General features: G+C 72.4%; 55 protein-coding genes and 1 other RNA gene (1 of these 56 only partly in view). 27 read left to right on the forward strand and 29 right to left on the reverse strand.

From position 1 onward, the window contains the following. Nucleotides 1-773: the 3' portion of an endonuclease/exonuclease/phosphatase family protein gene (locus tag ACIBJC_RS23150; RefSeq protein WP_399295373.1), read on the forward strand. The gene continues 1,693 nt to the left of window position 1, outside the view; 773 of the gene's 2,466 nt are visible here — the last part of the coding sequence; its start codon lies off the left edge, out of view; the stop codon is at nt 771-773. A gap of 78 nt (nt 774-851) precedes the next feature. Here the strand turns inward: ACIBJC_RS23150 and ACIBJC_RS23155 are convergent, their stop codons facing one another. The 3 genes from ACIBJC_RS23155 to ACIBJC_RS23165 form a co-directional block, all read right to left on the reverse strand. Continuing rightward, nucleotides 852-2,324, reverse strand: a complete 1,473-nt coding sequence (locus ACIBJC_RS23155) for a hypothetical protein (RefSeq protein ID WP_399295375.1) — start codon at nt 2,322-2,324, stop codon at nt 852-854. A 54-nt stretch (nt 2,325-2,378) separates the two neighbouring features. Continuing rightward, entirely contained in the window at nt 2,379-2,729 is a 351-nt protein-coding gene (locus tag ACIBJC_RS23160; RefSeq protein WP_399295377.1) for an STAS domain-containing protein, read from the reverse strand. Between the two features lie 162 nt (nt 2,730-2,891). After that, nucleotides 2,892-3,581: a TetR family transcriptional regulator gene (locus ACIBJC_RS23165; RefSeq protein WP_399295379.1), complete on the reverse strand. Its 690-nt coding sequence runs from the start codon at nt 3,579-3,581 to the stop codon at nt 2,892-2,894. 229 nt (nt 3,582-3,810) lie between these two features. On the opposite strand from ACIBJC_RS23165, the gene ACIBJC_RS23170 reads away from it, so the two are divergent. The 4 genes from ACIBJC_RS23170 to ACIBJC_RS23185 all read left to right on the forward strand — a co-directional run bounded on the left by ACIBJC_RS23170 (nt 3,811) and on the right by ACIBJC_RS23185 (nt 8,050). Next, nucleotides 3,811-5,256: a glycosyltransferase family 4 protein gene (locus ACIBJC_RS23170; RefSeq protein ID WP_399295382.1), complete on the forward strand. Its 1,446-nt coding sequence runs from the start codon at nt 3,811-3,813 to the stop codon at nt 5,254-5,256. A gap of 85 nt (nt 5,257-5,341) precedes the next feature. Further along, the gene (locus tag ACIBJC_RS23175) at nt 5,342-6,115 is read left to right on the forward strand and encodes a methyltransferase domain-containing protein (RefSeq protein WP_399295384.1); all 774 of its coding nucleotides are present in this window, start codon (nt 5,342-5,344) and stop codon (nt 6,113-6,115) included. Then, nucleotides 6,112-7,224 (forward strand): prenyltransferase, encoded by a 1,113-nt coding sequence (locus tag ACIBJC_RS23180; RefSeq protein ID WP_399295386.1) that lies wholly within the window; start codon nt 6,112-6,114, stop codon nt 7,222-7,224. The genes ACIBJC_RS23175 and ACIBJC_RS23180 overlap by 4 nt, the downstream gene beginning before the upstream one ends. A gap of 205 nt (nt 7,225-7,429) precedes the next feature. Beyond that, nucleotides 7,430-8,050, forward strand: a complete 621-nt coding sequence (locus tag ACIBJC_RS23185) for a hypothetical protein (protein WP_399295388.1) — start codon at nt 7,430-7,432, stop codon at nt 8,048-8,050. Nucleotides 8,051-8,175: 125 nt separating this feature from the next. Here ACIBJC_RS23185 and ACIBJC_RS23190 read toward each other — a convergent pair whose 3' ends face one another. The 4 genes from ACIBJC_RS23190 to ACIBJC_RS23205 all read right to left on the reverse strand — a co-directional run bounded on the left by ACIBJC_RS23190 (nt 8,176) and on the right by ACIBJC_RS23205 (nt 12,971). Beyond that, the gene (locus ACIBJC_RS23190; RefSeq protein WP_399295390.1) at nt 8,176-8,967 is read right to left on the reverse strand and encodes a hypothetical protein; all 792 of its coding nucleotides are present in this window, start codon (nt 8,965-8,967) and stop codon (nt 8,176-8,178) included. A 332-nt stretch (nt 8,968-9,299) separates the two neighbouring features. Next, the gene (locus ACIBJC_RS23195) at nt 9,300-10,238 is read right to left on the reverse strand and encodes an N-acetylmuramoyl-L-alanine amidase (RefSeq protein ID WP_399295392.1); all 939 of its coding nucleotides are present in this window, start codon (nt 10,236-10,238) and stop codon (nt 9,300-9,302) included. Nucleotides 10,239-10,315: 77 nt separating this feature from the next. Continuing rightward, nucleotides 10,316-10,915, reverse strand: a complete 600-nt coding sequence (locus ACIBJC_RS23200) for a class I SAM-dependent methyltransferase (RefSeq protein ID WP_399296013.1) — start codon at nt 10,913-10,915, stop codon at nt 10,316-10,318. Nucleotides 10,916-11,171: 256 nt separating this feature from the next. Then, nucleotides 11,172-12,971, reverse strand: a complete 1,800-nt coding sequence (locus ACIBJC_RS23205) for an MFS transporter (protein WP_399295394.1) — start codon at nt 12,969-12,971, stop codon at nt 11,172-11,174. 381 nt (nt 12,972-13,352) lie between these two features. On the opposite strand from ACIBJC_RS23205, the gene ACIBJC_RS23210 reads away from it, so the two are divergent. After that, on the forward strand, nt 13,353-15,002 hold the full coding sequence (locus tag ACIBJC_RS23210) for an MFS transporter (RefSeq protein ID WP_399295396.1): 1,650 nt from the start codon (nt 13,353-13,355) through the stop codon (nt 15,000-15,002). Between the two features lie 106 nt (nt 15,003-15,108). On the opposite strand, the gene ACIBJC_RS23215 is transcribed toward ACIBJC_RS23210, so the two are convergent. Continuing rightward, nucleotides 15,109-15,285 (reverse strand): hypothetical protein, encoded by a 177-nt coding sequence (locus ACIBJC_RS23215; RefSeq protein ID WP_329827364.1) that lies wholly within the window; start codon nt 15,283-15,285, stop codon nt 15,109-15,111. A 59-nt stretch (nt 15,286-15,344) separates the two neighbouring features. After that, nucleotides 15,345-16,559: a hypothetical protein gene (locus ACIBJC_RS23220; protein WP_399295399.1), complete on the reverse strand. Its 1,215-nt coding sequence runs from the start codon at nt 16,557-16,559 to the stop codon at nt 15,345-15,347. A 185-nt stretch (nt 16,560-16,744) separates the two neighbouring features. Between ACIBJC_RS23220 and ACIBJC_RS23225 the strand changes: the two genes are divergently transcribed. The 5 genes from ACIBJC_RS23225 to ACIBJC_RS23245 all read left to right on the forward strand — a co-directional run bounded on the left by ACIBJC_RS23225 (nt 16,745) and on the right by ACIBJC_RS23245 (nt 21,669). Beyond that, entirely contained in the window at nt 16,745-17,782 is a 1,038-nt protein-coding gene (locus ACIBJC_RS23225) for an ABC transporter substrate-binding protein (RefSeq protein ID WP_399295401.1), read from the forward strand. Between the two features lie 160 nt (nt 17,783-17,942). Next, a complete protein-coding gene (locus tag ACIBJC_RS23230) occupies nt 17,943-18,779 on the forward strand; it encodes a Nif3-like dinuclear metal center hexameric protein (RefSeq protein ID WP_399296015.1) in 837 nt (278 codons plus the stop codon). Further along, nucleotides 18,776-19,519, forward strand: coding sequence for a zinc ribbon domain-containing protein (locus tag ACIBJC_RS23235; RefSeq protein WP_399296017.1), 744 nt, complete (start codon nt 18,776-18,778; stop codon nt 19,517-19,519). Before ACIBJC_RS23230 ends, ACIBJC_RS23235 begins: the two co-directional genes overlap by 4 nt. Nucleotides 19,520-19,526: 7 nt before the next feature. After that, nucleotides 19,527-20,726, forward strand: a complete 1,200-nt coding sequence (locus ACIBJC_RS23240) for a bifunctional RNase H/acid phosphatase (protein WP_399295403.1) — start codon at nt 19,527-19,529, stop codon at nt 20,724-20,726. 70 nt (nt 20,727-20,796) lie between these two features. Continuing rightward, entirely contained in the window at nt 20,797-21,669 is an 873-nt protein-coding gene (locus ACIBJC_RS23245; RefSeq protein WP_399295405.1) for a GNAT family N-acetyltransferase, read from the forward strand. 43 nt (nt 21,670-21,712) lie between these two features. Here ACIBJC_RS23245 and ACIBJC_RS23250 read toward each other — a convergent pair whose 3' ends face one another. From ACIBJC_RS23250 to ACIBJC_RS23265, 4 genes are all read right to left on the reverse strand, one after another. Continuing rightward, nucleotides 21,713-22,342 carry a bifunctional 4-hydroxy-2-oxoglutarate aldolase/2-dehydro-3-deoxy-phosphogluconate aldolase gene (locus tag ACIBJC_RS23250; protein WP_399295407.1) on the reverse strand — a complete coding sequence of 210 codons (630 nt, stop codon included), beginning with the start codon at nt 22,340-22,342 and terminating at the stop codon, nt 21,713-21,715. Nucleotides 22,343-22,433: 91 nt separating this feature from the next. Further along, a complete protein-coding gene (yaaA, locus tag ACIBJC_RS23255) occupies nt 22,434-23,249 on the reverse strand; it encodes a peroxide stress protein YaaA (protein ID WP_399295409.1) in 816 nt (271 codons plus the stop codon). Between the two features lie 108 nt (nt 23,250-23,357). Beyond that, nucleotides 23,358-24,215, reverse strand: coding sequence for a hypothetical protein (locus ACIBJC_RS23260; RefSeq protein WP_399295411.1), 858 nt, complete (start codon nt 24,213-24,215; stop codon nt 23,358-23,360). Then, nucleotides 24,212-25,012: a MerR family transcriptional regulator gene (locus ACIBJC_RS23265; RefSeq protein WP_399295413.1), complete on the reverse strand. Its 801-nt coding sequence runs from the start codon at nt 25,010-25,012 to the stop codon at nt 24,212-24,214. The genes ACIBJC_RS23260 and ACIBJC_RS23265 overlap by 4 nt, the downstream gene beginning before the upstream one ends. A 107-nt stretch (nt 25,013-25,119) precedes the next feature. Between ACIBJC_RS23265 and rnpB the strand changes: the two genes are divergently transcribed. Continuing rightward, nucleotides 25,120-25,545: RNase P RNA component class A (rnpB, locus tag ACIBJC_RS23270), an RNA gene on the forward strand. A 182-nt stretch (nt 25,546-25,727) separates the two neighbouring features. Here rnpB and ACIBJC_RS23275 read toward each other — a convergent pair. Continuing rightward, entirely contained in the window at nt 25,728-26,078 is a 351-nt protein-coding gene (locus ACIBJC_RS23275) for a type II toxin-antitoxin system Phd/YefM family antitoxin (protein ID WP_399295415.1), read from the reverse strand. Nucleotides 26,079-26,383: 305 nt separating this feature from the next. On the opposite strand from ACIBJC_RS23275, the gene ACIBJC_RS23280 reads away from it, so the two are divergent. From ACIBJC_RS23280 to ACIBJC_RS23290, 3 genes are all read left to right on the forward strand, one after another. Next, nucleotides 26,384-26,710 (forward strand): plasmid stabilization protein, encoded by a 327-nt coding sequence (locus tag ACIBJC_RS23280; RefSeq protein ID WP_399295417.1) that lies wholly within the window; start codon nt 26,384-26,386, stop codon nt 26,708-26,710. A gap of 183 nt (nt 26,711-26,893) precedes the next feature. After that, nucleotides 26,894-27,469: a Dps family protein gene (locus tag ACIBJC_RS23285; RefSeq protein WP_399295419.1), complete on the forward strand. Its 576-nt coding sequence runs from the start codon at nt 26,894-26,896 to the stop codon at nt 27,467-27,469. A 47-nt stretch (nt 27,470-27,516) separates the two neighbouring features. Then, a complete protein-coding gene (locus ACIBJC_RS23290; RefSeq protein ID WP_399295421.1) occupies nt 27,517-29,991 on the forward strand; it encodes a phosphoketolase in 2,475 nt (824 codons plus the stop codon). Between the two features lie 16 nt (nt 29,992-30,007). On the opposite strand, the gene ACIBJC_RS23295 is transcribed toward ACIBJC_RS23290, so the two are convergent. The 5 genes from ACIBJC_RS23295 to ACIBJC_RS23315 form a co-directional block, all read right to left on the reverse strand. After that, nucleotides 30,008-30,445 carry an NUDIX domain-containing protein gene (locus ACIBJC_RS23295; RefSeq protein ID WP_399295423.1) on the reverse strand — a complete coding sequence of 146 codons (438 nt, stop codon included), beginning with the start codon at nt 30,443-30,445 and terminating at the stop codon, nt 30,008-30,010. Beyond that, a complete protein-coding gene (locus ACIBJC_RS23300) occupies nt 30,408-30,701 on the reverse strand; it encodes an SDR family oxidoreductase (protein WP_399295426.1) in 294 nt (97 codons plus the stop codon). The genes ACIBJC_RS23295 and ACIBJC_RS23300 overlap by 38 nt, the downstream gene beginning before the upstream one ends. After that, on the reverse strand, nt 30,677-31,003 hold the full coding sequence (locus ACIBJC_RS23305) for a hypothetical protein (protein WP_399295428.1): 327 nt from the start codon (nt 31,001-31,003) through the stop codon (nt 30,677-30,679). The genes ACIBJC_RS23300 and ACIBJC_RS23305 overlap by 25 nt, the downstream gene beginning before the upstream one ends. 75 nt (nt 31,004-31,078) lie before the next feature. Continuing rightward, complete coding sequence (locus ACIBJC_RS23310) at nt 31,079-32,044, reverse strand: LLM class F420-dependent oxidoreductase (RefSeq protein WP_399295430.1); 966 nt, start codon at nt 32,042-32,044, stop codon at nt 31,079-31,081. Between the two features lie 108 nt (nt 32,045-32,152). Further along, entirely contained in the window at nt 32,153-32,662 is a 510-nt protein-coding gene (locus ACIBJC_RS23315; protein ID WP_399296019.1) for a DUF6328 family protein, read from the reverse strand. Between the two features lie 259 nt (nt 32,663-32,921). Between ACIBJC_RS23315 and ACIBJC_RS23320 the strand changes: the two genes are divergently transcribed. The 4 genes from ACIBJC_RS23320 to ACIBJC_RS23335 all read left to right on the forward strand — a co-directional run bounded on the left by ACIBJC_RS23320 (nt 32,922) and on the right by ACIBJC_RS23335 (nt 36,312). Beyond that, entirely contained in the window at nt 32,922-34,148 is a 1,227-nt protein-coding gene (locus ACIBJC_RS23320; RefSeq protein WP_399295432.1) for a cytochrome P450, read from the forward strand. Between the two features lie 72 nt (nt 34,149-34,220). Further along, nucleotides 34,221-35,441, forward strand: coding sequence for a cytochrome P450 (locus ACIBJC_RS23325; protein WP_399295434.1), 1,221 nt, complete (start codon nt 34,221-34,223; stop codon nt 35,439-35,441). Between the two features lie 2 nt (nt 35,442-35,443). Beyond that, on the forward strand, nt 35,444-36,094 hold the full coding sequence (locus tag ACIBJC_RS23330; RefSeq protein WP_399295436.1) for a TetR/AcrR family transcriptional regulator: 651 nt from the start codon (nt 35,444-35,446) through the stop codon (nt 36,092-36,094). Between the two features lie 17 nt (nt 36,095-36,111). After that, on the forward strand, nt 36,112-36,312 hold the full coding sequence (locus ACIBJC_RS23335; RefSeq protein WP_399295438.1) for a ferredoxin: 201 nt from the start codon (nt 36,112-36,114) through the stop codon (nt 36,310-36,312). A 98-nt stretch (nt 36,313-36,410) separates the two neighbouring features. Here ACIBJC_RS23335 and ACIBJC_RS23340 read toward each other — a convergent pair whose 3' ends face one another. Next, nucleotides 36,411-37,184, reverse strand: a complete 774-nt coding sequence (locus tag ACIBJC_RS23340) for an SDR family NAD(P)-dependent oxidoreductase (protein WP_399295440.1) — start codon at nt 37,182-37,184, stop codon at nt 36,411-36,413. 136 nt (nt 37,185-37,320) lie between these two features. Here ACIBJC_RS23340 and ACIBJC_RS23345 point away from each other — a divergent pair, with 136 nt between their 5' ends. The 5 genes from ACIBJC_RS23345 to ACIBJC_RS23365 all read left to right on the forward strand — a co-directional run bounded on the left by ACIBJC_RS23345 (nt 37,321) and on the right by ACIBJC_RS23365 (nt 41,227). After that, the gene (locus ACIBJC_RS23345; RefSeq protein WP_399295442.1) at nt 37,321-37,848 is read left to right on the forward strand and encodes a MarR family winged helix-turn-helix transcriptional regulator; all 528 of its coding nucleotides are present in this window, start codon (nt 37,321-37,323) and stop codon (nt 37,846-37,848) included. 69 nt (nt 37,849-37,917) lie between these two features. Then, nucleotides 37,918-38,643 carry a response regulator transcription factor gene (locus ACIBJC_RS23350; RefSeq protein WP_399295444.1) on the forward strand — a complete coding sequence of 242 codons (726 nt, stop codon included), beginning with the start codon at nt 37,918-37,920 and terminating at the stop codon, nt 38,641-38,643. A 44-nt stretch (nt 38,644-38,687) separates the two neighbouring features. Next, nucleotides 38,688-39,908, forward strand: a complete 1,221-nt coding sequence (locus ACIBJC_RS23355; RefSeq protein WP_399296020.1) for a histidine kinase — start codon at nt 38,688-38,690, stop codon at nt 39,906-39,908. Further along, nucleotides 39,896-40,576 (forward strand): response regulator, encoded by a 681-nt coding sequence (locus tag ACIBJC_RS23360; protein ID WP_399295446.1) that lies wholly within the window; start codon nt 39,896-39,898, stop codon nt 40,574-40,576. Before ACIBJC_RS23355 ends, ACIBJC_RS23360 begins: the two co-directional genes overlap by 13 nt. Nucleotides 40,577-40,717: 141 nt before the next feature. Then, nucleotides 40,718-41,227, forward strand: a complete 510-nt coding sequence (locus tag ACIBJC_RS23365) for a hypothetical protein (protein ID WP_399295448.1) — start codon at nt 40,718-40,720, stop codon at nt 41,225-41,227. A 31-nt stretch (nt 41,228-41,258) separates the two neighbouring features. Here ACIBJC_RS23365 and ACIBJC_RS23370 read toward each other — a convergent pair whose 3' ends face one another. The 3 genes from ACIBJC_RS23370 to ACIBJC_RS23380 all read right to left on the reverse strand — a co-directional run bounded on the left by ACIBJC_RS23370 (nt 41,259) and on the right by ACIBJC_RS23380 (nt 45,001). Further along, nucleotides 41,259-42,071: a pectate lyase gene (locus ACIBJC_RS23370; RefSeq protein WP_399295450.1), complete on the reverse strand. Its 813-nt coding sequence runs from the start codon at nt 42,069-42,071 to the stop codon at nt 41,259-41,261. 72 nt (nt 42,072-42,143) lie between these two features. After that, on the reverse strand, nt 42,144-43,973 hold the full coding sequence (locus ACIBJC_RS23375; RefSeq protein WP_399296022.1) for a rhamnogalacturonan lyase: 1,830 nt from the start codon (nt 43,971-43,973) through the stop codon (nt 42,144-42,146). Between the two features lie 248 nt (nt 43,974-44,221). Beyond that, nucleotides 44,222-45,001, reverse strand: coding sequence for a Clp protease N-terminal domain-containing protein (locus tag ACIBJC_RS23380; RefSeq protein ID WP_399295452.1), 780 nt, complete (start codon nt 44,999-45,001; stop codon nt 44,222-44,224). A gap of 107 nt (nt 45,002-45,108) precedes the next feature. Between ACIBJC_RS23380 and ACIBJC_RS23385 the strand changes: the two genes are divergently transcribed. After that, a complete protein-coding gene (locus tag ACIBJC_RS23385; protein WP_399295454.1) occupies nt 45,109-46,119 on the forward strand; it encodes an aldo/keto reductase in 1,011 nt (336 codons plus the stop codon). Nucleotides 46,120-46,150: 31 nt separating this feature from the next. On the opposite strand, the gene ACIBJC_RS23390 is transcribed toward ACIBJC_RS23385, so the two are convergent. The 3 genes from ACIBJC_RS23390 to ACIBJC_RS23400 all read right to left on the reverse strand — a co-directional run bounded on the left by ACIBJC_RS23390 (nt 46,151) and on the right by ACIBJC_RS23400 (nt 49,261). After that, a complete protein-coding gene (locus ACIBJC_RS23390; protein ID WP_399295456.1) occupies nt 46,151-47,053 on the reverse strand; it encodes a PhzF family phenazine biosynthesis protein in 903 nt (300 codons plus the stop codon). A 139-nt stretch (nt 47,054-47,192) separates the two neighbouring features. Then, nucleotides 47,193-47,858 carry a response regulator gene (locus ACIBJC_RS23395; protein WP_399295459.1) on the reverse strand — a complete coding sequence of 222 codons (666 nt, stop codon included), beginning with the start codon at nt 47,856-47,858 and terminating at the stop codon, nt 47,193-47,195. Beyond that, nucleotides 47,855-49,261 (reverse strand): sensor histidine kinase, encoded by a 1,407-nt coding sequence (locus ACIBJC_RS23400; protein ID WP_399295461.1) that lies wholly within the window; start codon nt 49,259-49,261, stop codon nt 47,855-47,857. Before ACIBJC_RS23400 ends, ACIBJC_RS23395 begins: the two co-directional genes overlap by 4 nt. Before the next feature lie 199 nt (nt 49,262-49,460). On the opposite strand from ACIBJC_RS23400, the gene ACIBJC_RS23405 reads away from it, so the two are divergent. After that, the gene (locus ACIBJC_RS23405) at nt 49,461-50,237 is read left to right on the forward strand and encodes a class I SAM-dependent methyltransferase (protein ID WP_329821374.1); all 777 of its coding nucleotides are present in this window, start codon (nt 49,461-49,463) and stop codon (nt 50,235-50,237) included. Between the two features lie 21 nt (nt 50,238-50,258). On the opposite strand, the gene ACIBJC_RS23410 is transcribed toward ACIBJC_RS23405, so the two are convergent. Together ACIBJC_RS23410 and ACIBJC_RS23415 are read right to left on the reverse strand one after the other, a co-directional pair. Further along, nucleotides 50,259-51,044, reverse strand: a complete 786-nt coding sequence (locus ACIBJC_RS23410) for an SDR family oxidoreductase (RefSeq protein ID WP_399295463.1) — start codon at nt 51,042-51,044, stop codon at nt 50,259-50,261. 41 nt (nt 51,045-51,085) lie between these two features. Further along, nucleotides 51,086-52,105 carry a Gfo/Idh/MocA family protein gene (locus tag ACIBJC_RS23415; RefSeq protein WP_399295465.1) on the reverse strand — a complete coding sequence of 340 codons (1,020 nt, stop codon included), beginning with the start codon at nt 52,103-52,105 and terminating at the stop codon, nt 51,086-51,088. A 101-nt stretch (nt 52,106-52,206) separates the two neighbouring features. Between ACIBJC_RS23415 and ACIBJC_RS23420 the strand changes: the two genes are divergently transcribed. Next, nucleotides 52,207-53,592, forward strand: a complete 1,386-nt coding sequence (locus ACIBJC_RS23420; RefSeq protein WP_399296024.1) for a multidrug effflux MFS transporter — start codon at nt 52,207-52,209, stop codon at nt 53,590-53,592. A 291-nt stretch (nt 53,593-53,883) separates the two neighbouring features. On the opposite strand, the gene ACIBJC_RS23425 is transcribed toward ACIBJC_RS23420, so the two are convergent. Continuing rightward, entirely contained in the window at nt 53,884-54,834 is a 951-nt protein-coding gene (locus tag ACIBJC_RS23425; protein WP_399295467.1) for a LysR family transcriptional regulator, read from the reverse strand. Between the last annotated feature and the right edge of the window lie 160 nt (nt 54,835-54,994).

Consider the following 54,994-nt stretch of genomic DNA (forward strand, 5'->3'; position numbering starts at 1 on the left):
CCCAGTTCATCGCGGCGATCAAGGCCCAGGGCGGCCCCACATACGACTGGCGCTCGGTCGATCCGCAGGACAAGGTCGACGGCGGCGAGCCCGGCGGCAACATCCGTAACGTCTTCCTCTTCAACCCCCAGCGCGTCAGCTTCGTGGACCGTCCGGGCGGCGACGCCACGACGGCCACGAAGGTCGTCAAGGCCCCGAAGGCTCCCAAGGCGCCGAAGGCCGACAAGAAGGGCAAGGAGCGGGGCATCACCCTGTCCGTCTCCCCGGGCCGGATCAACCCCACCGCCGACGCCTGGCAGAACAGCCGCAAGCCGCTCGTCGGGGAGTTCACCTTCCGGGGCGAGCAGGTCTTCGTCATCGGCAACCACTTCAACTCCAAGGGCGGCGACCAGTCGCTGCACAGCCGCTTCCAGCCGCCGGTCCTCGGCTCCGAGACCCAGCGCCTGGCGCAGGCCAAGGAGGTCAACTCCTTCGTCACCGGGCTGCTCTCGCAGGACGCGACGGCCAAGGTCGTCGTCCTCGGTGACCTGAACGACTACCCGTTCTCCAAGCCCGTCGCCGCCCTCACCCGGGGCAAGGTCCTCACCGACCTGATGGACAAGCTCCCGAAGAACGAGCGCTACAGCTACGTGTACGACGGCAACTCGCAGACCCTGGACCACATCCTGGTCAGCCCGGGCGTCAAGAAGCCCGACTACGACGTCGTCCACATCAACGCCGAGTTCGCCGACCAGGCGAGCGACCATGACCCGCAGGTGGTCCGCATCCGCTGACCCGCCTGCGCCGGGTGGCGTGTGGGTGCCCCGTGCGTGGGGCGCCCACACGTCACGCCGTACGCGGGGAACCGGCGGTCAGCGGGCGGGCGCGAGCCGCTCGTACACCGTGACCCTCCGGCCGCGGACCTGCTCGTCGGCCACCGCCGTGAAGTACTGCTCCAGCACCGAGGCCTTCATCCGGTCCCGCGCTCCCCGCACCGGTCTCGCCACCCCTGGCGCGTCCGTCACCAGCAGGATCCGCCGATGGGCCAGCATCGCGGTGCGTATCAGGACCGGGTGCGCCTCCAGACCTTTCAGCGTCCCGGACTTCCGCGGGCTCTGCGTCAGCGCGATGTCCCGCAGACCGGCGAAGGCGTTGGGCGAGACGGACGCGGTGTCCCGGCGCGCCGACGGCAGGAAGAGCACCGCACCCCCGGGCTCCTTCAGCCGCCGCACGTCCGACGCTATGGCCAGTACGTCGTCCGGCCGGCCTGCCGGGGACCGCTTGGCCAGCGACTGCGGCAGCAGCGCCACCATCGCCACGGCGACCACCGCGGGGAGGATCCACGCCGACGCTCTCGGCAGGCGCGGCTCGGCCGCCCGTATCGCGGAGCCGACGGCCGTACCGATCAGCAGCGCCAGACCCAGCAGGCTGAAGAGGATGTACCGGTCCAGGAAGAGCGGCCGGATCAAGGAAAGGCCGATGAGGCCGAGCTGAGGCACAGCCAGCAGCGGCAGCCCGACGGCCGCCACCGAGGGCCCGCCCGCCCGGGGCCGGTCCAGCAGGGCACCGACGCCACCGATCGCCAGCAGGACCGCGGGGCCGATCATCATGTGCCAGCTCAGCGGCGGTATCCAGGACACCTGTGCGGACTGGCTCCCGCTGAAGAGGGCCAGCGGCAGCACACCCGCCACGGCGACCGCGGAGGCCGTCGCCCAGCGCGCCCACACCCCGCGCCCGGCGCGCGTCCAGAGCAGCGTCGCCAGATGGGCCGGCAGGATCATCAGCGAGAACCAGTTGAGCAGCCCGCACAGCAGGACGGTGGCGCCGTACGCGGCCCAGTGCACCGTCCGGGCGCGCCCCTGGAGCACGGTCACGAGCAGCAGGGTCGAGATCCCGGCCCCGGCCGCGACCAGTGCGTACGGACGGCCCTCCTGGAGATGGAACTGCACGGCCGGAAGCAGCCCGAACGCCATCCCTCCGGCCAGCCCCGCCCACCGCCCGGCCAGCCGGTGGCCGATGGCCGCCACACAGGCCGCCGCGACCCCCATGGCCAGCACCGAGGGCAGCCGCAGGGTGGTCGTACCGGGCCCGAAACACGCGAACAGCCCATGCATCAGCAGGTAGTAGAGCCCGTGCACGACATCGACGTTCACCAGCATGCGGCATATCTCGGCCGTGGAGCGCTGGGCCACCTGCCAGGTCGCGGCCTCGTCCCGCCACACACTGTCCTGCCGGGACAGCCCCCAGAAGCCGAGGGCGAGGGTCCACAACACCGGGATCAGCCGGACGAGAACGGAGTGACGCGGACGGGGCTGCGCGGATCCCGGCGCCTTTGCGGTGAACATGCGCCAATTGAACAACCGTGCGACCGCTGGGGGTGCGTCAGACACGACGGCGCCCTAGAACGTGTCGGGCCGGGGGAGACCGGGGGCGGTGTCGCACGGGGTCGTCAGGTGGGTGAAGGTCCGGGTGACGTCGAGTACCCGCCGTACCGGGGGCGAGCAGCGGAGCAGGGTCAGGTCACCGCCCGCCCTGCGGCTCGCGCGGCGCTGGCCGAGGAGAAGGCTGAGGCCCGTGGAGTCCATGAAGGGCACCTGGCTTAAGTCCACTTCGACGTACCGGTGCGCCAGTGGGGCCAGGGCGGCGAAGAGGTCGGGGCCCGTGTCGCAGTCCAGTTCGCCGCGGACCCGCACCAGAACGCGGTCCTGGCCGGTGACGATCTCGACGCTGAGAGGGGCATACGGCGGCACGGCAGTGATGGGGGACCTCACTCCTCCGGTGAACGGGCGGCGAACGGGCGGACACAACGACCGAGCACGGTACACCGCCCGCTACGTGGAGTTGACGCCCGCTCACCCGGACGCACCCGCCGGTTCCGTACGACGGCGGCCTCCCGCCCCCGGACGGAGCACTCAGCGCGGCTCCGCGGCGCCCCGTGCCGTCAGGTCGAGGAGCCTGCTGGCCGTCTCGATGTCGGCCCGTACCTGCGCGACCGAGGCGCGGCCCGACAGCCAGGCGATCAGGGTCGCGTGCCAGGTGTGCTCGATGACCCGGACCGCGGAGAGCTGCTCCGGCGTCGGGTCCTGCGGCGTCCGCGCGGGCGTCCCCGTCCGGGCGGGCGTCGCCCTCCGGGCGGCGGGGGTCCGGGGCGCGGCGTGGGAGGCCATCGCGTCCAGGATGATCGCCGTCGTCTGCCGCGACACCGTCTCCACCTCGCCGCTCACCCCCCGGTCCGCGAAGGTCAGCGCCCTGACCATCGCGTCCGCGAGCTGGGGATCGCGCTGGAGCGAGCGGAACGCCCGGAGCAGCGTCCCGGCGACCCGCTCCGACGGGGTGTCACCGGCCGGGGGCCGTCTGCGGAGGGTGGTGTGGAGGATGTCGAGCTGGTCCTGCATCGTCGCGACCAGCAGATGGACCTTCGAGGGGAAGTACCGGTAGAGCGTGCCGAGGGCCACCTCCGCCTCCTCGGCGACCCCGCGCATCTGTACGGCGTCGAACCCGCCCCGGCAGGCGAGCCGCGCCGTGGCGTCCAGGATGCGCCGCCGCCGGGCCTCCTGACGCTCCGTCAGCGCGGCCGTACAGGGGCGCGAGGCCGTTGCCATCGGTTGCCGCTCCCTTCGGGGCTCTGCGGGCGCACAGTACGGGCGCACAGCATGGCAGACCCCGCCGTGGCGGGAATCACCTGTGGGGGCTCGTGCGCCGACGCTACCTGCCGGTAGATTCGAGGGCCGCGGGCGGACGGGTCTGAAACTTGTTCTAGATCGTCGGCAGCGGTTACGCTCCGGCGAATCCGTCGGAACACGGAGAACGCAGTGATGAAGGGGGCCGAGTGTGACCGCTGAGGCCATAGCGGCGGGCACCGGGCCGGAGTCCCAGGACGACCGGGGCGGCAGAGGCGGCAGCGGCGGCGAGGACGGCGGAGGCGGCGGCGAACGGCCGCTGCGCGTCGCGCTCCTCAGCTACAAGGGCAACCCCTTCTGCGGCGGCCAGGGCGTCTATGTACGCCATCTCTCCCGCGAACTCGCCCGCCTCGGCCACAGCGTCGAGGTCATCGGCGCCCAGCCCTACCCCGTGCTCGACGAGGGCGTAAAGCTCACCGAGCTGGCCAGCCTCGACCTCTACCGGCAGCCCGACCCGTTCCGTACGCCGCGCCGCGACGAGTTCCGCGACTGGATCGACGCCGTCGAGGTCGCCACCATGTGGACCGGCGGCTTCCCCGAACCGCTGACCTTCTCGCTCCGCGCCCGGCGCCATCTCGCCGCCCGCGCCGGGCGGTTCGACGTCATCCACGACAACCAGACCCTCGGGTACGGGCTGCTCGGTGACCTCGGCGCGCCGCTGGTCACCACCATCCACCACCCCATCACCGTCGACCGGCGGCTCGATCTGGACGCCGCCGAGGACTGGCGCCGCCGGGCCTCCGTACGCCGCTGGTACGGCTTCACCCGCATGCAGAAGCGCGTCGCGCGCCGGCTGCCGTCCGTCCTCACCGTCTCCGGCTCCTCCCGGCAGGAGATCACCGACCACCTCGGGGTACGGGCGGACCGTATCGACGTCGTGCACATCGGCGCCGACACGGAGCTGTTCTCGCCGGACCCGGGCGTCCGGGAGATCCCCGGCCGGATCGTCACCACCTCCAGCGCCGACGTCCCGCTCAAGGGCCTCGTGCATCTCGTCGAGGCGCTGGCCAAGCTCCGTACCGAACACCCCGACGCGCACCTCGTCGTGGTCGGCAGGCGCGCCGAGGACGGTCCGGTCGCGCAGGCCATCGAACGGTACGGGCTCGAAGGCGCCGTCGAGTTCGTCAAGGGCATCTCCGACGCCGAGCTGGTCGATCTGGTGCGGGGCGCGCAGGTCGCCTGCGTGCCGTCCCTGTACGAGGGCTTCTCGCTGCCCGCCGCCGAGGCCATGGCCACGGGCACCCCGCTCGTCGCCACCACCGGCGGGGCGATCCCCGAGGTCGCCGGGGCGGACGGGGAGAGCTGCCTCGCCGTACCGCCGGGCGACGCGGGCGCGCTCGCCGCCGCCCTCGGGCGGCTGCTCGACGACGCGGAGCTGCGCGCCCGGCTGGGCGCGGCGGGCCGCGAGCGGGTGCTCGCGCGGTTCACCTGGGCCAGGGCCGCCCAGGGCACGGCGGAGCTGTACCGCGAGGCCATCGCCCGGCAGGCGCACAGCAGACGGGGCCTGCGGACCACCGCGCCCGCCGCCGGGCCCGTGACCGCCGTACGTACCGACGTGCCCCGTACCGACCCTCCCCGCGGCGGCGGACGCCGCTGATGGTCGGCCCGTACGTCCGTACCCGCCCCTGCCACTTCTCCCGCCTCCGCCCCCGCTCCTTCGACCGCGAAAGCAGGACGACCCTGTGCTGACCGTCGACTTCACCCGCTTCCCGCTCGCCGCGGGCGACCGCGTGCTCGATCTGGGGTGCGGCGCAGGCCGGCACGCCTTCGAGTGCTACCGGCGCGGCGCTCAGGTCGTGGCCCTCGACCGGAACGGCGAGGAGATCCGCGAGGTGGCCAGGTGGTTCGCCGCGATGAAGGCGGAGGGCGAGGCCCCGGAGGGCGCCACGGCCACCGCCATGGAGGGCGACGCGCTCAACCTGCCGTTCCCCGACGAGTCGTTCGACGTCGTGATCATCTCCGAGGTGATGGAGCACATCCCCGACGACAAGGGCGTGCTCGCCGAGATGGTCCGCGTGCTGCGCCCCGGCGGCCGGATCGCCGTCACCGTGCCGCGCTACGGCCCCGAGAGGGTCTGCTGGGCGCTCTCCGACGCGTACCACGAGGTCGAGGGCGGCCACATCCGCATCTACAAGGCGGACGAACTGCTCGGCCGGATGCGGGAGGCCGGGCTCAAGCCGTACGGCACCCACCACGCGCACGCGCTGCACGCGCCGTACTGGTGGCTCAAGTGCGCCTTCGGGGTCGACAACGACCAGGCGCTGCCGGTCCGCGCGTACCACAAACTGCTGGTCTGGGACATCATGAAGAAGCCCCTCGCGACCCGGGTCGCCGAGCAGCTCCTCAACCCTGTGGTCGGCAAGAGCTTCGTGGCGTACGCGACCAAACCGCACCTGCCCGCGGCAGCCGTTACGCCGGTGCCTTCCGCGGACGCCTCAGCGGCGGCCGTCAAGTGACCTGGCCCAGCTTCGGTTCCGGGGCCGGCACCGGTCCCGGCGCCACGGAGCACCTCGTCCTGCCCGGCGTGCTCACCGCGGAACAGGCCGCGCGGACCGTGGCCGGGATCCTCGCCGTCCAGCGGCCCGACGGCGCGATCCCCTGGTTCCGCGGCCACCACCTCGACCCGTGGGACCACACCGAGGCGGCCATGGCGCTGGACGCGGCGGGCGAGCACGAGGCGGCGGCGCGCGCCTACGACTGGCTGGCCCGGCGCCAGAACGAGGACGGCTCCTGGTACGCGGCCTACGCCGACGCGGACCAAGAGGTGAGCCTCCCCGCCGACCGGGGCCGGGAGACCAACTTCTGCGCGTACCCGGCCGTCGGCATCTGGCACCACTACCTGGCCACCGGCGACGACGCGTTCCTCGACCGGATGTGGCCCGTCGTCCACGCGGCGGTCGAGTTCGTCCTCGAACTCCAGCGGCCCGGAGGGCAGATCGGCTGGAGGCGCGAGGCGGACGGCACCGCGCTCGACGAGGCGCTGCTGACCGGGAGTTCGTCGGTGCACCAGGCGCTGCGGTGCGCGCTGGCGATCGCCGAGGAACGCGAAGAGCCGCAGCCCGACTGGGAGTTGGCGGCCGGCGCGCTCGCGCACGCGATCTGCGATCACCCCGAGCGGTTCCTCGACAAGAGCCGCTACTCGATGGACTGGTACTACCCCGTGCTCGGCGGCGCCGTGACCGGGGCCCCGGCCACGGCCCGGATCGAGGAGGGCTGGGAGCGCTTCGTCGTGCCCGGTCTCGGGGTGCGCTGCATCCTCCCCAACCCCTGGGTGACGGGCGGCGAGAGCTGTGAACTCGCCCTGGCGCTCTGGGTGATGGGGGAGTCCGACCGTGCGCTGGAAGTGCTCCAGTCCATCCAGCATCTGCGCGCGGACGGCGGGATGTACTGGACGGGGTACGTCTTCGAGGGCGACGAGCGCGGCATGTGGCCCGAGGAGCTGACCACCTGGACGGCGGGCTCCCTGCTGCTGGCGGTGGCCGCCCTCGGCGGCGACGAGGCGACGACCGCCGTCTTCAGCGGCGAGCGGCTGCCGCACGGCCTGGAACCGGACTGCTGCCGCTGACCCGGGCCGACCGTAGGCGACCGTCTTCCCGGGCAGACCGCCTGTGACCGCCTTCCCGGGCGGCCCCTCGGTGACCGCCTTCCGGGCCGACCGCCGGTGACCGCCTTCCGGGCCGACCCTCCGTGACCGACCCGAACGGCCCAGTCCGCGTGGCGGCGGGCCCGGGCGGCGGTGAGGCTACAGGCAGTCTGCCAGGGAGGTTCCCATGTCCGACACCCCTCACATACCGGGCGCGCCCCGGGTGACGGTGCGCCGCGCCGCACTGGCCCTGCTGCTCTCCTGCGCCCTGCTGCTGACGACGGCCGCGTGCGGTGGCGCCGCGTCCCCCCGGGCCGAGAAGGCCGCCGGAGCCGCCCAGGTGGCACCCGCCGCCGATGTGGCGGCGGCCTCGCCCACCAGCTCGGCCGAGAAGCAGAAGTTCGCCAAGACCCGCTTCGTCGCCAACGCCGCTCTCGCGGCCGGCGCGACGTACCAGTGGATCATCAAGCCGTACAAGGCGGGCAAGTTCAAGAAGGGTGCGAAGGGGCGGAGGTTCGCCCTGGTCAAGGCGGCGCTCGCCGGCGCCTTCACCTACAACAGGCTCAAGGCGGCGACCAAGAACGCCAAGGCCGATCCGCTGCTGTCCAAGGCCGTGGCACCGCTGTCGGCCGGGATCGCCTCGCTGAAGGGGCTCGCCACGAAGCTCCGCAAGGGCGACGCGAGCGGCACGGACATCAGCAGCTTCGAGAAGACCATCACGGGCATCAAGAGCGCAGGCGAGAGCGCGGGAGCGCCGGTGAAGAACAAGGTGCCCTCGCTGTCCCAGCTCACCAGCGGCTCCGGCTGACCGAAGGTACGCGGGGCCGGTGGCACGCGGAACCGGCAGCACGCGGGACCGGACGGAAGAGGCCCTGGTCCGGAACGCGAAGTTCCGGGCCAGGGCCTCTTCCGTACGCCTGACGGAGCGGGCGGTCAGCCGCGCTGGATGCCGGAGGTGTCCTGCAGAACGCCGCGACGGCCGTCCTGCGTCTGGGCCACCAGGCTGGGGCCGCGCTGCTCGACCGCCAAGTACCAGGTGCCGGGCGCCAGTTCGGCGATCGGGGACGGCGAGCCGTCCTCGCCGAAGAGCGGGCGCGCCACCGGTACGGCGAACCAGAACGGCGAGAAGTCGCCCGCCGGAGCCGCCCCGCCCTGGGACGGCTGGGCCTGCTGCGCGGCCGGCTGGGCACCCGCGCCGAACGGCTGCGGCTGGCCCTGCGTACCGTACGGCTGCTGGCCGCCCGGGTAGCCGTAACCCTGCGCCGGGCCGCCCGGGGCCCCGCCGTACGGCTGGGGCGTCTGCGGCTTCGGGGGGCCGACGAGGGCGACCTTCAGCGCGGGGACGAGCGGGGTCGCCACGGCGGCGCCCGCGAGGGCGACGGCGCTGAAGAAGCCGAGGATCTGGCCGCCGCCGGCCTTGCCGTCACCGAGCAGGTACCAGAGCGAGGTCCAGGCGGCGAAGAGGGCGAGCGCGACGCCGAACTGGCCGAGGTCAAGGCCCGCGATCTTCTTCGGGGACTGCGGGAGGGCGTGCGAGACGACAATCAGGGCCGCGGCGATGAGACCGGCGATGTGGACGCTCATCACGACGCCGAGGATGTCCCATGCCTTCGGCCCGCTGCTGAAGCTCGTCGAGTCGTAGAAATTGAGGAACGAGGCGATGAACAGCAACACCGCTGCTCCGATCACCACGCCGTCGCCTCTAGTGAGGGAGCGGATGTTCACGTGAAGAATCCTTCGTCAGTCGTCTCGGCGGGGCGGTCGTCGCGGGCCGCTCAGGGTGCGGTGCACGGTGCGAAGCTCGGGGGCGGCTCCCTATCGTACGGATGAATCTATCGTCTGCCCGATCGGGTCGTCTGCCGGGTATCCGGCCTGGTACCGGGCCGTTACGAGGGTCCGTTATGCGGTTCCGCGACATCGAAGGGCCGTCACAGGGCCCGCTCCGGCCCCTTCCGTGACATACGAGCCAACTGCCGTACCGACTCCCTCACGAACCCCTTCACCAACTCCCCGCCGACTTCCTCACAGCGGTCTCACAGCGATTCACTTCTTCTTCTTTAGTTCTCCAGGAAACCGCTGATGCCGGCCGCCAGTCCCCGGGCCGCTTTCTGCCGCCATTCCGCGTCGGACAGCAGTGCGGCATCGGCCGAATCCTGCATATTGCCGCACTCGATGAAGACCTTCGGGACGGTCGAAAGGTTGAGACCGCCGAGATCCTTGCGTACGTCCAACCCCGTACCGTCGCCCAGGTAGTTGGCCGGAGCGCTTCCGGTTTCCCGGCGGAAATCGCCGACGATGCGCTCGCCGAGTTCGCGGGAGGGGCCGACGATCGCGGAGGTGTCCGCGCCGCCGCCCTTGACCAGGGCGGGCAGGATGACGTGGAAGCCGCGGTTGCCGGACGCGGAGCCGTCGGCGTGGACGGAGACGACGGCGTCGGCCTTCGCCTTGTTGCCGATACGGGCGCGCTCGTCCACGCAGGGGCCGTACGGGCGGTCGTTGTCGTGCGTGAAGGAGACCGTGGCGCCCTGCCGCGCGAGCAGCGTACGCAGCCGCTGGGAGACGTCGAGGGTGAACGCGGCTTCCGCGTAACCGGACTTGGTGGCGGTGCCGGTGGTGTCGCACTCCTTGGTGGTCGTGCCGATGTCGACCTTCTTGTTGATCTCGGTGGGGTGGTCCTTGTTACGGGGGTTGTGGCCGGGGTCGATGACCACGACCTTGCCGGCCAGCGGTCCGGCCGGACCGGCGCCGCCGGGGGCGCCGTCGCCCGGGGCGGCCGTGCGGCCGGACGCGGTGGCGGTGGGGGAGGCGGGCGCGGAGGCGGAGGAGGCGGATCCGGCGGCCGTCGCGGCGGAGGCGCCGGCGCCGTCGGATCCGCCCGTCCCCTGCCACACGAGCCACCCCGCCAGGGCGGTCGGCACCAGCGCGGCGACCGCGACGGTGAGGTGGTGCCGGCCGAAGCGGCGGCGTGCGGGCTGCGGGCTCTCGTCGTACGACACGTCGCGATGCTAGACGTCCCGCCCGCCGATCGGGGGCAGGGCGGGCCCGTGGAGCGGTCAGGGACCCCTCCGACGGGTCAGAGCTCCTGGGCTCCCGCCACCGTACGGCGCAGCACGCGCAGGGTGTCGGTCACCGACACCTCGGTGAAGTCGCCGGACGCGAGGGCCCGGAGCCAGACGCGGTACGGTGCCTGGCCGCCGTCCGCCGGGTCGGGGAAGACGTCGTGGATGACGAGCAGCCCGCCCTCGGCGACCCGCGGGGCCCACCCCTCGTAGTCGCCGCCCGCGTGCTCGTCGGTGTGGCCGCCGTCGATGAAGACGAGACCGAACCGCCCGTCGCCCCAGGCGCGCGCCACCCGCGGCGAGCGGCCGACCACCGCGATCACGTGGTCCTCCAGACCGGCCCGGTGGAGGACGGAGCGGAAGACCGGCAGCGTGTCCATCAGGCCGGAGACGGGGTCGACCAGCTCCCGGTCGTGGTACTCCCAGCCCTCCTGCTGCTCCTCGCTGCCGCGGTGGTGGTCCACGGTGACGACGACCGTGTCGGCCTCGCGCGCCGCGGCGGCCAGCAGCAGGGTGGAGCGCCCGCAGTACGTGCCGATCTCCAGGAGCGGCAGCCCGAGCGCCCCGGCCTCGGTGGCCGCCGCGTACAGCGCGAGCCCCTCGTGGACGGGCATGAAGCCCTTCGCCGCCTCGAAGGCGGCGAGGACGTCCGGCGCGGGTCCGGGCGCGGGCGCTCCGACGGCTGCGGCCACTGCGGACGTGCCGGACGTGCCAGGCGTGCCGGTCATTTAAGGGTTGCCTCCTCGGACGGATCCGGCGGTGTGCCGGATACCGGGCGCGTCCATGGTGCCGTACGGCCGCGACCGTACGAGGTCCGGGGCAGGGGCGGGGGCCCCGGCCGGGGTACGGGCGCGGCGCACGGGCCGGGTGTCAGGACGTGACGGCCGAGCTGCGCTCCTGCGCGCCCTGTCCCTGGCCGAGGACCAGGTCGACCGCGACCGGGACCCCGTCGCCCCGGTACTCCGCCGGGCACGCGTGGGACGCGTACCCCGAGGCCGTCCCCGCCAGGACGTAGGGCCCGGCGCCCGGCGGCAGCAGCGCGTAGCGGCCCTCCGCGTCGGCCGTGGTGCGGCCCGCCTGCCGGCCGCGCCGGTCGATCAGCGTGACGTTCGCCCGCGCGACCGGCGCGCCGTCCGCGTCCAGCACCCGCCCGGTGAAGCCGCCGGAGCCCGCGACCAGGGTCATGCGGTGCTCGGCCGTCCCGTAGGCGAGCTCCTCACCGGCGGTCTGCGGCTCCGGCCGGGCGGCGGGCCGCTGCCCGGGCAGGAACATCGCCAGCACCAGACCGACCAGGACCGCGCCGGTGGCGATCATGAACGAGATACGGAAGCCGTGCATCGACGGCAGCGCCACCCCGCCCGACTGGACGGAGGTGTGGGCCAGCACCATGCCGATCACCGCGCTCGACATCGACGTGCCGATGGAGCGCATCAGGGTGTTCAGACCGTTGGCCGCGCCGGTCTCCGACGCGTCGACAGCGCCGATGATCAGGGCGGGGAGCGAGGAGTACGCGAGTCCGATGCCCGCGCCGAGGACGACCGAGATGATGACGGTCTGCCAGGCGGCGTTCATCAGGCCGAGGCCCGCCCCGTACCCGAGGGCGATGATCAGCATGCCGATGATCAGGGTGACCTTCGGGCCGCGGCGGGCCGATATCCGCGCGTACAGGGGAGCGGTGAGCATCATCGTCAGGCCGAGCGGCGCCACGCACAGGCCCGCGACCACCATCGACTGGCCCAGTCCGTACCCGGTCGAGGCGGGGAGCTGGAGAAGCTGCGGCAGGACGAGGGTGACCGCGTAGAAGGCCACCCCGATCATGATCGAGGCGAGGTTGGTGAGCAGCACCTCGCGGCGCGCGCTGGTGCGCAGGTCGACCAGCGGCGCGGAGCTGCGCAGCTCCATCACGCCCCACAGCAGCAGGATGACGAGGGCCAGGCCGAAGAGCCCGAGCGTGGTGCCGGAGGTCCAGCCCCAGTCGCTGCCCTTGGTGACCGGCAGGAGCAGGGAGACGAGACCGGCGGAGAGCCCGATCGCGCCGAGCCAGTCGAAGGTGCCGGGGGCGCGTACGGACGACTCCGGTACGAAGACGACGGTGAGCAGGATCGACAGCGCGCCGAGACCGGCGGCGGCGAAGAACAGGGCGTGCCAGTCGGCGTTCTGGGCGATCAGCGCCGCGACGGGCATGGCGAGTCCGCCGCCCACGCCGATGGAGGAGCTCATCAGCGCCATGGCCGAGCCGAGCTTCTCGCGCGGCAGTTCGTCGCGCATGATGCCGATGCCGAGGGGTATCGCGCCCATGGCGAAGCCCTGGAGCGCCCTGCCGACGATCATGATCACCAGGTCGTCGGTGACACCGCAGATCAGCGAGCCGACCACCATGACGGCGAGGCTGGCGAGCAGCATGCGCCGCTTGCCGAAGAGATCGCCGAGGCGCCCCATGATCGGGGTGGCGACGGCGCCCGCGAGGAGGGTCGCGGTCATGACCCAGGTGGCGTTGGCGGGCGCGGTGCTGAGAAGGGTGGGCAGGTCCTTGATGACGGGAACGAGCAGGGTCTGCATCACCGCGACGGTGATGCCCGCGAAGGCGAGGACGGGGACGATGCCGCCGGCTTTGCGGGGTCGTGGGTCCGGGAGCCCTCCGGCGTGCTGTTCGGTCGTCGTCTGCGGCATACGTGCGGCCTCCGGGGCAGAAAAAAGAAAGGCGTACCAGGGGTACGTACGGGGGTGCGGGTCCGGCGGGATCCGGCGGAGTCTGGCGCGGGTCTGTCAGGAGCTGTCAGGTTCTGGCGGGGTCTATCGGGGTCTATCGGGGTCTATCGGGGTCTGGCGGTTTCTGTCGGTGGGGGCGCGGGCCCCGTGCCGCACTGGACACGACCGCGTCGGCCGTAAAGTGCGTGCACCATGAAAGCTTCTCAGTCCAACCCGGGGCGCCGCCGCCGTATTCCGGCTCCGGCGGTCATATTCCGGTAAACGGTGTGTGAACAGGGCGGCCTCGACCGGCCCGTGGCTCCGACGAAATATCCATGTACGGGGCACTCGTCGACTGCGACCATGACAGCCATGGTCCGAGCCTCCTCAGAGTCAGAATTCGAGTCGGAAACCGAAGCCGACGCGATATCCGCTTCCGCAGCCTCCTCCGTACCGACAGCTCTGTCCGTCCCGGCGCCCCCTTCCGTTCTCACCGGCCCCTCCCTCGCCAAGGGCCCTTCTGGTCCCAAGGCCCCTTCCGGCCCCAAGGCCCCTTCCGGCCCCAAGGGCCCCGCCGCCCCGCCGGACCCCGCCGTCCCCGCCGTCCCCGCGACCCCCGCCGGGCGCACCAGACCGGGGGCCCGCACCTGGGCCGTGATCCTGGCCGCCTGCGCCGGGCAGTTCCTCGTCGTCCTCGACGTGTCGGTGGTCAATGTCGCCCTGCCGTCCATGCGCGCCGACCTCGGGCTCTCCGCCCCCGGGCTCCAATGGGTCCTCAACGCCTACGCCATCGCGTTCGCCGGCTTCATGCTGCTCGGCGGGCGCGCGGCCGATCTCTTCGGCCGGAAGCGGACCTTCCTGGCCGGGCTCGCGGTCTTCACGCTCGCCTCCGCGGCCGGCGGACTCGCCCAGGAGGGGTGGCAGTTGATCGCCGCCCGCGCCGTCCAGGGGCTCGGCGCGGCCGTACTGGCCCCCGCGACCCTCACCATTCTCACCTCGGCCGTGCCCGCGGGCGCCGCCAGGACCCGCGCGATCGGCACCTGGTCGGCGGTCGGCGCGGGCGGCGGCGCGGCGGGCGGACTGGTCGGCGGACTCCTCACCGACCTGCTCTCCTGGCGCTGGGTGCTGCTGATCAACGTGCCCGTCGGCGTCCTGGTCCTGGCGGGCGCCGCGCTCTGGCTGACCGAGTCCCGTGACGCCGCGGGCCGCCGCCTCGACCTGCCGGGCGCGACGCTGGTCACGACCGGGCTCGCGGCGGTGGCGTACGGCGTCGTGCAGACCGAGGAGCGCGGCTGGGGCCAGGTGCCGACGCTGCTGCCGCTGCTGGGCGGAGTGCTGCTGCTCGGTGTGTTCGTGGTGGTGGAGGCGCGGACCAGGGAGCCGCTGATGCCGCTGGGGCTGTTCCGGATCCGGGCCGTGTCGGCGGCCAACGCGGCGCTGTTCGTCTGTGGCACGGCCTCCTTCAGCATGTGGTTCTTCATGACGGTGTACGCCCAGAACGTCCTGGGCTACACGCCGCTGGAGGCCGGGCTCGCGCTCGTCCCCAGTTCGCTGAGTGTGGTGCTCGGCTCGAAGCTCGCGCCGCGGCTGATGCCGCGGACCGGGGCGCGCGCCCTCGCGGTGACCGGGACGCTGGTGGCGGCGGCCGGCTTCGGCTGGCAGTCCACGATGACCGCCGACGGAACGTTCCTCTCGGTGATCCTCGGCCCCGGCATCCTGATGATGGCCGGCCTGGGCCTGGCCACCACCCCGCTGGCCGCCCTCGCCACGGGGAGCGCGGCACCCGGCGACGCGGGCCTGGTCTCCGGACTGGTCAACACCTCCCGCACGATGGGCGGCGCGCTCGGCCTGTCCGTACTCTCCACCGTCGCCGCGTCCCGGACGGCGGGCGGCACGGGGCCGCAGGCGCTGACCGAGGGGTACGCGCTCGCCTTCAGGACGGGCTGCGGGGTGCTGCTCGGGGCGGTGGTCCTGATGGTGCTGTGGCTGCCGCGCGCCTCCTCGGACGCCTGACGAAAGACCCCGGGTACCCCCGTGCGTGAACGGCGAGAGGCCGCCACGGGCTTCCGTGGCGGCCTCTCGGCTCTCCGTCGTGTGCGCGGGTCGTGAACGCGGCCCGTCAGGCCGCGTTCCTGCCCTCTTCCGGGCGGCGGTGGCGGCCGTAGGCGGGAGACGTGGAGTCCTCCGCCGGTGCCGCACCCCCGCGGTGCTTACCGAGACCGTCGTTGTCACCGCTGCCCGCGGTCGCCATCCCCTGCGGGCGCTGCTGCGTCGTGTCGGTTCGGGTTTCGGACATGTGGGAAGTCACCCCGTTGTGTTCGCTTCTTGTTCTGTGGCACAGGGCCGGAGGAAAGTCTATCCAGGTGCCCCGCGGCCGGTGAGTGGCGCCTGCTGCAACGGCACCGGCCTGCACATGGCAGGAGTCCGTGGAGAGCCGGACGGTTCCCCGTCGCAGGATTCCGCTTGCGTGGGTTCCGTGACCTTGTCCTGGTGCGGACGGCCGAAGGGCGTTGTTGGATCCGCCGCCGGGCCCGCCGCCGGGTCCATCGGTGCGTCCATCCGTGCGTCGAGTGGCGCGTCCATCGGCGCGGGGAGGGAGGCCACCCCGCACGGCACCGCGTCCGTCGCGTACGGCAGCCGCAGCACCCCCTCCCGGGTCCACAGTCCGGCCCCCGCCAGCCACCCCTGCGGCGCCGGCCGCTGGTGGAGCCGGCGGCCCGCCGGGCGCCACACCCCCACCCAGCTTTCCGCCGGGCCGTCGATCCGCAGCGCCACCGCGCAGCTCTCCGGCATCAGCACCTGCCCCGGCTGGACGGCGAACGGCGTCACCGCGCGGTCCGTGAACCGCAGGCACTCGGGGAACCGCACGGGACGACGGCTCCCCAGCACCCCCCAGCCCAGCCGGTCGTGGCCCGGGGCGTCGGAGCGGATCAGCAGCAGCCCGCTGTCCGGATCCGCCAGCAGCAGACGGTCGTTGCTCTCCTCCGTGATCTGGAGCAGCGGCGTCGCCTCGCCGCCCCGCGCCAGATCCACGGCCACGGCCTTGACCACGCCGTCGGTCTCCCGGTCGAGCGCCAGTATCCGCCCCGTACGGTCGAGCCAGACCCCGCCCGCGCACCTCCCCGGCACCTCGGCGACCCGCTCGGGGCCGAAGGCGCCGCCCGCCACCAGCCAGACCGTGGTGGAGCGGGCGTCCGCCGACAGGGCGTACGCGCGCCGGCCGTCCGGCGACGGCGGCAGCAGTGTCAGCTCCGGGCACCGCACCGCGCCCACCGGGAGCTGACCCGTCCCGGGCCCGGTCGGATAGAGCAGCGAGAGATCGTGCCGGTCCGCGACCCGGCGGCGGACCAGCACCCGCCCGTCGGTCAGCGGCAGCACCTCCGTGTCCGGCTCCTCGGGCTGGTCGAGGGGAAGGGGCACCGCGTACGGCTCCGGCCCGTCGAGGGTCCACCGCTCCGGGAACCACGCGTCCCCGGTGCCTCCCTTGAGGGCCAGCCGGGCGGCGTACGCCCCGTCCGCCGTGACCGTGAACTCCGCGGGCCCCGCCGTCTCGACAGCACAGGCAGTCATTGATCCGTCACCTCCGGCGAAGAAGCTAGTTTTCGTACTTCCTGCCGAACAACACGACACCTCGCACTTCACACATAAGGGTGGCCGTCGCACGATTCGACTGAAAGTGCGGGGGCGGGTGTGCTGGCACAGAGGGCGGCGCTTAGAGTAAGGCGACCCTAAGTGACCCTGTCAGGAGCTTGAAGATGTCCATAAGACGCCGTGGCACGGCCGCCGCCGTCGCGCTCGCCGCCGCCCTCTCCCTCGCGGCCTGCGGCAGCGGCGGCTCCTCCGACAGCGACGCCGGCTCCGGCGACGGAGGCGGGAAGAAGGCGGCCGTCGCCACGGGCGGCAAGGACTTCGCCGACGCGGCTAAGAAGACCGCCTCGTACGGGACCGACGCCAAGGCGGGCGAGTTCCCGCGCACGATCACCCACGCCATGGGCACCACCGAACTCAAGAAGCGCCCCGAGCGCGTCGTCGTGCTCGACGTCGGCGAACTGGACAACGTGGTGTCGCTCGGGGTGAAGCCGGTCGGCTACGCCCCGACCGAGGGCGACGCGTCGCTCCCCGGCTATCTGAAGAAGGGTGCGGGCAGCCCGAAGAACGTCGGCACGATCAACAACCTCAACCTGGAGGCCGTCGCGGCCCTCAAGCCCGACCTGATCCTCGGCAGCCAGCTCCGCGCCGCGGACAAGTACAAGGCGCTCTCGGCGATCGCCCCCACGGTCTTCGCCATCCGGCCCGGCTTCACCTGGAAGGAGAACCACCTCCTCAACGCCCAGGCGCTGGACCGCACCGCCGAGGCGAAGGCCGCGCTGGCCGCGTACGACAAGAAGGCGCGGGCCCTCGGCAAGGAGATCGGGCCGGACAAGCCGACCGTCTCGATGGTCCGCTACATGCCGGACCGGCTGCGGCTGTACGCGAAGGCGTCCTTCATCGGCACGATCCTCGACGACGTCGGCCTGCCGCGCCCCGAGAACCAGCAGGTCGAGGATCTGGCCGTGGAGATCAGCCCGGAGAGGATCGACGACGCGGACGCCGACTGGATCTTCACCGGGGTGTACGGAGACCCGGCGAAGACCCAGCGTGACAGCGCGCGCTCCAACCCGCTGTGGAAGAACCTGAAGGCCGTCAAGGACGGTCACGCCAAGGACGTCGACGACGAGACCTGGTACCTCGGACTGGGCGTGACGTCCGCCGAACTGGTCCTGGACGACCTGCGCGGCTACCTCGTCAAGTAGCCGGGGCGACGGCCGACCGGAGGCGGGGAGCCGGTGGGCGGGGGCGCGGCGGGGCGGGGCGTTGGTGCCTCCCGGGCCGGGGGTACCGGCGGTATCCACAGGCATGGTGGGCGCGACAGCCAGGGCAGGTAGCCTTTGCTCCGTGCCTCCAGTCCCCTCCGTGCCCCGTCTCGCCGACGTAGTCGCCGCGCTCGACGCCCTCTGGCCCCCCGAGCGGGCCGAGCAGTGGGATGCCGTCGGCACGGTCTGCGGCGATCCCGACGCCCCGGTCACCCGCGTCCTGTTCGCGGTCGACCCCGTCCAGGACATCGCCGACGAGGCCCTGCGGCTCGGCGCCGATCTGATCGTCACCCACCACCCGCTCTATCTGCGCGGTACGACGACGGTCGCGGCGTCCACCTTCAAGGGCCGCGTCGTGCACACCCTCATCCAGAACGGCATCGCGCTGCACGTCGCGCACACCAACGCCGACAGCGCCGACCCCGGTGTCTCCGACGCCCTCGCGGGCGCCCTCGACCTGCGGGTCGTACGGCCCCTCGTCCCGGACCCCACCGACCCCGCCGGGCGGCGCGGCCTCGGCCGGGTCTGCGAGCTGGACCATCCCGCCACCCTCCGCGACTTCGCCGCCCGCGTCGCGCACCGGCTGCCCGCCACCGCACAGGGCATCCGCGTGGCCGGCGACCCGGACGCCCTCGTCCGTACGGTCGCGGTCAGCGGCGGCTCCGGCGACAGCCTCTTCGACCAGGTCAGGGCGGCCGGCGTCGACGTCTTCCTCACCGCCGACCTGCGCCACCACCCGGTCTCCGAGGCCACGCAGCACAGCCCGCTCGGGCTGGTCGACGCCGCGCACTGGGCCACCGAATGGCCCTGGTGCGAGCAGGCCGCCGCCCAGCTCGACGAGATTTCCGACCGCCACGGCTGGGACCTGCGGGTCCACGTCTCGAAGACGGTCACCGACCCCTGGTCAGCCCACCACTCCTCAGGAGCCCCCAACTGAACGCCGCGCCCGCAGACCAGATCCGACTCCTCGACGTCCAGGCCCTCGACGTACGACTGTCGCAGCTCGACCACAAGCGCACCGCGCTGCCCGAGCACGCCGAGATCGAGTCGCTCACCAAGGACCTCGCGCAACTCCGCGACCTGCTGGTCGCCGCGACGACCGAGGAGAGCGACACCGCCCGCGAGCAGACCAAGGCGGAGCAGGACGTCGACCAGGTGCGCCAGCGCGCCGTACGGGACCAGCAGCGTCTGGACTCCGGCACGGTCACCTCGCCCAAGGACCTGGAGAACCTCCAGCGCGAGATCGTCTCCCTCGCCAAGCGCCAGGGCGATCTGGAGGACGTCGTCCTGGAGGTCATGGAGCGCCGCGAGTCGGCGCAGGAGCGCGTCGCCGAGCTGACCGAGCGGGTCTCCGCCGTCCAGGCCAAGGCCGACGACGCCGCCACGCGCCGGGACACCGCCGTCGCGGAGTTCGACGCCGAGTCCGCGACCGTCACCAAGGAGCGCGGCATCGTCGCCGGTTCCGTACCGGCGGACCTGCTCAAGCTGTACGAGAAGCTCCGCGTCCAGCAGGGCGGGGTGGGCGCGGCCCGGCTCTTCCGGCGGCGCTGCGAGGGCTGCCAGCTGGAGCTGAACATCACCGAGGTCAACGAGGTCAAGGCGGCTGCCAGGGACGCGGTGCTGCGGTGCGAGAACTGCCGCCGCATCCTGGTCCGCACCGCCGACTCGGGGCTGTGACCCCCTGATGCGGACGTTCATCGTGGAGGCGGACGGCGGCTCCCGGGGCAACCCGGGGCCCGCGGGTTACGGCGCCGTCGTCCTCGACGGGACCACGGGTGAACCGCTCGCCGAGGCCGCCGAGTTCATCGGTGTCGCGACGAACAACGTCGCCGAGTACAAGGGCCTGGTCGCCGGGTTGAAGGCCGCGAAGGCGCTGGACCCGGGCGCCCGGGTGCGCGTCCGGATGGACTCCAAGCTCGTCGTCGAGCAGATGTCGGGGCGCTGGAAGATCAAGCACCCCGACATGAAGCCGCTGGCCGCCGAGGCGGGACGGATCCTGCCGTCGGGCCAGGTCACGTACGAGTGGATCCCGCGCGAGCGGAACAAGCACGCGGACCGGCTGGCCAACGAGGCGATGGACGCGGGCAAGCAGGGCCGCCAGTGGGAGGCCTCGGCCTCCACGGCGGCCCTCGACGCGGGCGCGGCACGCTCGGCCGCCTCCGCCTCCGCCGCCGCAGCCCGTGAGCCCGCCCGTGAGGCGGAGGACGTCCCGCTCTCCTCCGAGTCCTCCTCGTCCGTCGGCTGGGGCGCCGCCGACCTCGGCCCTCCCGCCACCTTCGTCCTGCTCCGGCACGGCGAGACCGCCCTCACCCCCGACAAGCGCTTCTCCGGCAGCGGCGGCACGGACCCCGAACTGTCCGCCATCGGCCGCCGCCAGGCCGACGCGATCGCCACCGCGCTGGCCGCGCGCGGCACCGTCCAGGACATCGTCTCGTCCCCGCTGCGCCGCTGCCGCGAGACGGCGCAGGCCGTCGCCGACCGGCTCGGTCTCGACGTACGGATCGAAGAGGGCCTGCGCGAGACGCACTTCGGCGCGTGGGAGGGCCTGACCTTCGGCGAGACGCAGGAGCGGTACCCGGACGACCTGACGGCCTGGCTCGCCTCGCCCGACGTCGAGCCGACCGGCGGCGGCGAGAGCTTCGCGACGGTGGGACGGCGCGTCGCGGCGGCCCGTGACGCCCTCCTCGACCGCTACCGGGGCCGTACGGTCCTGGTGGTCACGCATGTCACCCCGGTCAAGGAGCTGGTACGGCTGGCCCTCGGCGCCCCGCAGGAGTCGCTGTTCCGGATGGAGCTGTCGGCGGCGTCGGTCTCGGTCGTGGCGTACTACGCGGACGGCAACGCGTCGGTGCGGCTCTTCAACGACACCTCGCACCTGCGCTGACGGCCAAACGACATGGCCTAGCCCCAAAGGGCTTGGCCAGGGACGGGTCCGCCGTAGGACGATGACCGGCATGAGCTGGCAACTGACCGACGACGTCGAAGAGTTCCGCGGCGCGGCGGACCCGTACCTCGCGGCCGACGCCGCGCGTCACACCATCCTGCTCACGGTCAGCGAATCGCTGCGGACCGGAGGCGTGGCGTACGCCGGGCCCGTACGGTTCGGCTGGTGGCGGGAGACCGCGGACGCCCCGGTGACCGGCGCCTTCCTGGAGACCCCGCCGCACCCGCCGTTCCTCGGCACGATGCCGGCGCGGGCCGCCGCCGAACTGGCCAGGACGCTGGGCGGCACCCCGGCGGGCCACGGCACCCCGCCGTCGGGCGTACGGGGCCGGGTCGCCGACGTCGAGGCCTTCGGCGCCGCGTGGACGGCGCGGCGGCCCGGCGCGGGGAACGCGCCCCCGTACCGGCTCTCCGACGGTATGCGGCTCTTCCGGCTGGGCGAACCGACCCCGCCGGACCCCGCGCCCGAGGGCCGCGCGCGGTACGCGGCAGCCCAGGACATCCCCCTGGCGGTGGAGTGGCTGACGGCGTTCGCCGAGGAGATCGGGGACCCGCCCGCGCGCGACCGGAGGGCCCTGGCGGTCGCCCGGATCGAGGAACGGCGGCTGCTCCTCTGGGAGGTGGACGGCGTCCCGGTCTCCCTGGCCGGCCACGCCCCGCTCATCGCCGGGCAGATCCGCGTCGCCCCCGTCTACACGCCGCCCGCCCACCGTGGACGCGGATACGCGGCGGGGGTGACCTCGGCGGTCGGCGAGGCGGCCCTGCGGACGGGCGCCGACGAGGTGCTGCTCTTCGCCGACAACGCCAACCCGACGGCCAACGCCCTGTACCAGCGCCTGGGTTACCGCCCGGTGAAGGTGTACGCCACGGCGGAACTCGCCTGAATCCGGCCATGACGGAGGCGGTTCAGGATCGTGATGGGGCGGCTCAGGCCCCGTGCTTCCCGCCCAGCGCGGCGGCCTCGCGCGCCAGCGTCTCGACCCGGGCCCAGTCCTTCGACGCGAGCGCGTCCGCCGGGAGCAGCCAGGTACCGCCGACGCAGCGCACGTTGGGCAGGGCCAGATACTCCGGCGCGGAGGCGAGGGTGATGCCGCCCGTGGGGCAGAAGCGGGCGTCGGGGAGCGGTCCCGCGAGCGACTTCAGATAGGGCCTGCCGCCCGCCGCCTCCGCCGGGAAGAACTTCATCTCCGTCACCCCGCGCTCCAGCAGCGCCACGACCTCGGACGTCGTCGACACCCCCGGCAGGAACGGTACGCCCGAGTCCCGCATCGCGGTCAGCAGCGTCTCCGTCCACCCCGGGCTGACCAGGAAGCGGGCGCCCGCCGCCACCGACGCGGTCACGGCGCCGGGTGTGAGGACCGTGCCCGCGCCGACCACCGCGCCGGGCACCTCCGCAGCGATCGCGCGGATCGAGTCCAGCGCGGCGGGCGTCCGCAGCGTCACCTCGATGGCGGGCAGCCCGCCCGCGACCAGGGCGCGGGCGAGCGGTACGGCGTCGGCGGCGTCGTCGAGGACGACGACAGGGATCACGGGGGCGAGGTCGAGCACGGAGGTCATGGGGTCATCCTGCCGCTCGCCCTCACGATGCGCAATGCCCGTTGCGCAGGGCGCAACGGGCCGGTCCGGGTCCCCGCCAGTGGACCTGCCGTCAGTGGATCTCCGTGACGACGACATCCAGCGCCCAGGGCCGCCCCGCCCGCGCCGGAGCCGTCGCCTCCACCGCGTACCCCAGCTCCCGCACCGTCTCCACCAGGTGCGCGGGATCCTTCGGCCGGGCGCCCGCGGTCAGCAGATCCCGTACGAGCCGGCCCTTCGTCGCCTTGTTGAAGTGGCTGACCACCGACCGCTTCTCCACGCCGGTCACCGGATCAGTCTGCGCGTGCAGCACCCGTACCGTCGCCGTACGGCTGGCCAGTTCGCCCTTCGGCTTCCACGCCGTCGCGTACGCCGACGACCGCAGATCCAGTACGGGACCGCCCCCGGCCTCCTCCGCCGCCGCCGGCAGCGCCGACTCCATCGGCGTGCGCCAGTGCGCGCCCAGCGCGCCGAGCCCCGGCAGCCTCACCCCCATCGAGCAGCGGTAGGAGGGGATACGGTCACCGATCCGTACCGCGCCCCACAGCCCGGAGAAGACCAGCAGCGACTTCCCCGCCCGCCGGCGCGCGGCCGGGTCGAGCGTGGCCAGGCCCAGCGCGTCGTACAGCACGCCGGTGTAGATCTCCCCGGCCGGCCGGGTGCCCGCCGTGCGCAGCTCCACGTTCTTGGCGATCTCGCCGCGCAGCCCCTCGCTCAGCCCGAGTACCTCGCGCGCCTTCTCCCGGTCGGCGGCGCACAGCTCCACCAGCTCGTCCAGTACGGCGGCGCGCGCCCCGGCCAGACCGGGCAGCGACAGCGACTCCGGCTTCAGCGGAGCGCCGCGCCCGGAAGCGGCCTTTCCTTCCGACGGCGGCAACAGCACGAGCACGGTGGTTCTCCTCGGAGGTCGGAGGGCGTGACGGAACCGGACGACGGGGTGCGGCCCACGCGTCAGCGTAGGTGAACGCCCGGGGTCCCCTCTCCGCCCCGCCCGCCCTCACCCCCGTACCCCCGGACTCGGCGGCAGCGCCTGCCTGACCGCCTTCACCAGCTCCTCAGGACGGTCGGCGTGGAACCGGACCACCCGCGCCCGGCCCGTCGCACCGAGCGGCCGTACGAAGAGGACGGGCGCCGACAGCTCCACCCGTACGGTCGTCTGGCTGCCCACGACGAGATCCAGCACCCCGCCTCCGTCCTCGCCCTCCTTCGCGGGGGTGTACTGGAGGAGCCCGCCGTCCGGGAAGCGCCGGTCGGCCCGTACGGAGACGATGTCGGCCGCCGGGATCCGCAGGTCGAAGAGGGTGCCGTAGCGGATCCTCAACGAGCCGTCGGCGCCCACGACATGGGGCCGGGTCACACAGCCCGCGTGCAGCCCCAGCACCATCAGCACCGTGTACACGTCCAGCACAAGTACGATCAGATGCACCAGCGGCCAGGGGATCAGCAGGGCCAGTGCCACCGTCTCGACGACGGCGACGAACAGCAGCCCGTAGAGCATCGCCGTCTGCGGTCCGGTGTACGGAACCGGGAGATCGGCCTCGCCCACCCCGTGCGTACGCCGCGCGGTCCAGCGCACGAGGCTGCCCCAGCTCCGTATCTCCTGGGCGGTCAGCCGCCGTACGGGGGTCGGCACGGCGGTGCGGACGGCCGCGGCCAGCGCGTCCCGGCGCCCGGTGCCGGAGCGCCGCGCCGCGGCGTAGTGGCGGCGCAGGATCAGCGCCTCCATGACGACGAGGACGAGTACCACCGCCTCGGCGGCGAGAAGCAGGGGCGTGGGGAGGGACACCCCGGCGAGCAGGCAGACGATCAGGCCGATCTCGCACACGGGTACGGCGAACCACGCAACGCGCTTCACGACGCCCGCCCCCGCTCCTGCGCCCGCTCCCGTACCCGCCGCGCCAGCGCGTCCATGGTCAGGCGTACGGCCTCGGCCTGGGCCGGGCTGTACTCGGCGAGCAGGGCGTCCCCGAACCCGTCGAGGGACGGGCCGTCGCCGTCCGGTATCGCGGCCAGGATCTCGTCGGTCGCGAGCGCGCTCAGGTCGTCCGCGAGAGGCGCGATCCGGGGGTCGTCGGGCGGGGCGTCGGCGAGTTCGTCGAGCCGCCGGTAGAGGTCGAGGGTCTCCGGGGCGGTGGCGAGGGCGTGCAGCGCGTCGTAGAAACCCCCGGCGCCCTCGCCCTCGCCCCCGATCGCGCCGTCGCCGCTCTCCTCGCCGTACCGGTCGAGCAGGACGAGCAGCGTACGGTCCGTGGCGGCGGCGGGGGAGTCGACGGCGGGCAGGGAGTGCAGGAACCGCGCGAGCCCGGGGGAGAGCGGCCCGTCGGCGGTCGGTGGCGACTCCATCAGCTCGGCGAGCCGGCGCCGGCGCTCCCGGATCTTCGCCTCCTGCCGGGCCAGATCGTCGTCCAGTTCGCTCAGCACCTCGGCGAGTTCGCGCCCGGCGTCGTCGGCGAGAACGTCCCGCGCCTCGTCCAGGGAGAGCCCCAGCTCGGTCAGCCGCCGGATCCGGGCGAGGAGAACGGCGTCCCGTACCGAGTAGTCCCGGTAACCGTTGGGCCGCCGCGCGGGCTCGGGCAGCAGGCCCACGTGGTGGTAGTGGCGCACCGCACGGGAGGTGACCCCGACGAGCGCGGCGATCTCGGCGATTCTCATGGGCTCAGTACAAACCCTGACGTCGCGGCAAGGTCAAGCCGCGACCACGAGGTCAAGCCGCGACCACGGGTGGTGGCCCGGCCGGGTACGATGGCCAGCACGGCAGACGAGCCGGGCGGACGGCCGCGTCAAGATCTTCGATCTTGCCGAGGAACGTCCGGACTCCACACGGCAGGGTGGTGGGTAACGCCCACCCGGGGCGACCCGCGGGACAGTGCCACAGAAAACAGACCGCCGGGGCTGTGCTCTTCTGAAGAGGACGGCCCAGGTAAGGGTGAAACGGTGGTGTAAGAGACCACCAGCGTCCGGGGTGACTCGGACGGCTCGGTAAACCCCACCCGGAGCAAGGTCAAGAGGGGTCGTCGTTCCGCGAGGAACGGCGTCCCTGCGCGGACGATCGAGGGCTGCCCGCCCGAGTCCGCGGGTAGACCGCACGAGACCGGCGGCAACGCCGGTCCTAGATGGATGGCCGTCTCCCCGGCCGCCGCGAGGCGACCGAGCGACAAAATCCGGCGTACAGCCCGACTCGTCTGCCGCCTTCCCCGCCACCTGCGGCTTTGCCTTGGAAAGAGCCACGGGGCGGGACATGGACCCGGTCGGGGTCACGGGCGTCAGCTCGTGGTGACCAGCTCGTCGAGCATCTGCTCCATCAGATTGCTGTCACCGATACCGAGCTTGTTGCGCAGCACACCGTTGGGCATGGCGTACGGATCGTTCACCCTGCCCGCCGCTCCGACGTCTGTCGGTGGCGGGCGACCGCGCGGGCGACAAGGGTGTCCGCGTCGAGGTCGCCCTTTACGTACGCCTCGGTGTCGCGGTCGGAGGCAGGGGAGGCATGGAGCCCCTCGGCCTCGATGGAGCCGGTGGCCGAGGCGACGGCCGCACGTCGTGCCGCTCGGCCGCTCAGCGCCTCGAAGGCATCGACGGACAGGAGGACGCCCTGGGGCTTGCGGTGGGCGCCGATCAGAATCGGGTCGGCATCCGCGCCGGACTCCGACAGGTCGGTCAGGATCCGCGACAGTCTCGCGCGTGCGTCGCTGACGGTCACGACCTCAGGAATCTCCATGCTGTCACCGTACCTGTATAGAGGCTTGATTCTGTACAGATTCTAGTACGGATCCCGGGGAGTGGCCCACGGGTGGCCCTGACTCGTCCGGCCGTCTCCCTGTGGCGGGTCCGGGTCCGGGCGCGTGGAGTGGTGGCAGGACCCCGTCGGGCCCCGTCCACGCTGCCCGTGATGTGAGAACCCGCGCGTCGTGGGTACGCGCAACGGACGCCGGAGTCACGCCCCGGAGTCACGACGCCGGGAGGGGATCCGTACCACCCCAGGCGAGCCCGCGCACGGGCCGCCCGACCGTGAGGAGAAGTGTCATGCCGAGTGGTTCCAGCTCCAAGCGCGAGCGTCAGTACGAGCACATCAAGGAGGGCGCCGAGAAGCGCGGCACCTCACCCGGGCGCGCGAAGGAGATCGCGGCGCGGACGGTGAACAAGGAACGGGCCAGGGCGGGGGAGTCCAGGACCGCGAGCAGGACATCCCTGCGCGACCCCAAGTCGGCCTCGCAGCGCGGCGGTCAGCGTTCGCACAGCGGGGCCCAGGGGCCCACGAGGGATCAGCTCTACGCCGAGGCCAGGAAGCGTGGTGTCGAGGGCCGTTCCTCGATGACCAAGCAGCAGCTCGCCCGCGCGCTCGGCCGCTGACCTGGGGGTGTTCCGGCTGATGGTCCCGGTACGGCTTCCAGATGGTCCCGGTACGGCTTCCACACGGAGGCACCGGCCAGGACCGGTGCGGAGCCGGCCGGTGCCCGGCGCGGTGTTTGGGCCGGCGAGCCCGTGGTACCCGATGGGGCGGAACCGACAGAGGCCGACAAGAAGGGAAACCTCATGACATCGGAGAACGACCCGCGGTACACCGTTCCGGGTATGACGGCCTCGGAGGGCGGAGAGACCATCCAGTTGCTGCGGATGCGGCTGCACGCCCTCAACGATCTCGCCCTGACCCTCAAGCATGTCCACTGGAACGTCGTCGGGCCGCACTTCATCGCGGTGCACGAGATGCTGGATCCGCAGGTGGACGCCGTCCGCGGCATGGTCGACGAGACCGCCGAGCGCATCTCCACCCTCGGCGGCTCGCCCGCCGGTACCCCGGGCGCCCTGGTCAGGGAGCGCGGCTGGGACGACTACGCCGTCGGCCGCGCCGAGGCCATCGAGCATCTCGGGGCCCTGGACGTCGTGTACTCCGGCATCGTCGCCGATCACCGGCGGGCGGTCGACGCGGTCGACAAACTGGACCCGGTCACCCAGGACCTGCTGATCCAGCACCTCCGTAGCCTGGAACTCTTCCAGTGGTTCATCCGGGCGCACCTGGAGAACGCCGGTGGCGGGCTGAGCACCCGGAGCCAGACCACCGAGGCCGCTGCCGCCGAGGCGGCGGGCAGGCAAGCACTCCGACAGCCTTGACCGAAACCGCGGCCTTCCGGCCTCCGGCCTCAGCAGGAGAGACGAGCATGCGCGAGGACAGTGTGGGCACCGGGAACCGGACGGCCGGAGCACGGACGACGGCCGGTGAACCGGCGGCCGGTGAACCGGCGGCCGGTGAACCGGCGGCCGGTGAACAGGTGGTCGGTGAGCTGACGGCCGGGGAGCTGGCGGCGCTCGACGCGCACTGGCGCGCCGCGAACTATCTGGCCGTCGGCCAGATCTATCTGAGGGCCAACCCGCTGCTCCTGGAGCCGCTGGCGCCGGAGCACATCAAGCCCCGGCTGCTCGGCCACTGGGGGACCTCCCCCGGCCTCAACCTCGTGCACACCCATCTCAACCGGCTCATCACGGCGCGGAACATCGACGCGCTGTGCGTCTGGGGGCCCGGCCACGGCGGCCCCGCCGTCCTGGCCAACTCCTGGCTGGAGGGCACGTACTCCGAGACGTATCCGGATGTGAGCCGGGACCGGGCGGGAATGGAGCGGCTGTTCCGGCAGTTCTCGTTCCCGGGGGGCGTGCCCAGCCATGTCGCCCCCGAGACCCCGGGATCGATCCACGAGGGCGGTGAACTGGGCTACTCGCTCGCCCACGCCTACGGAGCCGCGCTGGACCACCCCGATCTGCTGGTCGCCTGTGTGATCGGCGACGGGGAGGCGGAGACAGGACCGCTCGCCGGTTCCTGGCACGCGAACAAGTTCCTCGACCCGGTGCACGACGGCGCCGTCCTGCCGATCCTGCATCTCAACGGCTACAAGATCGCCAACCCGACCGTGCTCGCCCGGCTGCCGCAGGCCGAACTCGACTCCCTGCTGCGCGGTTACGGACACGAACCCCTTTATGTCACCGGCGACCAGCCGTCCGCCGTCCACGCCGCCATGGCCGCGGCGATGGACCGCGCCGCCGACCGTATCGCCGAGATCCAGCACGCCGCCCGCGACGGCGCGGAGACCGGGCGGCCCGCCTGGCCCGTGATCGTGCTCCGTACGCCCAAGGGGTGGACGGGCCCCGCGGAGGTCGACGGGCTGCCGGTGGAGGGGACCTGGCGTGCGCACCAGGTCCCGTTGAGCGGTGTCCGGGACAACCCCGATCACCTGCGCCAACTGGAGGCGTGGCTGCGCTCGTACCGCCCCGACGAGCTGTTCGACGCGACGGGCGCCCCCCGTCCCGCCGTACTCGAACACGTTCCTGAGGGGACCCGCAGGCTGGGCGCGACCCCGTACGCCAACGGCGGTCTGCTGCTGCGGGAGCTGCCGGTCCCGCCGCTGGAGCGGTACGCGGTACGGGTGGACAGGCCCGGTACGGCCGTCCATGAACCGACCCGGGTGCTCGGCCTCCTGCTGAAGGACATCATGGAGGCCACCAGGGGGCGGCGGGACTTCCGGGTCGTGGGCGCCGACGAGACCGCCTCGAACCGGCTGGAAGCGCTCTACGACGCCACGTCCAAGGCGTGGCAGGCCGGGACGCTCGACACGGACGAGCATCTCGCCCGCGACGGGCGGGTGATGGAGGTGCTCTCCGAACATCTCTGCCAGGGCTGGCTGGAGGGGTATCTCCTGACCGGCCGCCACGGGCTGTTCTCCAGCTACGAGGCGTTCGCCCATATCGTCGACTCCATGGTCAATCAGCACATCAAGTGGCTGCGGACCTCGCGGCGGCTGCCCTGGCGCCGCCCCATCGCCTCCCTCAACTACCTTCTGACGTCCCATGTCTGGCGCCAGGACCACAACGGCTTCTCGCACCAGGACCCCGGCTTCGTGGACCATGTCCTGAACAAGAGCCCCGAGGTCGTACGGGTCTATCTGCCGCCGGACACCAACACGCTCCTCTCCGTCGCCGATCATGTGCTGCGCAGCCGTGATTACGTCAATGTGATCGTGGCCGGCAAACAGCCCGGCTTCGACTGGCTCACCCTGGACGAGGCCCGCGCGCACTGCGCGCGGGGCGCGGGGGTCTGGCCGTGGGCCGGTACGGAGGACGGCTCCCGGGAACCGGACGCCGTGCTGGCCTGCGCCGGGGACGTCCCCACTCTGGAGACCCTGGCCGCCGCCGACCTGCTGCGTCGTCATCTGCCGGAGCTGTCCGTACGCGTGGTGAACGTCGTGGACATGGCACGGCTCCTGCCGCACGACGAACACCCGCACGGGATGACGGACTCCGAGTACGACGCCGTGTTCACCACCGACAAGCCGGTGATCTTCGCGTACCACGGCTACCCCTGGCTGATCCACCGTCTCGCCTACCGCCGCAGGGGCCACGCCCACCTCCACGTACACGGCTACAAGGAGGAGGGGACGACCACCACCCCGTTCGACATGGTGGTCCGCAACGACCTCGACCGCTACCGGCTGGTCATGGACACCATCGACCGGGTGCCGGGGCTCGGCGTCCGGGCCGTCGCCGTACGGCAGGCCATGGCGGACGTACGCACCCGCCACCACGCCTGGATCCGCGAGCACGGCACGGACCTGCCCGAGGTGGCCGACTGGACCTGGTCCGGCTGACCCCGTGCTCGAAGGCTCAGAGCGATGCCTCGCCTCCGAGGCTTCCGGCGCTGACGGCTCCCCGCAGGACGTGGGCGATCTCCTCAGGCGTGAGGTCGATGCCGTCGAGCCCCGCCACGGTCAGCGGGATCTCCTCCAGCGCGTATGCGCCGCGACCCCCGGCGCTGAACTCGGGACCGGTCCGGTCATCGAAGGACCAGGTCGCGATGCGAGCGAGGTAGAAGAGCTGACGCTCGTCGTCGGACTCCATCGTGTGGAGGAGGCGGATGATGTCGGCCTTCCCCGCGATCTCCTCGTGGATCTCCCGGTGGAGGGCGGCCTCCCGGGAGTCGTCGCCGGGTTCGACGCCGCCGCCGGGCAGTACCCAGTACTCGGGGATGTCGGGCTTGGTGCGGCGGATGACCAGCATCGTGTCGTCAGCGGTGACGAGGACGGCGCGGACTCGTTCGATCATGTCTGTCTCCTTGCCTGTCGACGGTCTCAGTGCGGCAGCCGGCGCCGTCGACGTGGACCGATTGTCCGGTGATGAACGAGGCGGAGGGGCCCGCGAGGAACGCCACCAGGGCCGCGACATCCTCGGGCCGGCCCCTGCGTGGTACGCAGTGGCGTTTGATCTGGTCGTCCGGGCGCGCCCGCCACCTGGCCGTCCGCCACCTCACCCAGGCGGTGACTCCTGGGCCGCCCACTACTCCCCCGGCCGGTGGGCCCACGATCCGGCATGATCCTCTCCCGTCTCGGCAACCTCGACGCTGCCGAGGAACATCTCCACCTGGCCCTCGACATCCACGGCCTCGACCGCCGCCGCACCCGCGCCATCGTCCTCGCCGACCTCGGCGGCGTCCGCCTCCGCCGAGGCGACGTCGGCGGAGCCATGGCCACCTGGCGCGGCTTCCTCGACTGCGCCGACGGCATCCGCTCGGTGAAGGTCCAGGCCGCCCTCCAGGACCTGCCGCCTTCGGCGGTACAGCGGAGTGCCGGAGGCCCAGGAACTCCGCGAGCAGGCAGCGCACATCGCAGGCTGACGTGGCGACCGCGCCTGCCGGAGCGCCGGTCGCTGGGGGGCCGGGTGATTCTGAGGCTCAGAGCCTCAGAGCGCGCGCAGGGCGGGCAGCAGGGTCTTCTCCGACCAGGCGAGGAACGGTTCCTGGTGGTCGCCGCCGATCTGGATCAGCGCGATCTCCGTGAAGCCCGCCTCGATGTACGGCTTCACCGCCTCGGTGAAGACGTCCGGGTCGCTGCCGCACGGAATGGCCTCGGCGATGTCCTCGGGGCGTACGTGTGCGGTGGCCCCGGCGAACGCGGCCGGGTTGGGCAGTTCGGAGTTGACCGGCCAGGGGCCGACCGACCAGCGGAACTGGTCGTGGGCGCGGGCGACGGCCGCGGCCCTGTCGGTGTCGTAGCAGACCGGGAGCTGACCGACCTTCGGCTTTCCCGTACCGCCGTGCGCGTCGAACGCCTGGAGGAGTTCACCCCTGGGTTCGGTGGCGATCACCAGATCGGCCAGCCGCCCGGCGAGTGAGCAGGAGCGCTCCCCCGAGACCGCGATGCCCAGCGGCGGCGGCTCGTCGGGGAGGTCCCACAGTTTGGCGTTGTCCACCTCGAAGTGGGCGCCCCGGTGGTGCACGGTGCCGCCGGCGAACAGGGCACGGATGATCCCGACCGCCTCTTCGAGCATCCCGATCCTGGTCGGCGCTGAGGGCCAGCCGCCACCGACCACATGCTCGTTGAGCTGCTCGCCCGAGCCGAGGCCCAGGCGGAACCGGCCCTCGGACAGCAACTGCATCGTCGCGGCCTTCTGCGCGATCACCGCCGGGTGGTACCGCCTGGTCGGGCAGGTCACGTACGTCATGAGCGGGATGCGCGAGGTCGCCTGGGCCGCCGCTCCCAGGACGCTCCAGGCGTACGGGGAGTGCCCCTGGGAGTCGAGCCAGGGGGAGGAGTGGTCCGAGGTCACGGAGAAGTCGAACCCGGCCCGCTCGGCACCGACGACATGTTCCACGAGCGCGCGCGGGCCCGCCTGTTCCGTCATCATCGTGTATCCGAATTGTGGCATGTGGGGCGTTTAGCCGGTCCCTTGGGAACGGAAACCTCGCGCGGCGAACGGGCGCGTCCACATGGCGCGCCACGGTTTCCGGCCGTGCTCACGGGTCCCCGGCCCTGCTCACGGGGTGGCGGTGTGGCGGAAACGGACCCAGAGCGGCAGCACGAACCAGCAGAGCAGATACCAGGCGACCACCCCGGAGACGATCCACGGTACGTACGGGTCATGACCGGCCACGCGGAGCACCAGGAAGAGCGCGCAGGTCAGCGTCGCGAGAAGGAGCACTATGCCGGCGAAGGTGAGCCGGGAGGCCCAGGCGACGGCCTGCGGTTTGATCCGGCGCCCCGAGACGATCCGGTGCAGCGCGACCGGGCCGATCAGCGCGCCGGTGGCCAGGGCGCCGCACACGACGGTGACGAGGTACGTGTTCTTGTCCGTCGCCCCCAACTCCTGGAAGTGCGGGGTGAACACCACCGTGAGCAGGAAGCCGAAGAGGATCTGCACGCCGGTCTGGGTGACTCGGATCTCCTGGATGAGTTCATGCCACTGCCGGTCCGCCCGCTCGTCCTCGGTCTCCGCCCGTCCCCGGTTCGGTCGGTCGGCCGTACCGCCCTCGTGCCTGGTCACGATTGCCTCCTCCGCCTCGTCTCCGAAGCCGCGCGGTGACCCCGGTCGCCGCGCGGCGGGCGCTCGCCGGACCTCGCCCCATCGTGCACCAGGTGCCCGCTCCGGCCCGGACGACGCCTCGGACGGCATGCCGTGGCTCGGGCCGGTGGCCGGATCGGGTGGGTGACGCGCGCGGATTTAAGTCACTTGCTTGACTCGGGTTACGGGATGGGATTGCCTGATCACACCGGAAGGACGGCTTCCGAGGAGAGTTGAGGGATCGATGACCAGCACGCTGAACCCGTCGGACGAGCACCAGAGCGCCCTGCCGGGATTTCCGATGGAACGGGCCGCGCGCTGCCCGTTCGACCCGCCCCCGGAGCTGCGGGACGCCCAGCAGGAGGGGCCGCTCGCGAAGGTGCGGCTGTGGGACGGCAGCACTCCGTGGCTGGTCACCCGCTACGCCGACCAGCGCGCCCTGCTCGGCGACCCGCGGCTCAGCGCCGACATCACCCGGCCCGGCTACCCGAGCAGCGCCCCCGTCACCGGCAACGCGTCGATCGGGTTCATCCTGATGGACGACCCCGAGCACGCCCGGCTGCGGCGGATGGTCGCTGCGCCGTTCGCCTTCAAACGCGTGGAGGCGATGCGCCCCGCCGTACAGAAGATCACGGACGAGCTGATCGACGGCCTGCTGGCCGGCCCCACCCCGGTCGACCTCGTCCAGACGTTCGCCCTGCCGCTGCCCTCGCTCGTGATCTCGGAACTGCTCGGGGTGCCGTACGGCGACCACGAGTTCTTCCAGGAGAGCAGCAAGGTCCTCATCAACCGCGACGTGACACCGGAGGAGCGGGCCGCCGCGTCGGGGGCGCTGATCCGCTATCTCGACGAGCTGATGAGCGAGAAGATCGCCCACCCCACCGACGACCTGCTGTCCGGACTGGTCGCGAAGGTCGAGGCCGGTGAGCTGACCCGCGCAGAGGTGGCCCAGATGGGCGTCCTCCTGCTGATCGCCGGGCACGAGACGACCGCGAACATGATCGCGCTCGGCACGCTCGCCCTGCTGGAGAACCCCGGCCAGCTTGCCCTGCTGCGCGACACCGACGACCCGGCGCTGGTCGCCTCGGCGGTGGACGAGCTGCTGCGCTACCTCAACATCACGCACAACGGGCGGCGCCGGGTGGCCCTGGAGGACATCGAGGTCGCCGGGGAGGTGATCCGCGCGGGCGAGGGCGTCATCGCGCCCAACGACATCGCCAACCGGGACCCCGACGTGTTCGAGGACCCCGACCGGCTCGACCTCCGGCGCGACGCCCGCCGCCACCTGGCCTTCGGCTTCGGGGTGCACCAGTGCCTGGGCCAGACACTGGCCCGGATGGAGCTCCAGGTCGCGTACAGCACCCTCTACCGGCGCATTCCCGGGCTGCGGCTGGCCGGCGAGATCGAGAAGGTCCCGTTCAAGCACGACGGGTCCGTCTACGGCGTGTACGAACTGCCCGTGGCCTGGTGATCGCCTCTCGCCCTTTCCGAACCCTTCCCACCGCTCTTCCCCCGACCGTTCTTCCCTGACCGAGGAGACACGATGAGCAACAATGAGGCCGACCAGGTCCACACCTACCCGATCCCCAACGACGCGCCGCTGGACCCGCCGGCCGAGTGGGCGGCGCTGCGGCAGGGGTGCCCGGTGGCCAGGGTGAAGCTGCCCAGCGGGGACGAGGCGGCGCTGCTGACGCGGTACGACGACGTCAAACAGGTGCTGTCCGACCCGCGGTTCAGCCGGCAGCTCGACGCCGCGGACGCGGCCCGGATCTCCGACACCGAGTCGGGCGGGCTCTTCAACAGCGAGATGTCGGCCACGATCCCGCAGAGCGGCGCGGGGCACCAGCAGTGGCGGCGGCTGGTCGGGAAGTGGTTCACGGCCAAGCGCATGGCCGCGCTCCGCCCCGGCATCGAGGCGATGGCCGACCGGCTCATCGACGAGATGGTGGCGAGCGGCCGGCCGGCCGACCTGAAGGCCGCGCTGGGCTTCCCGCTGCCGGTGTGGGTGATCTGCGACCTGCTCGGGGTGCCCGAGACGGACCGCGACAGGTTCTCCCACTGGTCCGACTCGCTGCTCAACCTCACCCGTTACACGGACGAGGAGGTCGAGAGGGCGCACCACGAGTTCTCCGACTACATGGCGGGCCATGTCGCCGCCAAACGGGCCGAGCCGACCGACGACCTGCTCTCCGAGCTGATCGTGGCCACCGGCGCCGACGGTTACCGGATGTCCGACAAGGAACTGGTCGCCACCGGACTGGGACTGCTGCTCGCCGGCCACGAGACGACGGCCAACCAGATCGGCAAGATGGTCGCCATGCTGCTGGGCGACCGGCGGCTCTGGGAGCAGTTGCTCGCCGACCGGTCGCTGGTCCGCTCGGCGGTGGAGGAGGCGCTGCGGCTGGACGCCAGCGGGGGACTCGGCCTGCCGCGATACATTGGCGAGGACACCGAGATCGGCGGGGTTCTGGTGCCGCGCGGTACCACCGTGATGTGCAACATGAGCGCGGCCAACCGGGACGAGCGGGCCTTCGACCACGCCGAGAAGATGGAGCTCGGCCGCACCCCCAACGTCCATCTGGCGTTCGGCTCCGGGGCACACTCGTGCCTGGGACAGGCACTGGCCCGCACCGAGTTGCAGGCTGTCCTGGACGTACTGCTGCGCCGGCTGCCCACGCTGCACCTCGCTGTCACGGTGGAAGAACTGCCCAAGCTCGAAGGCCTGATGGTCGGCGGCTTGCGCGAGGTACCAGTGAGATGGTGAACATGGCAGGCAGGACGGTGCGGGCCGAACAGGTCAGCGCGACACGGGAGTCGATCCTGACCACGGCGGAGCGGCTGTTCGCCGAGCGCGGGGTGTACGCGGTCTCCAACCGGCAGGTCAGCGAGGCCGCGGGCCAGGGCAACAACGCCGCGGTCGGCTACCACTTCGGCACCAAGGCCGATCTGGTGCGGGCGATCGCGCGCAAGCACGCCGCGCAGATCGAACGGGCCAGGGAGCGGCGGCTCGCCGACGCCGGTGACTCCACCGACGTCCGCGTCTGGGTGACCTGCCTGGTGTATCCGATGACGGAGCACCTGGAGGCGCTGGGCAGCCCCACCTGGTACGCGCGGTTCTGCGCCCAGGCGATGACCGACCCCGCGCTGCGCGACACCGTGATCGACGAGTCGTTGACGTCCCCGGCGCTCCAGGGGATCGTGGACGGCTTCAACCGCACCCTGCCCGACCTGCCCGCCGAGGTGCACGCCGAGCGCGGACTGATGGCACGGCATCTGATGGTCCACATGTGCGCGGAGCGTGAACGGGCGCTGGCCGAGGGGGCGGGCACGGTCCGCTCCTGCTGGCACGACGCCGCCACCGGCCTGGTCGACGCTCTCGTCGGCATGTGGCTGGCGCCCGCCACGCACCGCCCGTAGCCGAGGGAGGAACGACCGTGAAGGTAACCGTCGACGAGGACAAGTGCTGCGGCGCCGGTACGTGTGTGCTGCTGGAGCCCGCGGTGTTCGACCAGCGGGACGACGACGGCGTCGTCATCCTGCTCGAACCGGAGCCGGCCGCGGAGCTGTGGCCGACGGTCCGGGAAGCCGCCACCGTCTGCCCGGCCGCCGCGATCTCGGTGGCGGAGAGCGAGTGATCCCGAGCGGGTGATCCGCGGCGGGTGAGCAGGCCCGGTCCGGGGCGGGGACGTTCGGTTCGAACGTCTCCGCCCCGGATCAGTCCCCCCTCCCGGGCTCAGATCGCGGACCAGCCGTTGTCCACGGGCAGGACGGCCCCGTTGATGTTGCTCGCGGCGTCCGAGGCGAGGAAGACGATCGCCGCGGCCTGCTCCTCCGCCTCGGCCACCTTGCCCGCGAGACGGAGGTACGGGGCGAGGGTGGCCGGCCCCTCGGCCTCGCTCCTGGCGTCGACCTGGATGTGGGTCGCGGTGGCGCCGGGCGCGATGGCGTTGGTACGGATGCCCCGCGTCCGGTACATCACGGCGAGCGACTTGGTCAGCCCGACGACGCCGTGCTTGGAGGCGGTGTAGGCGGCTCCGGCGGCGCTGCCGCGCAGACCGGCCTCGGACGCGGTGAAGACGATCGCGGCGCCGCCCGCGGCGCCCGCCGTCAGCAGGTGCGGCAGGGCGGCGCGGGTCAGCACGAAGGGTGCCGTCAGGTTGACCCCGATGACCCGCTCCCACTCGGCGTCGTCTGTCTCGCCCAGCGCCGACATGCGGTCCATGACACCGGCGTTGTTCACCAGGACGTCCAGCCCGCCGAAGCTCTCCACGGCCGTGGCGACGACCTGCTCCGCCACCTTCTGGTCGCTCAGGTCGCCGACGACCGCGACGGCCGTCCCGCCCGCTGCCGTTATCGCCTCGACGGTCCCGTCGGCGCCTTCCTGGTTCAGGTCCGCGACCAGGATCTGTGCGCCCTCCCTGGCGAAGTGGAGGGCCGCGGCGCGGCCGATCCCCGATCCCGCTCCGGTGACGACGACACTGCGCCCCTGAAGGCCGGTGCTGCTCATGAGGTGCCCGCTTTCTTCCTACGGATACGGTCGGGTGGACCTGAGCGCGCGCGATACGGTGAGCGCCCGCTTGGTTGAGTCAGGCAAGCACGTTTGAGTTACTTGAGTCAAGCAAGCAGATGATAAACTGGTGCACATGCCCACACCGCCGCACACCGCCGTCCCCGGCCCCGTTCCCGTCCCCGTCTCGACCGACATCATCGAGATCGAACGGGCCCTCACCCACATCTCGTACCTGACCAACCGGGTCCGGCAGCACGAGCGCCTCATGGCGCTGGCCGGTGTCTCACTGGACCGCGCCGCCGTCGCCCTCCTGCGGGCGATGGCCGACTCCGACGCCCTGCGCCCCGGCGAGCTGGCCGTCCGGCTCGGTGTCGAGGCGTCGCACATCACCCGGCAGGTGCAGCAGTTGCAGAAGTCCGGTTACGTGACCCGCGTCCCGGACCCGGACGACCGCCGGGCCCAGCGCGTCCAGCTCACCCCGGTCGGCCGGGACGCGATCGGCCGGATCCGCGACGCGAGCCGCCGGGGCATGGAGATGGCCCTGGAGGAGTGGTCGCCCGAGGAGCTCCACCAGCTCGCCGTCCTCTTCAACCGGATGGTCGACGACTTCCTCAGCCATGCCGTCGACGAGGAGGACACCGGGCCGGAGCCCACCGCCTGACCGGGCGGGACGCACCCCATGGCGGCGCACGAATCGGTGGCACGCGAGCCCTACACGAATGGTCGGTCCATGTACGGGAATGTCGGTGGGAGACCGTTCAGTGAGAGACCGTTGTCGGCCCGCGGGGCCGGGCGGCGGGTCCTGATCGTCGGCGACGACCCCGGAACGGTCGAACTGCTCTCGACCACCATGGAACTCGCGGGCTTCCGCACCGGAACGGCCGGCTCCGGCCAGGAGGCGCTGTCACGGCTCGGGGAACAGCCCGCCGATCTGGTCGTCGTCGACCTGACCATGCGCGACCTGAAGCACGTCAGCGGCTACCCCAGCCTCCCCGCCGCCGACCGCCCGCCCCTGCTCTTCCTCGCCGCCCTGGACTCCCTCGACTCGCTGGCCCCCGGGCTGGGCACGGGCGCCTCCGACTACGTCACCAAGCCGTTCCGTATCGCCGAGGTCCTGGCCAGGGCCGAGACACTGCTGCGCGTCCGCAGCGCCGAGGGGCCCCGGGCCGGGGCGCCTCGCTACGGTGACCTCACCCTGGACGACGCCACCTGCCGGGCCCGGCGCGGCCGGCGCACGCTCGACCTCACCCCCGCCGAGTACCGGCTGCTGCGCCACCTCCTGGTCCACGCGGAACAGGTCCTCTCCAAGGAGCAGATCCGCCGGCACGTCTGGGGCGAGGACCGCGCCGACAACGCCATCGAGAAGCTGGTCTCCCGTCTGCGGCGCAAGGTCAACCAGGAGGATCCGCCGCTGATCCACACCCGCAAGGGCTTCGGTTACTGGCTCGGCCACTGAGCGCCGCCCCCCCCGGATCTGTAGGAACTGCTGAAATGAGCCCCATGCGGACGACGGTGCGACAGGCGGCGCGGGCCACGGTCCAGCTCGCCGGGGCCGCGGTGCTGGCCTTCGGCTCGTACCTCTTCGTCGCCGTGCTGCTGTTCACGGCCACCGTCACCCTCCTGCTGGTCGGCGCCGGGATACTGCCCGAGACGGTGCTGCTGGTACGCCGGATGGCGGGGTCCAAGCGGCGCCAGGTGGCCGCGTGGACGGGCCGGGAGATCCCCGAGGCGTACCTCCCCGTCACGGGGACGCTCCGGACGCGCCTGCGGACGGTGGTCCGCGACCCCGGCACCTACGCCGACCTGCGCTGGATGGCCGCCCACTACGTGTACGGCTGCCTCGCGTACCTGGCGGTCCCGCTGTGGGTGGCGGGCCTGCTCGTGGACGGTGTGCGGTGCGGGCTGCTGCGCCGCGAGGCGGTCGTCCTGCCGCTGATCGGCCGCCTCGCGGATCTCGACGCCACCTGGTCGACCGCCCTGCTCAAGCCCTCGCCGAAGGCGCGGCTCGCCGAGCGCGTCGAGGTGCTGACCGAGACCCGGGCGGGCGCGATCGCCGCGCACGGCGCCGAACTGCGCCGGATCGAACGGGACCTGCACGACGGCACCCAGGCGCGGCTCGTGTCGCTGTCCATGCGGATCGGCCTCGCGAAGCGGATGTACGACGGCGACCCGGTGGCCGCCCGCAAGCTCCTGGACGACGCGCAGGACCAGGCGGAGGAGGCGCTGACGGAGCTGCGCCATGTCGTACGCGGCATCCACCCGCCGATCCTCACCGACCGCGGTCTCGCCGGGGCCGTACGGGCGCTCGCCGCGAGCAGCGGGCTCGACGTGAGTGTCACGGTGACCGATCTGGCGGACGGGCACCATGGAAGTGACGCGCGAGACGGGGCGAGGGCCCCGGCGGCGGTCGAGGCCGCCGCCTACTTCGTCGTCGCGGAGGCCCTGACCAACGCGGCCCGGCACAGCGGCTCCGACCGGGCCGAGGTCCGGCTCGACCGTACGGTGACGGGGCTGCGGGTGCGGGTGCGCGACGAGGGCAGGGGCGGCGCCGAGAACGCCCTCGCGAGCCCGGCGTCCGCCGCCGCCTCCGGTCTGGAGCCGGGCGGGTCGGGGCTGCTGGGACTGCGGCGCCGGGTCGCCGCGCTGGACGGAACCGTGGTGGTCACCAGCCCCGTCGGGGGCCCGACCCTGATCGAAGTGGAGTTGCCGTGCGTGTGGTGATCGCCGAGGACCATGCCCTGCTGCGGGAGGGGCTCGTCCTGCTGCTCTCCTCCGCCGGGCACGAGGTCGTGGCCGTGGCGGGCAGCGGGCCCGAAGTCGTGCCGGCGCTGCTCGAACACCGTCCGGACATCGCCGTGCTCGATGTCCGGATGCCTCCGGGCTTCCGCGACGAGGGCCTGCGCGCGGCGCTCACGGCGCGCGAGGAGATCCCCGGGCTGCCGGTGCTGGTCCTCTCGCAGTACGTGGAGGAGTCGTACGCCGCCGAGCTGCTGGGCGGCGGGGCGCGGGGCGTCGGCTATCTGCTCAAGGACCGGGTGGGCCGGGTCGACGAGTTCCTGGACGCGCTGGACCGGGTCGCGGCCGGTGGCACGGCGCTCGACCCCGAGGTGGTGACCGAACTCCTCACCCGCCGCCGGGACTCGCCCCTCGACTCGCTGACGCCGCGCGAGCGCGAGGTCCTGAAGCTGATGGCCGAGGGCCATGACAACACCACCATGGCCACCACGTTGGTCGTCACGGAACGGGCCGTGAGCAAACACATCGGCAATGTGTTCCTGAAGCTGGGGCTGCCGCCGAGCGACAGCGGACACCGCCGGGTGCAGGCGGTGCTCACGTATCTCAACAACGTGCCCCGCCGCCCCGACACGGGGGCGCCGCACCGCGGTTGAACGCATCGTATGGGAACGCGCCGTGTTGAACGCAACGCATTGAACGCACACGCCGCCGTGTACGTATGCGTGGGCGTGATACGCCTTCTTCCGCACAGGCCGCAACCGCTCTACCCCTCACGCCCCGGGCCCCGTCCGGTGGTGGCGGGGCTGATCGCCGCGGGGGTGCTGCTGCTCGCCGGATGCGGGGGCGGCGGCACCGACCAGGACCCGGACCAGGGCAAGGACCGGAGCACGGCGCAGGGCAAGGGCTCGGCGGATCCCGAGCGGCCCGCCGCCTCCGTCTCGCCGTCACCCCGGCCCGCCACGGTGGAGCAGCTCGCCGCCGCCGTCGGCTGTGAGGCCCAGATCAGGATGACGGTGGAGGACTACCGCCAGGGGGTCTGCAAGAAGGGCGAGACCGCCTACACGCTCATCAGCTTCACCACCGACAAGGGCAAGCGTGAGTGGGTCGACTACGCGCAGATGTACGGCGGTGCCTATCTGATCGGCACGCGGTGGGTGATCGGCACGAACGAGACGCAGTCCGTCGAGGCCGCCAGGAGCAAGCTCGGCGGCGCGGTCGAGGAGGGCGAGGGGTACGCCTCCTCCGGCACCGGTAACGGTACGGGGACCGGAACCAGCACCGGAGAAGACGTCTACCGCCCCTGAGGGCAGGCCTTCCTGTTACCCGGCCACCTGCCTACCTGTAGGTGAGGTCCGAGGTGGCGTACTTGCAGTACGTGCTGTCCGGGCCCGTGCCGTTCTTCGTCGGCTCGGCACCGGTGTTGTTGCCGATGTACTTCTGGCACGGCACGATCTTCTTGCTGCTGTCCCCGACGATGGTGATGCCCCGCAGGGTCAGCGAGTCACCGTAATTGGTGTTGATCCCGCCGATGACCCCGCCGGGCGCGGTGATCTCGGTGTTGGTGACGTTGATCGTGCGCTTGTACTGGGAGGAGCAGTTTCCGCAGGAGCGGACGAACGTCTTGAAGTCCTGCCCGGCGAAGTTGGAGACGTTCAGCGTGCCGCCGCCGTTGAACTGGAAGATCTTGTCCCCGGCCTTGCGCGCGCCGCCGCCGACCACGTTGAACGTCTTGCCGGTGCCCCGGAAGGTGGCCGCGTCCTCGCCGACGTCCTCCCACCAGATGTTCTGGAGCGTGCAGCTCCCGGAGCAGTGGATGCCGTCGGAGGCGGGCGCGCCGATGATGACGTTCTTCAGGGTCGCGCCGTCGGCGAGCTTGAACAGCGGCTCCTGGTTCTCGTCCTGGCCGCCGGAGCCGAGGTCGCCGGTGCCGTAGTAGCGCTTCATGCCGCCGTCGACGGTGCCGCTGATCGGCTTGGTCGCGCCCACGGCCTCGCTGCCGTTGGCCGACGGCCAGGTGGCCGCCATCGCGGACGGCAGGGTCAGGCCGGAGGTCAGCGCGCCGACGGTGAGGGCGACGGCGCCGAGGCCGCCGGTGATCATCCGGCGCTTCCTGACGCTGAGTTGCTTGCCGTGCTGCTGGTCACTCATACGGAGATGTCTCCTTGTGTGGGGAGTTGCGGGGAATTGCTGGGGAGTTGCCCCCGAGGGGTGTCGTGCGGTTCAGGGGGTGGTGATGACCGGACGGGGCGGGGTCGGCATGTTGTTGCCGATGAAGAAGCTGGGGTGCGGCGGCTGGTTGTACGCCGTGTTCTGCCAGGCCAGCGCCGTCCGGTACATCCGGTCGTGGAGCAGTGTGGTGATCTTGCGGTCGGTCAGGTGCGGTGTGGAGTAGACCCGCAGCGCCGTGTTGTCGGCGGTGGGCCAGACGACTTCCTCGCGCCAGTCGCCGAGGATGTCGCCGGAGAGCGAAGGGGTCGCCTTCGTCCCGTTGTTGGAGTGCACACCGGAGGCGGTCAGCAGCCGGGTGTCACCGGACGTGCCGTACTTGTCGATGCGGGTGGCGTCGAGCAGTTCGCGCACCGGGTCGCCGTCCCACCAGGCCAGGAAGTTGGACGAGGACGGCTTGCGGCCCAGGGCGGCGCCGCCGGTGCCGCGCAGCGAGCCGTCGGCCGCCGACCAGGACTCGGCGCCGGGGCTGCCGGCCCAGATGTCGCCGGACACCCCGCGGCCGTTGTCACCGGAGGCCGGGGTCGACCAGAGGACCTGTCCGGTCCTGGCGTCCGCGAAGTACGACGACGGCTTCGTGGACTCCTCGTCCACCTTGAAGTACTCCAGCCCCGGGCGGGACGGGTCGAGGTCGCCGAGGTGGGCCGCGTCGCCGTGGCCGTTCTTCGTCGTCCACAGCCCCGAGCCGTTGTCGTCGACGGCCATCGAGCCGTAGACGATCTCGTCCCGGCCGTCGGCGTCCACGTCACCGATGGTCAGGGCGTGGTTGCCCTGGCCGTCGTACCCCTTGCCGGTGTTGGTGGAGCTGTTGGTGTCGAACGTCCACTTACGGGTGAGCTGCCCGCCGGTGAAGCTCCAAGCGCTGATCACGGTACGGGTGTAGTAGCCGCGCGCCATGATCAGGGAGGGGGTGGCGCCGTCCAGATAGGCGGTGCCGGCCAGGAAGCGGTCCACGCGGTTGCCGTACGAGTCGCCCCACGAGGAGACGGTGCCGCGCGGCGGCACGTAGTCGACGGTCGAACGCACCGCGCCCGTCTGCCCGTTGAACACGGTCAGGTACTCGGGCCCGGCCAGTACGTAGCCGGAGGAGTTGCGGTGGTCGGCCGAGGCGCTGCCGATGGCTTTGCCCGTGCCGTCGACCGTGCCGTCGGCGGTCTTCATGGCGACCTCGGCCTTGCCGTCGCCGTCGTAGTCGAAGACCTGGAACTGCGTGTAGTGCGCCCCGGAGCGGATGTTGCGGCCGAGGTCGATGCGCCACAGCCGCTGGCCCTGGAGTGTGTAGCCGTCGACGATCGTGTTGCCGGTGACACCGGACTGCGAGTTGTCCTTGGCGTTGGTGGGCTGCCACTTCAGGACGATGTCGAGGTCGCCGTCGCCGTCGAGGTCACCGACGGAGGCGTCGTTGGCCTCGTACGTGTAGCCGGAGCCGCCCGGCGGCACCGAGATCGGTATGTCGAGATAGCCGGGCCGGAACTGCGTCGCGCTGGGCGAGCCGGCCTGCTCCGTACCGTTCACGACGGCCCGCACGGTGTAGTCCGCCGAGTTGGGCGCGTCCTTGTGCAGGTAGTTCGTGGTGGTGATCGGCTCGGTGTTGACCTTGGCGGAGCCGCGGTAGAGGTTGAACGTGACGTTGTCGGCGTCGGTCGCCAGCCACCGCCAGCTCACCAGGTTGTCGTTGCCGGTGTGCACGCTCACCAGACCGCGGTCGAGGCGCTCCATGCGTACGGCGGCGGCGAGTCGGGAGTCCCCTGCGTTCCGTGCGTTCCGTGCGTCGGCGGACGGCGCCGGGTCGGCGGCCTGTGCGGGTGTCGCCACGGGGGACATGAGGGCGGCGACGACCGCGCCGGCCGGAGCGAGCACGGCCAGCGGCTTCCAGCCGCGGGCACGCGGGCGTGAACTGCCCGGGGGTGGGGGTCTGAACCGCACGGAATCCTCCAGAGGGGGTGGGGGGTTGGGGCCCCTGTGTTCTCTGGTCGCCGCCGGTACGGGAAAGGTTGCCGCCGCGCGTCGGGAAAGTTTCGACGGCGCGACGGCAACCCCCGGGAGGCCGTTCTCCCCGCCTACTTCTGCGGCTACTCCTGCGGCTTCTCGGCCTGCCGGGCGGTGGCCGCGACGATCGCGGCCAGTGCTTCGGTGATCTCGGTCTCCGAGGCGGTCTTGTCGATGCCCGCCTCGTGGAGGATCCCCGTACCGTCCTCGAACTCCAGCAGCGCCAGCAGGATGTGCTCGGTCCCGATGTAGTTGTGGCCCAGCCGCAGCGCCTCGCGGAAGGTCAGCTCCAGCACCTTCTTCGCCCCCGCGTCGAACGGCACCAGCGAGGGCGTCGTCTCGGCCCGGGCCGGCAGCGCCGCCGTCGCCGCCTGGCGGACGGTGTCCAGCGGCACGCCCTGGGCGACGATCGCCCGCGCGGCGAGGGTGTCCGGCAGGCTGACCAGGCCGAGCGCGAGGTGCGCGGTGCCGATCTCGTCGTTCCCGGCGGCGTGCGCCTCGTTCTGCGCGGCCACCACGGCGCTCTTCGCGCCCGGGGTGTACCGGCCGAACCCCTCGTTCGGGTCGGGGGCCGACATCTCGCCGGGGGCCTTCGGTACGAAGCGCTTCTGGGCGGCCTGCTTGGTGACGCCCATGCTGCGGCCGATGTCGGTCCAGGAGGCCCCGGAGCGCCGGGCCTGGTCCACGAAGTGGCCGATGAGGTGGTCGGCCACCTCGCCGAGGTGGTCGGCGGCCACGACCGCGCTGGTGAGCTGGTCCAGCGTGTCGGAGTGGACCTTCTTGATGCCTTCGATCAGGTCGTCGAGGCGGACGGGGTTGGTGATCTGAAGGGGCTTCTGGGTGGGGTTCCCTGGATTCTCCATGTCGTCAACCTTAGGTTGACGATGGGGGGTCGTCAACCCGAAGTTGACGATTGGGTCGTAGTGATGTCCTTGCCTTCGCGTGCGCTCCAACTCCTAAGGTGCTGACCATGGTTGAGATACAGGGCAGGACCCTGGGAGACAGCGGGATCACCGTCGGCGCGCTCGGCTTCGGATGCTGGGCGATCGGCGGCGCATGGCAGAACACCGACGGCAATCCGCTCGGCTGGGGCGCCGTCGACGACGACGAGTCCGTCGCCGCGGTCCGGCGGGCGCTCGACCTCGGCATCACGTTCTTCGACACGGCCGACGCTTACGGCACGGGCCACAGCGAGACCGTCCTCGGCCGGGCGCTGCGGGGCCACCGCGACGAGGCCGTCATCGCCACGAAATGGGGCAACCTCTTCGACGCGACGACCCGCACCGCCCACGGCCAGGACGCCACCCCCGGCCACGCCCGGCGGGCGCTCACCGCGTCACTGCGCCGCCTCGGCACGGAGTACGTGGACCTCTACCAGCTCCACATCTCCGACGCGCCCCTCGACGCCGCCGCCGAACTCCGCGACACCTGCGAGGAGTTCGTACGGGAGGGGCTGATCCGTACGTACGCCTGGAGCACCGACGACCCGGAGCGCGCGGCGCTGTTCGCGCAGGGCGAGCACTGCGCGGCCGTGCAGCACATGTGCAACGTGCTCCAGGACGCCCCGGAGATGCTGGAGCTGTGCGCGGAACACGGACTGGCGAGCGTGGTGCGCAGCCCGCTCGCGATGGGCCTGCTGGCGCGGAACCCCGGCGCCGGGGCCGACACGGGGACCGGCTGGACGCGCGGCTCCGGTGACATCCGCACCGTACCGCCCGCGTGGCTGCGCTGGTTCGGCGAGGGCGGGCTGCCGGTCCCGGAGCAGGCGGCGCGGGTCGACGCCGTACGGGACCTCCTCACGTCCGGCGGTCGCACCCTGGCGCAGGGAGCGCTCGCCTGGCTCTGGGCCCGCAGCCCGCACACGGTGCCGATCCCGGGCATCCGCTCGGTCGCCCAGGCCGAGGAGAACGCGGGGGCGCTGCGGTACGGGCCGCTCGGCGAGGGCGAGATGAAGGAGATCGCCACACTCCTCGCGGCCTGAGGCGTGGCGGGCCCTGGACCTCGGCGCAGGGTCAGCCGCCGTCCGGGATACGGGCCCCCGCGCCGCTCACCCGGACGCGCGGGTCGCCCGCCCGCAGCTCCACGGTGAGCACGCCGGGGCGGCCCATGTCCTCGCCCTGGTGCAGGGTGAGGACGGCGTTCCCGGCCACCGCGTCCAGCGCGCGCAGATACGCCCCGAAGGCCAGGGCGGCGGCGCCGGTCGCGGGATCCTCGACCACCCCGCCCACCGGGAACGGGTCGCGGACATGGAAGACCTCGGCGGACGCCCGCCACACGAGCTGGACCGTGGTCAGGTCCAGCCGGCGCATCAGGGCTTCGAGCCGGTCGAAGTCGTAGGCGAGATCCGCGAGCCGGGCCCGGCTCGCGGCGGCCAGCACGAGATGGCGGGCGCCCGCGAAGGCGATACGGGGCGGCAGGGCCGGGTCGAGATCGGCGGCCGGCCAGCCGAGGGCGGCCAGAGCCTCCTGGACGTCGTCCCGCGCCACGTCGGTGACGTGCGGCTCGACGCTGGTGAGGGTGGCCCGCAGCGTGCCGCCCTCCTCGGCGACGGTGACGGGCACCGTCCCGGCGCGGGTCTCGAAGACCAGGTCACCCGGGCCGGTCCGCTCGGCCAGGGCGACGGCGGTCGCGACGGTGGCGTGTCCGCAGAAGGGGACCTCGGCCTTGGGGCTGAAGTAGCGGATGGTGTACCCCCGGCCGTGGTCGCCGCCCGCCGCCCCCTCCTCCGGGAGGCCGGTCAGGAACGCGGTCTCGCTGTACCCGAGTTCCGCCGCGATCGCGAGCATCCCGCCGTCGTCGAGACCTCGCGCGTCCAGGACGACACCGGCGGGGTTTCCGCCCAGGGGATCGGTCGAGAAGGCTGTGTACCGGAGGACGGCGGGGGACCCGGGGGCGGGTGTGGCGTGAGAGGTCATGCCACTGCCCAACCGCACGGCCGGCCACCCTATTCCGGCGGTCCGGCCTCGTGCGCGAGGCGGTCCGGCTCTCGGGTCCGAGGCGGTCCGGCTCCGGGGTACGAGGCGGTCAGGCTTCCCGGGTACGAGGCGGTCCGCCTCAGGGCAGCAGGCGCCGCTCGTTGGCGACGGCCACCGCTCCCGCCCGGGTGTCCACGCCCAACTTCCCGTAGATCCGCCCGAGATGGGTCTTCACCGTGGCCTCGCTGATGAACAGGGCGCGCGCGATGTCCCGGTTGCCCAGGCCGCGCGCCAACTGCTGGAGTATGTCCCGCTCCCGCTCGGAGAGCGCGGGGCGCGGGCTGCGCATCTGGGCCAGCACCCGGTCGGCGACCGGCGCCGACAGCGCCGTACGCCCGGACGCCGCGTTCCGGATCGCGGCGAACAGCTCGTCCGGCTGCTCCGCCTTGAGCAGATAGCCGGTGGCGCCGGCCTCGATGGCGCGGGTGATGTCGGCGTCGGTGTCGAACATGGTGAGCACCAGGACGCGCGGCGCCGTCTCCGTCCCCGTACCGTACGCGGCTCCGGAAGCCAGGTGGCGGGTGGCGGCCACGCCGTCCATACCGCCGCCGAGCTGGAGGTCCATCAGCACCACGTCGGGCCGGACCCGGGCGGCCAGGGCGAGGGCCTCCTCGCCGCTGCCCGCCTCACCGACCACCTCGATGCCCTCGGTGCTGGACAGCAGCGCGCGCAGCCCGGCCCGCACCACGGCGTGGTCGTCGCACAGCAGCAGCCGTACGGGCGACGTGTCATCGGACGGGCTCATGGGGCGACCTCTTCGAGAATGTCGGGGGCGGTGAGGGGGAGGGCCACGGTCACGACGGTGCCGCCGCCCGGCTCGGACTCGACGGTGAGCGTGCCGCCCGAGCCGAGCGCCCGGACCCGCATGGCCGGCAGCCCGTGCCCGCGCCCCGAGCCCGCGCCGGGAGCGGGCACGGCGTCCGCGTCGAAGCCGGCCCCGTTGTCGGCGACGTCCAGGGAGATCTGGTCGCCCAGCCAGGTCAGGGTCAGCGCGGCCCGCGTCGCCCCGGCGTGCTCGCGCACATTGGCCAGCGCGCCCTGCGCGATCCGCAGCAGCGCGGCCTCGGTCTGCTCCGGCAGCGGGCCAGGGGCGCCGTCGACCCGGAGGACCACGGCCAGGCCGGGGCCGCTCTCGCGGTCGGCGAGCGCGTCCAGCGCCTGGACGAGGGTGCGCTCCGCGAGGTCGGCGGGGGCCAGGTCATGGACGAACCGGCGGGCCTCGGTGAGCCCGCGGGCCCCGATACCGGCCGCGTCCCGCACATGTCCGCGGGCCGCGTCGGGGTCCGCGTGCCAGAGGCGGTCGGCGGCCTGGAGCATCATCTGCTGGCTGGACAGGCCCTGCGCGAGGGTGTCGTGGATCTCCGCGGACAGCCGCTGCCGCTCCGCCAGGATCCCCGCGCGCCGTTCGGTGGCCGCCAGGTCGCGGCGGGTACGGACCAGGTCCTCGATCAGGACGCGCTGGCGGGCCGCCTGGCGCTGGAGGGCGATCAGGACGGCGGTGCCGACGGCGGCGACGGCGGGCGGGACGATCAGCACGTTGGGGTCGAACTCCCCCTCCGTGAAACGGAGTTTGGAGGCCACCACCAGTCCCGTCAGCACAGCCGCCAGGGTCACCGCCGGCCGGGTGGGCAGGGTGTGCAGCCCGGCGAAGAAGAGCGGCATGGCACACCAGGCGGAGCTGGGCGCGAGGACGAGCAGGACGATCCAGACCGCCAGCACCGCCCCCAGCCAGACCAGATACCGGGCGGTGGGGCGGGCGCCGGGGCGGGGCGCGGGCGCGAGGGCCCGGCCGAGCGCGTAGAGGAGCCCGAAGAGGACGAAGAGGGTGACGATCCAGCCGATCCGCGGCGCGTCACCGTGCAGGAGCACATGCCGGAGGAGCGAGGAGCCCAGCAGCAGGAAGAACGCGGCGTGCAGGACCGAGCGGAGCCACCGCGCGTCGGGGTCCGCGTCACCGCCGGCTCGCGCGTCCCGGCGGGCCCGCGCGCCGGGGTTCGTGCTCCCGTCGGCGCGCGCCGCGTCCGCCCGCGCGTCAGAGTCGGAATGTACGTCCCCGTCCGCCCGCGCGTCCGAGTCGGACCGTACGTCGGCGTCCGCCCGCGCCGCGCCCTCCGGCTCACCGTGCCGTACCACCGGAAACCTCCGCATCGCCCCGCACCGCCCTTCCTTCCTCCAGCAGTCCTAACCCCTCCTCCGCCGTCCCGCATCAACCGATCGGCCGACACGGGCGTCACCCGCACCGCCCCCGAACCGGGGCCGCTCCGCCGACCCGGACTCCCCGCACCCGCACCGAGGCTGGTACCAGCACCCGTACGAGCACCAGGACGAGCCCCCCAAAGGAATCCGCATGCCCGCCAAGAATCTCACCGTCAACCGCGCCTCCCTCGGGCACCGGGTCGGCTACGCCCTGCGCCACCCCGGCAGGGCCCCGCGCTTCCTGGCGCGCGCGGCCAGGGACACCTGGCTGCGTTACCGCTGGCCGGACCACATCGCGTACTACCGCGCCGTGATGCGCTCCGACACCCGCGTCGCCCCGCACGCGGCGGTCGGCAGCGCCACGCACGAGCGGTGGCTGGCGCTGGGGACGATGCAGTTCGACTACCTGCTCGGCCACGGGCTGCGCCCCGAGCACCGGATGCTGGAGATCGGCTGCGGCAACCTGCGGGCGGGCTGGCGTTTCATCAGCCATCTGGAGCCCGCGCACTACTACGGCATCGACATCTCGCCCGACATCCTCGCCGCTGCCCAGGACACCCTGGTCGACCGGGGGCTTCAGGACCGGCTGCCCACGCTGACCCCGGTCCGTGACCTGAAGCTGGCGTTCCTGCCCGACGCCTGGTTCGACGTCGTGCACGCGCACAGCGTCTTCTCGCACTCCCCGCTCCCGGTCATCGAGGAGTGCCTGGCCCACGTCGGCCGCGTCCTGGCGCCCGGCGGCTGGTTCGACTTCACCTTCGACCGTACGGAGGGCGAGGAGCACCAGGTGCTGCGGGAGGACTTCTACTACCGTACGGAGACGCTCATCGCCCTGGCCGGGAAGTACGGCCTGTCGGCCCGCTTCATGGACGACTGGGAGGAGCTGCCGCACGGCCAGTCCAAGATCCGTGTCACACACGGCTCCTGAGCGGAGACAGTCCGGGAGCCGTCAGCCCCGGCCCACGAACGGCATCGCCGTCGCCAGCACCGTCGCGAACTGCACGTTCGCCTCCAGCGGCAGTTCCGCCATGTGCAGCACGGTCCGCGCCACATCCGTCACGTCCATGACCGGCTCCACCGCCAGCTCCCCGTTGGCCTGCGGCACCCCCTGCCGCATCCGCTCCGTCATGTCGGTCGCCGCGTTGCCGATGTCGATCTGCCCGCAGGCGATCCGGTACGGACGGCCGTCCAGGGACAGCGACTTGGTGAGGCCGGTCATGCCGTGCTTCGTGGCGGTGTACGCGACGGAGTCGGGGCGCGGCGCGTGCGCCGAGATGGAGCCGTTGTTGATGATCCGGCCGCCCTGCGGGTCCTGCGCCCTCATCAGCCGGAACGCCGCCTGCGCGCACAGGAACGTACCGGTCAGATTGGTGTCCAGGACCTTCCGCCAGGCCGAGTACGGCAGGTCCTCCACCTTGATGCCGCCGGGGCCGAAGGTGCCCGCGTTGTTGAAGAGCAGGTCGAGCCGGCCGTACCGCTCGCGCACCGCCGCGAACAGCGCGTCCACGTCCGCCGGTTGCGACACATCGGCCGGTACGGCCGCCACGTCCGCGCCCGGCCCCATCGCCCCGGCCGTCTCCTCCAGCGCCGCGACCCGCCGCCCCGCGAGCACCACCGACCAGCCCGCGCCGTTCAGTGCCACCGCGACCGCCCGGCCGATGCCCGAGCCCGCCCCGGTCACGACGGCGACGCGCCGTCCTCCGCCCTGGTCCTCACCGCTGCGCATGACGTCCATGGCCCCGGAGCGTACCCGGGCCGCGTCCTACCCCTCCAGGTCTACCCCTCCAGGTCGACCGGGTAGCGGACGCCGATGCGCTCCCGTACCGCGTCCAGCGTCCGCATCACCGCGAGCGTGCCGTCCAGCGGCACCAGCGGCGACTCCGTCGCGCCCGCCCGCAGGCAGCGCGCCACCTCGGCCGCCTCGTACTGGAGGCCGTGCAGCGTCGCCTCCGGACCCGCCGTGATCTCCTCGGGTTCCGCGCCGTCCCGGCGCAGCACGAACCGGTCCGCGTGGAAGAAGCCGGACGGTACGTCGATCCGGCCCGCCGTCCCCGTCACCGTGGCCGTCGCCGGGGTCCCCGCCGTGATCGAGCACGACAGCAGCGCCGTCGCCCCCGACTCCCAGCCCAGCAGCATGCCGGTGTTCAGGTCGACGCCCTCGGGGGAGAGCAGGGCGTCCGCCTGTACGCGGTCGGGCTCGCCCAGCAGCAGGTGCGCGAAGGAGACCGGGTACACCCCCAGGTCCAGTACGGCGCCCCCGCCGAGCGCCGCGTCCCGCAGCCGGTGATCGGCCGGGAAGGGGCCCTGGAGGCCGAAGTCGGCCTGGACGGTACGGATCTCGCCGATCACCCCGTCCCGTACCAGCTCCGCCAGCCGCAGGACGACCGGGTTGCAGTACGTCCACATCGCCTCCATCAGGAAGACGCCGCGCTCCCGGGCGAGGGAGACCAGTTCCCCGGCCTCCCGGGCGTTGAGCGTGAACGCCTTCTCGCACAGCACCGGCTTGCCCGCCGCCAGCGCGAGCCCGGCGGCGGCCCGGTGCGCGGAGTGAGGGGTCGCCACGTACACGACGTCCACCTCCTCGTCGGCCACGAGCGCCGCCCAGTCCCCGTACGCGCGCGGGATCCCGAACCGGTCCGCGAACTCCTTCGCCGACGCCTCGCGCCGCGAGGCCACCGCGACGACCTCGGCGCCCGGCAGTTCCCGTACATCGGAGGTGAACCGTTCCGCGATGCCCCCCGTCGCCAGTACGCCCCAGCGCACGGCACGGTCGTCCGGAATCCGTCCTGCTGTCATAGCCGCCTCACTCACTGTTCGCCCGCTCCCGATTAATGGGTCCCGACCACTCCGGCTGAGCTGAGAGCATAGGTAAGGATTTCAACGACATGGAGATATGGATGCCGGACGGCGGCCGCACCACCGAAGGAAGCACCGCACACATACGACCCGAGCAGCGCCGCTCGGCACCCACCCCCAAGGTCGCCCCCACGGCGGGCACCGCCCCCGTACCGCCCCCCACGCCCGTCCCCGACCCGGTGGCCGTGCCGACGGCCGTGGTCGCCGCGCGCCGGGCCGGGCTGCTGGTCACCCTCGTCCTCGGCGGGCTCACCGCGCTGCCACCGCTCTCCATGGACATGTACCTCCCGGCCCTCCCGGAGGTCACCCGCTCCCTCGGCACGGCCGCCGCGACCGCGCAGCTCACGCTGACCGCCTGCCTCGCAGGCATGGCGCTCGGCCAGATCGTCGTCGGCCCGATGAGCGACAAGTTCGGCCGGCGCAGGCCGCTGATGTTCGGCATGGTCGTGTACGTCATCGCCACGGCCATCTGCGCGTTCGCGCCCACCGTGGAACTCCTCATCGGTTTCCGGCTGCTCCAGGGCCTGGCGGGCGCGGCGGGCATCGTGATCGCCCGCGCCGTCGTACGCGACCTGTACGACGGCGTGGAGATGGCCCGCTTCTTCTCCACCCTGATGCTGATCTCCGGTGTAGCCCCGGTCATCGCCCCCGTCATCGGCGGCCAGGTGCTGCGCCTCACGGACTGGCGCGGCATCTTCGTCGTCCTCACCGTGGTCGGCGTCCTCCTCACCCTCGTCGTCTGGAAGTGGCTGCACGAGACGCTGCCCCCGGAGCGGCGGCACAGCGGCGGCGTCGGCCAGGCGCTGCGCACCATGCGCGGCCTGCTCGCCGACCGGGTCTTCACCGGCTACACGCTCGCGGGCGGGCTCGCCTTCGCCGCGCTCTTCGCGTACGTGGCCGCCTCGCCGTTCGTGGTGCAGGAGATCTACGGCGCGTCGCCGCAGACCTTCAGCCTGCTCTTCGGCGTCAACTCCATCGGCCTGATCGCCGTCGGCCAGATCAACGGCAGGGTGCTGGTCGGCCGGGTCTCCCTGGACCGGGTGCTCGGCTTCGGCCTGCTCGTCATCACGGGCGCCGCGCTGGCGCTGCTGCTGATGACCGCCGGGGTCTTCGGGGACGTGGGCCTCTTCCCGGTCGCGGCGGGGCTGTTCGTCCTGATGTCCGCGATGGGCCTCGCGATGCCCAACACCAACGCCTCCGCGCTGATGCGCGCCCCGCACGCGGCGGGCTCGGCGTCCGCGCTCATCGGCACGGCGTCGTTCCTGATCGGGGCCATCGCCTCGCCGCTGGTGGGGATCGCGGGCGAGGAGACGGCCGTACCGATGGCCGTCGTCCAACTGGTCTGCGCGGTGGGCGCGCTGGCCGCGTTCGCGGGGCTCGTACGGCCGTGGCGCCACCAGCGCCCGATGGACCGCCCGGCGGCCTGAGGCTCCTCGGGGTCCGACCGAGATACGGGACAGAGGGGCAATGGGGTGATCTTGAAGTCCCGTACGTCCGGGCTCGCTCGGTGCCGTCGGCCTCGTCGTCCTCGGCGAGGGGGCGGTAGACGGTGGTGACCGAGGGGCGCTGTCCCTTGTCGGTTGACCGACACCAGCAGGACTGCGAGGGGACGCCCGCCCGGGACGCCTGGTGCGCGTTCAGGCACGGCAGGTGCGGGAGGGCGTCAGTTCGTGCTGGGCTGCGGGACCGGCGGTTGCTTCGTCCGGGGGCAGGCGTCTTCATGACCGGGCCCCATGCACCGGCGCCGTGGTGGCGGCGTTCGGGCCGCTGGGTTGACTGCACGTCACCACGGCCCGGCGCAGCCAGCGGTGCGCCGGATCGCCTGCCCGCCGGACGTGCCATGCCTGCTGGTAGGCGGGTCGGGGAAGCTCCAGGGGCGGAGCGAACTTCCGCAGTGTCTTGTACCGGCGCATTGGCCCCACCGCCCGGCTGGCAACGGTCAGCAGGAGGTCGGTGCCTGGGAGCAGGTCGGCTGCCGCGCTCCAGTGGGGCATTGTCACGGCCAGATGCCGCCGTAGTCCGCGTGCCGCCAGCGCTTTCTCGATCTCGTCGTTCGCATCGGGTCGCAGGGTCAGCGAGATGTGCGGACGCTCCAGCCACTCCTCGAACGACAGCCCTCCTTTTCCGGGGAGGACCGCCTTGTCCGCCAGGCATACGAATTCCTCCTGGAAGAGGTCCTGGATCTCGATGTCGTCGGGCAGGTGGGGAAAGATTCCCAGCGCGAGATCGAGTTCGCCGTCCTGGAGTTGCGCGAGCATCGCTTCCCGGCTGGCCTGGCTGATCGCAAGGTCGAGGCCGGGTGCCTGGTGGCGGACATGGCGCACCAGCGGGGGCAGCAGGATGTGCGCCGCGTAGTCCGACATCGAGATCCTGAAGCGCCTGCGGGTGCGCGCCGGTTCGAAGTCGGGGGCACTGAGTAGGTCGTTCAAGCTGGTCAGGGCGTCTTCGAGGGGCTGTACCAGCGCCTCGGCGAGTGCCGTGAGGGTCATGCGGCCGCCGTGCCGCACGAGAAGGGGATCGCCGAAGTGTGTCCGCAGCTGCCCCAGGGTGTGGCTGACGGCCGGCTGGCTCTTGTGCAGCCGCACTGCCGCGCGGGTGACGTGTTTCTCGGTCAGCAGGGCGTGCAGCGTCAGGAGCCGGTTGAGGTCGATCCGCTGCAGTTCATCCATGGTGCGAATACTAGAGATGCACAGGAAGTATTTCCATAAACGAGTCTGATGGCGGATGGTCGAAGTGTCGCGGCGCCGACCCCTCAGGAGGGGCGTCGATGACAGCGGGTTCCAGTCGCTCCTGACCGTAAGAGGGCAGGGCGGCGGTTCCCGCGGCCGT

It is taken from the genome of Streptomyces sp. NPDC050509 (assembly GCF_044457965.1).
Lineage (GTDB): Bacteria > Actinomycetota > Actinomycetes > Streptomycetales > Streptomycetaceae > Streptomyces.

Bases quoted from the DNA above. Each gene is read 5' to 3' on its own strand.
- ACIBJC_RS23155 (WP_399295375.1), bottom strand. From the start codon at position 2,324: ATGTTCACCGCAAAGGCGCCGGGATCCGCGCAGCCCCGTCCGCGTCAC.
- ACIBJC_RS23165 (WP_399295379.1), bottom strand. From the start codon at position 3,581: ATGGCAACGGCCTCGCGCCCCTGTACGGCCGCGCTGACGGAGCGTCAG.
- ACIBJC_RS23185 (WP_399295388.1), top strand. From the start codon at position 7,430: ATGTCCGACACCCCTCACATACCGGGCGCGCCCCGGGTGACGGTGCGC.
- ACIBJC_RS23200 (WP_399296013.1), bottom strand. From the start codon at position 10,915: ATGCCCGTCCACGAGGGGCTCGCGCTGTACGCGGCGGCCACCGAGGCC.
- ACIBJC_RS23205 (WP_399295394.1), bottom strand. From the start codon at position 12,971: ATGCCGCAGACGACGACCGAACAGCACGCCGGAGGGCTCCCGGACCCA.
- ACIBJC_RS23210 (WP_399295396.1), top strand. From the start codon at position 13,353: ATGACAGCCATGGTCCGAGCCTCCTCAGAGTCAGAATTCGAGTCGGAA.
- ACIBJC_RS23215 (WP_329827364.1), bottom strand. From the start codon at position 15,285: ATGTCCGAAACCCGAACCGACACGACGCAGCAGCGCCCGCAGGGGATG.
- ACIBJC_RS23220 (WP_399295399.1), bottom strand. From the start codon at position 16,559: ATGACTGCCTGTGCTGTCGAGACGGCGGGGCCCGCGGAGTTCACGGTC.
- ACIBJC_RS23225 (WP_399295401.1), top strand. From the start codon at position 16,745: ATGTCCATAAGACGCCGTGGCACGGCCGCCGCCGTCGCGCTCGCCGCC.
- ACIBJC_RS23240 (WP_399295403.1), top strand. From the start codon at position 19,527: ATGCGGACGTTCATCGTGGAGGCGGACGGCGGCTCCCGGGGCAACCCG.
- ACIBJC_RS23245 (WP_399295405.1), top strand. From the start codon at position 20,797: ATGAGCTGGCAACTGACCGACGACGTCGAAGAGTTCCGCGGCGCGGCG.
- ACIBJC_RS23250 (WP_399295407.1), bottom strand. From the start codon at position 22,342: ATGACCTCCGTGCTCGACCTCGCCCCCGTGATCCCTGTCGTCGTCCTC.
- ACIBJC_RS23265 (WP_399295413.1), bottom strand. From the start codon at position 25,012: ATGAGAATCGCCGAGATCGCCGCGCTCGTCGGGGTCACCTCCCGTGCG.
- ACIBJC_RS23275 (WP_399295415.1), bottom strand. From the start codon at position 26,078: ATGGAGATTCCTGAGGTCGTGACCGTCAGCGACGCACGCGCGAGACTG.
- ACIBJC_RS23280 (WP_399295417.1), top strand. From the start codon at position 26,384: ATGCCGAGTGGTTCCAGCTCCAAGCGCGAGCGTCAGTACGAGCACATC.
- ACIBJC_RS23285 (WP_399295419.1), top strand. From the start codon at position 26,894: ATGACATCGGAGAACGACCCGCGGTACACCGTTCCGGGTATGACGGCC.
- ACIBJC_RS23290 (WP_399295421.1), top strand. From the start codon at position 27,517: ATGCGCGAGGACAGTGTGGGCACCGGGAACCGGACGGCCGGAGCACGG.
- ACIBJC_RS23295 (WP_399295423.1), bottom strand. From the start codon at position 30,445: ATGATCGAACGAGTCCGCGCCGTCCTCGTCACCGCTGACGACACGATG.
- ACIBJC_RS23305 (WP_399295428.1), bottom strand. From the start codon at position 31,003: ATGTGCGCTGCCTGCTCGCGGAGTTCCTGGGCCTCCGGCACTCCGCTG.
- ACIBJC_RS23310 (WP_399295430.1), bottom strand. From the start codon at position 32,044: ATGCCACAATTCGGATACACGATGATGACGGAACAGGCGGGCCCGCGC.
- ACIBJC_RS23320 (WP_399295432.1), top strand. From the start codon at position 32,922: ATGACCAGCACGCTGAACCCGTCGGACGAGCACCAGAGCGCCCTGCCG.
- ACIBJC_RS23325 (WP_399295434.1), top strand. From the start codon at position 34,221: ATGAGCAACAATGAGGCCGACCAGGTCCACACCTACCCGATCCCCAAC.
- ACIBJC_RS23330 (WP_399295436.1), top strand. From the start codon at position 35,444: ATGGCAGGCAGGACGGTGCGGGCCGAACAGGTCAGCGCGACACGGGAG.
- ACIBJC_RS23340 (WP_399295440.1), bottom strand. From the start codon at position 37,184: ATGAGCAGCACCGGCCTTCAGGGGCGCAGTGTCGTCGTCACCGGAGCG.
- ACIBJC_RS23345 (WP_399295442.1), top strand. From the start codon at position 37,321: ATGCCCACACCGCCGCACACCGCCGTCCCCGGCCCCGTTCCCGTCCCC.
- ACIBJC_RS23350 (WP_399295444.1), top strand. From the start codon at position 37,918: ATGTACGGGAATGTCGGTGGGAGACCGTTCAGTGAGAGACCGTTGTCG.
- ACIBJC_RS23355 (WP_399296020.1), top strand. From the start codon at position 38,688: ATGCGGACGACGGTGCGACAGGCGGCGCGGGCCACGGTCCAGCTCGCC.
- ACIBJC_RS23370 (WP_399295450.1), bottom strand. From the start codon at position 42,071: ATGAGTGACCAGCAGCACGGCAAGCAACTCAGCGTCAGGAAGCGCCGG.
- ACIBJC_RS23375 (WP_399296022.1), bottom strand. From the start codon at position 43,973: ATGTCCCCCGTGGCGACACCCGCACAGGCCGCCGACCCGGCGCCGTCC.
- ACIBJC_RS23380 (WP_399295452.1), bottom strand. From the start codon at position 45,001: ATGGAGAATCCAGGGAACCCCACCCAGAAGCCCCTTCAGATCACCAAC.
- ACIBJC_RS23385 (WP_399295454.1), top strand. From the start codon at position 45,109: ATGGTTGAGATACAGGGCAGGACCCTGGGAGACAGCGGGATCACCGTC.
- ACIBJC_RS23390 (WP_399295456.1), bottom strand. From the start codon at position 47,053: ATGACCTCTCACGCCACACCCGCCCCCGGGTCCCCCGCCGTCCTCCGG.
- ACIBJC_RS23395 (WP_399295459.1), bottom strand. From the start codon at position 47,858: ATGAGCCCGTCCGATGACACGTCGCCCGTACGGCTGCTGCTGTGCGAC.
- ACIBJC_RS23400 (WP_399295461.1), bottom strand. From the start codon at position 49,261: ATGCGGAGGTTTCCGGTGGTACGGCACGGTGAGCCGGAGGGCGCGGCG.
- ACIBJC_RS23405 (WP_329821374.1), top strand. From the start codon at position 49,461: ATGCCCGCCAAGAATCTCACCGTCAACCGCGCCTCCCTCGGGCACCGG.
- ACIBJC_RS23410 (WP_399295463.1), bottom strand. From the start codon at position 51,044: ATGGACGTCATGCGCAGCGGTGAGGACCAGGGCGGAGGACGGCGCGTC.
- ACIBJC_RS23415 (WP_399295465.1), bottom strand. From the start codon at position 52,105: ATGACAGCAGGACGGATTCCGGACGACCGTGCCGTGCGCTGGGGCGTA.
- ACIBJC_RS23420 (WP_399296024.1), top strand. From the start codon at position 52,207: ATGCCGGACGGCGGCCGCACCACCGAAGGAAGCACCGCACACATACGA.
- ACIBJC_RS23425 (WP_399295467.1), bottom strand. From the start codon at position 54,834: ATGGATGAACTGCAGCGGATCGACCTCAACCGGCTCCTGACGCTGCAC.